This window comes from Actinocorallia libanotica, from assembly GCF_039525175.1.
GTDB classification, from domain to species: domain Bacteria; phylum Actinomycetota; class Actinomycetes; order Streptosporangiales; family Streptosporangiaceae; genus Actinocorallia; species Actinocorallia libanotica.
In genome coordinates, this window is the sequence record NZ_BAAAHH010000014.1 from 109,840 (window position 1) to 166,380 (window position 56,541).

Annotated in this window: 57 protein-coding genes and 1 riboswitch (2 of these 58 cut by a window edge); of the genes, 47 read left to right on the forward strand and 10 right to left on the reverse strand. The window is 73.6% G+C overall.

Features of this window, described 5'->3' with window-relative positions; translation table 11 throughout:
• The 27 genes from pyrR to ABD140_RS18695 all read left to right on the forward strand — a co-directional run.
• Positions 1-87 carry the final stretch of a bifunctional pyr operon transcriptional regulator/uracil phosphoribosyltransferase PyrR gene (gene pyrR, locus ABD140_RS18565; RefSeq protein ID WP_344242120.1) on the forward strand. Its footprint begins 501 nt before the window's first position, so the window shows 87 of its 588 coding nt (coding positions 502-588); its start codon lies beyond the left edge, outside the window; it ends in the stop codon at positions 85-87.
• Positions 84-1,019 (forward strand): aspartate carbamoyltransferase catalytic subunit, encoded by a 936-nt coding sequence (locus tag ABD140_RS18570; protein ID WP_344242121.1) that lies wholly within the window; start codon positions 84-86, stop codon positions 1,017-1,019. The genes pyrR and ABD140_RS18570 overlap by 4 nt, the downstream gene beginning before the upstream one ends.
• Before the next feature lie 20 nt (positions 1,020-1,039).
• Positions 1,040-2,344: a dihydroorotase gene (locus tag ABD140_RS18575; RefSeq protein ID WP_344242122.1), complete on the forward strand. Its 1,305-nt coding sequence runs from the start codon at positions 1,040-1,042 to the stop codon at positions 2,342-2,344.
• Positions 2,341-3,471 (forward strand): glutamine-hydrolyzing carbamoyl-phosphate synthase small subunit, encoded by a 1,131-nt coding sequence (gene carA, locus ABD140_RS18580; RefSeq protein ID WP_344242123.1) that lies wholly within the window; start codon positions 2,341-2,343, stop codon positions 3,469-3,471. The genes ABD140_RS18575 and carA overlap by 4 nt, the downstream gene beginning before the upstream one ends.
• Positions 3,471-6,782, forward strand: coding sequence for a carbamoyl-phosphate synthase large subunit (carB, locus tag ABD140_RS18585; protein ID WP_344242124.1), 3,312 nt, complete (start codon positions 3,471-3,473; stop codon positions 6,780-6,782). Before carA ends, carB begins: the two co-directional genes overlap by 1 nt.
• A 26-nt stretch (positions 6,783-6,808) precedes the next feature.
• The gene (locus ABD140_RS18590; protein ID WP_344242186.1) at positions 6,809-7,699 is read left to right on the forward strand and encodes an iron-sulfur cluster-binding protein; all 891 of its coding nucleotides are present in this window, start codon (positions 6,809-6,811) and stop codon (positions 7,697-7,699) included.
• Between the two features lie 82 nt (positions 7,700-7,781).
• On the forward strand, positions 7,782-8,777 hold the full coding sequence (locus ABD140_RS18595; protein WP_344242187.1) for a dihydroorotate dehydrogenase: 996 nt from the start codon (positions 7,782-7,784) through the stop codon (positions 8,775-8,777).
• Positions 8,774-9,466 carry an orotidine-5'-phosphate decarboxylase gene (gene pyrF, locus ABD140_RS18600; RefSeq protein WP_344242125.1) on the forward strand — a complete coding sequence of 231 codons (693 nt, stop codon included), beginning with the start codon at positions 8,774-8,776 and terminating at the stop codon, positions 9,464-9,466. Before ABD140_RS18595 ends, pyrF begins: the two co-directional genes overlap by 4 nt.
• 185 nt (positions 9,467-9,651) lie before the next feature.
• A complete protein-coding gene (gene mihF / locus ABD140_RS18605) occupies positions 9,652-9,972 on the forward strand; it encodes an integration host factor, actinobacterial type (protein ID WP_344242126.1) in 321 nt (106 codons plus the stop codon).
• A gap of 83 nt (positions 9,973-10,055) precedes the next feature.
• Positions 10,056-10,661 (forward strand): guanylate kinase, encoded by a 606-nt coding sequence (gmk, locus tag ABD140_RS18610; RefSeq protein WP_344242127.1) that lies wholly within the window; start codon positions 10,056-10,058, stop codon positions 10,659-10,661.
• 29 nt (positions 10,662-10,690) lie between these two features.
• On the forward strand, positions 10,691-10,945 hold the full coding sequence (gene rpoZ, locus ABD140_RS18615; RefSeq protein WP_344242128.1) for a DNA-directed RNA polymerase subunit omega: 255 nt from the start codon (positions 10,691-10,693) through the stop codon (positions 10,943-10,945).
• An 11-nt stretch (positions 10,946-10,956) separates the two neighbouring features.
• Entirely contained in the window at positions 10,957-12,159 is a 1,203-nt protein-coding gene (coaBC, locus tag ABD140_RS18620; protein WP_344242129.1) for a bifunctional phosphopantothenoylcysteine decarboxylase/phosphopantothenate--cysteine ligase CoaBC, read from the forward strand.
• A gap of 300 nt (positions 12,160-12,459) precedes the next feature.
• The gene (metK, locus tag ABD140_RS18625; RefSeq protein ID WP_344242130.1) at positions 12,460-13,653 is read left to right on the forward strand and encodes a methionine adenosyltransferase; all 1,194 of its coding nucleotides are present in this window, start codon (positions 12,460-12,462) and stop codon (positions 13,651-13,653) included.
• A gap of 313 nt (positions 13,654-13,966) precedes the next feature.
• Positions 13,967-16,372: a primosomal protein N' gene (locus ABD140_RS18630; RefSeq protein ID WP_344242131.1), complete on the forward strand. Its 2,406-nt coding sequence runs from the start codon at positions 13,967-13,969 to the stop codon at positions 16,370-16,372.
• Between the two features lie 141 nt (positions 16,373-16,513).
• Positions 16,514-18,250, forward strand: a complete 1,737-nt coding sequence (locus ABD140_RS18635) for a hypothetical protein (RefSeq protein WP_344242132.1) — start codon at positions 16,514-16,516, stop codon at positions 18,248-18,250.
• A gap of 127 nt (positions 18,251-18,377) precedes the next feature.
• Complete coding sequence (gene def, locus ABD140_RS18640) at positions 18,378-18,923, forward strand: peptide deformylase (RefSeq protein WP_344242133.1); 546 nt, start codon at positions 18,378-18,380, stop codon at positions 18,921-18,923.
• A 2-nt stretch (positions 18,924-18,925) separates the two neighbouring features.
• The gene (gene fmt, locus ABD140_RS18645; protein ID WP_344242134.1) at positions 18,926-19,852 is read left to right on the forward strand and encodes a methionyl-tRNA formyltransferase; all 927 of its coding nucleotides are present in this window, start codon (positions 18,926-18,928) and stop codon (positions 19,850-19,852) included.
• Positions 19,853-20,008: 156 nt separating this feature from the next.
• Complete coding sequence (locus ABD140_RS18650) at positions 20,009-21,427, forward strand: RsmB/NOP family class I SAM-dependent RNA methyltransferase (protein WP_344242135.1); 1,419 nt, start codon at positions 20,009-20,011, stop codon at positions 21,425-21,427.
• A gap of 47 nt (positions 21,428-21,474) precedes the next feature.
• Complete coding sequence (locus tag ABD140_RS18655; RefSeq protein WP_344242136.1) at positions 21,475-22,431, forward strand: phosphatase PAP2 family protein; 957 nt, start codon at positions 21,475-21,477, stop codon at positions 22,429-22,431.
• A gap of 12 nt (positions 22,432-22,443) precedes the next feature.
• Positions 22,444-23,139, forward strand: a complete 696-nt coding sequence (gene rpe / locus ABD140_RS18660; RefSeq protein ID WP_344242137.1) for a ribulose-phosphate 3-epimerase — start codon at positions 22,444-22,446, stop codon at positions 23,137-23,139.
• Between the two features lie 117 nt (positions 23,140-23,256).
• A riboswitch (FMN riboswitch) is annotated at positions 23,257-23,387 on the forward strand.
• A gap of 78 nt (positions 23,388-23,465) precedes the next feature.
• Positions 23,466-24,056, forward strand: coding sequence for a riboflavin synthase (locus ABD140_RS18665; RefSeq protein ID WP_344242138.1), 591 nt, complete (start codon positions 23,466-23,468; stop codon positions 24,054-24,056).
• Entirely contained in the window at positions 24,056-25,264 is a 1,209-nt protein-coding gene (locus ABD140_RS18670) for a bifunctional 3,4-dihydroxy-2-butanone-4-phosphate synthase/GTP cyclohydrolase II (protein ID WP_344242139.1), read from the forward strand. Before ABD140_RS18665 ends, ABD140_RS18670 begins: the two co-directional genes overlap by 1 nt.
• A complete protein-coding gene (ribH, locus tag ABD140_RS18675) occupies positions 25,264-25,743 on the forward strand; it encodes a 6,7-dimethyl-8-ribityllumazine synthase (RefSeq protein WP_344242140.1) in 480 nt (159 codons plus the stop codon). Before ABD140_RS18670 ends, ribH begins: the two co-directional genes overlap by 1 nt.
• A gap of 225 nt (positions 25,744-25,968) precedes the next feature.
• Positions 25,969-26,844 carry an ATP phosphoribosyltransferase gene (hisG, locus tag ABD140_RS18680; RefSeq protein ID WP_344242141.1) on the forward strand — a complete coding sequence of 292 codons (876 nt, stop codon included), beginning with the start codon at positions 25,969-25,971 and terminating at the stop codon, positions 26,842-26,844.
• A gap of 14 nt (positions 26,845-26,858) precedes the next feature.
• Positions 26,859-27,305 (forward strand): PH domain-containing protein, encoded by a 447-nt coding sequence (locus ABD140_RS18685; protein ID WP_344242142.1) that lies wholly within the window; start codon positions 26,859-26,861, stop codon positions 27,303-27,305.
• Between the two features lie 45 nt (positions 27,306-27,350).
• Positions 27,351-29,027 carry a sodium:solute symporter family protein gene (locus tag ABD140_RS18690; protein ID WP_344242143.1) on the forward strand — a complete coding sequence of 559 codons (1,677 nt, stop codon included), beginning with the start codon at positions 27,351-27,353 and terminating at the stop codon, positions 29,025-29,027.
• A 9-nt stretch (positions 29,028-29,036) separates the two neighbouring features.
• Positions 29,037-29,312 (forward strand): hypothetical protein, encoded by a 276-nt coding sequence (locus ABD140_RS18695; RefSeq protein ID WP_344242144.1) that lies wholly within the window; start codon positions 29,037-29,039, stop codon positions 29,310-29,312.
• 20 nt (positions 29,313-29,332) lie between these two features.
• Here the strand turns inward: ABD140_RS18695 and ABD140_RS18700 are convergent, their stop codons facing one another.
• From ABD140_RS18700 to ABD140_RS18710, 3 genes are all read right to left on the reverse strand, one after another.
• Positions 29,333-29,902 (reverse strand): TetR/AcrR family transcriptional regulator, encoded by a 570-nt coding sequence (locus tag ABD140_RS18700; protein ID WP_344242145.1) that lies wholly within the window; start codon positions 29,900-29,902, stop codon positions 29,333-29,335.
• Between the two features lie 5 nt (positions 29,903-29,907).
• Positions 29,908-31,461 (reverse strand): MFS transporter, encoded by a 1,554-nt coding sequence (locus ABD140_RS18705; RefSeq protein ID WP_344242146.1) that lies wholly within the window; start codon positions 31,459-31,461, stop codon positions 29,908-29,910.
• Between the two features lie 204 nt (positions 31,462-31,665).
• Positions 31,666-32,757: a sulfite oxidase gene (locus ABD140_RS18710; protein WP_344242147.1), complete on the reverse strand. Its 1,092-nt coding sequence runs from the start codon at positions 32,755-32,757 to the stop codon at positions 31,666-31,668.
• A gap of 152 nt (positions 32,758-32,909) precedes the next feature.
• Between ABD140_RS18710 and ABD140_RS18715 the strand changes: the two genes are divergently transcribed.
• On the forward strand, positions 32,910-33,743 hold the full coding sequence (locus ABD140_RS18715; protein ID WP_344242148.1) for a polysaccharide deacetylase family protein: 834 nt from the start codon (positions 32,910-32,912) through the stop codon (positions 33,741-33,743).
• 1 nt (position 33,744) lies between these two features.
• Here ABD140_RS18715 and ABD140_RS18720 read toward each other — a convergent pair whose 3' ends face one another.
• Complete coding sequence (locus tag ABD140_RS18720) at positions 33,745-35,406, reverse strand: PucR family transcriptional regulator (RefSeq protein WP_344242149.1); 1,662 nt, start codon at positions 35,404-35,406, stop codon at positions 33,745-33,747.
• Between the two features lie 121 nt (positions 35,407-35,527).
• On the opposite strand from ABD140_RS18720, the gene ABD140_RS18725 reads away from it, so the two are divergent.
• The 4 genes from ABD140_RS18725 (at position 35,528) to ABD140_RS18740 (ending at position 39,138) form a co-directional block, all read left to right on the forward strand.
• The gene (locus ABD140_RS18725; RefSeq protein ID WP_344242150.1) at positions 35,528-36,466 is read left to right on the forward strand and encodes an oxamate carbamoyltransferase subunit AllH family protein; all 939 of its coding nucleotides are present in this window, start codon (positions 35,528-35,530) and stop codon (positions 36,464-36,466) included.
• Entirely contained in the window at positions 36,463-36,990 is a 528-nt protein-coding gene (locus tag ABD140_RS18730; RefSeq protein ID WP_344242151.1) for an AllF/FdrA family protein, read from the forward strand. The genes ABD140_RS18725 and ABD140_RS18730 overlap by 4 nt, the downstream gene beginning before the upstream one ends.
• A gap of 79 nt (positions 36,991-37,069) precedes the next feature.
• Positions 37,070-37,972 carry an aldose 1-epimerase family protein gene (locus ABD140_RS18735; RefSeq protein ID WP_344242152.1) on the forward strand — a complete coding sequence of 301 codons (903 nt, stop codon included), beginning with the start codon at positions 37,070-37,072 and terminating at the stop codon, positions 37,970-37,972.
• Complete coding sequence (locus ABD140_RS18740; RefSeq protein ID WP_344242153.1) at positions 37,969-39,138, forward strand: DUF6986 family protein; 1,170 nt, start codon at positions 37,969-37,971, stop codon at positions 39,136-39,138. The genes ABD140_RS18735 and ABD140_RS18740 overlap by 4 nt, the downstream gene beginning before the upstream one ends.
• Before the next feature lie 63 nt (positions 39,139-39,201).
• Here the strand turns inward: ABD140_RS18740 and ABD140_RS18745 are convergent, their stop codons facing one another.
• The 3 genes from ABD140_RS18745 to ABD140_RS18755 are packed head-to-tail and all read right to left on the reverse strand — an operon-like array spanning position 39,202 to position 41,361.
• Positions 39,202-39,573: an FKBP-type peptidyl-prolyl cis-trans isomerase gene (locus ABD140_RS18745; RefSeq protein ID WP_344242154.1), complete on the reverse strand. Its 372-nt coding sequence runs from the start codon at positions 39,571-39,573 to the stop codon at positions 39,202-39,204.
• A gap of 43 nt (positions 39,574-39,616) precedes the next feature.
• Positions 39,617-40,441: an ABC transporter permease gene (locus ABD140_RS18750; protein WP_344242155.1), complete on the reverse strand. Its 825-nt coding sequence runs from the start codon at positions 40,439-40,441 to the stop codon at positions 39,617-39,619.
• Positions 40,441-41,361, reverse strand: a complete 921-nt coding sequence (locus tag ABD140_RS18755) for an ABC transporter ATP-binding protein (protein ID WP_344242156.1) — start codon at positions 41,359-41,361, stop codon at positions 40,441-40,443. Before ABD140_RS18755 ends, ABD140_RS18750 begins: the two co-directional genes overlap by 1 nt.
• 93 nt (positions 41,362-41,454) lie before the next feature.
• Here ABD140_RS18755 and ABD140_RS18760 point away from each other — a divergent pair, with 93 nt between their 5' ends.
• Positions 41,455-42,093: a DsbA family oxidoreductase gene (locus tag ABD140_RS18760; protein ID WP_344242157.1), complete on the forward strand. Its 639-nt coding sequence runs from the start codon at positions 41,455-41,457 to the stop codon at positions 42,091-42,093.
• On the opposite strand, the gene ABD140_RS18765 is transcribed toward ABD140_RS18760, so the two are convergent.
• Positions 42,028-42,564: a uridine kinase family protein gene (locus ABD140_RS18765; protein ID WP_344242158.1), complete on the reverse strand. Its 537-nt coding sequence runs from the start codon at positions 42,562-42,564 to the stop codon at positions 42,028-42,030. The two genes, ABD140_RS18760 and ABD140_RS18765, sit on opposite strands and share 66 nt — an antisense overlap.
• A gap of 73 nt (positions 42,565-42,637) precedes the next feature.
• Between ABD140_RS18765 and ABD140_RS18770 the strand changes: the two genes are divergently transcribed.
• From ABD140_RS18770 to ABD140_RS18780, 3 genes are read left to right on the forward strand one after another with little or no spacing between them, the layout of a single operon-like run.
• Complete coding sequence (locus ABD140_RS18770; RefSeq protein ID WP_344242159.1) at positions 42,638-43,813, forward strand: CaiB/BaiF CoA transferase family protein; 1,176 nt, start codon at positions 42,638-42,640, stop codon at positions 43,811-43,813.
• A 2-nt stretch (positions 43,814-43,815) separates the two neighbouring features.
• Positions 43,816-45,186 carry an acyl-CoA synthetase gene (locus tag ABD140_RS18775; RefSeq protein WP_344242160.1) on the forward strand — a complete coding sequence of 457 codons (1,371 nt, stop codon included), beginning with the start codon at positions 43,816-43,818 and terminating at the stop codon, positions 45,184-45,186.
• A gap of 38 nt (positions 45,187-45,224) precedes the next feature.
• Entirely contained in the window at positions 45,225-46,670 is a 1,446-nt protein-coding gene (locus ABD140_RS18780) for a carboxyl transferase domain-containing protein (RefSeq protein WP_344242161.1), read from the forward strand.
• A gap of 10 nt (positions 46,671-46,680) precedes the next feature.
• On the opposite strand, the gene ABD140_RS18785 is transcribed toward ABD140_RS18780, so the two are convergent.
• A complete protein-coding gene (locus tag ABD140_RS18785) occupies positions 46,681-47,460 on the reverse strand; it encodes a carbon-nitrogen hydrolase family protein (protein ID WP_344242162.1) in 780 nt (259 codons plus the stop codon).
• 60 nt (positions 47,461-47,520) lie between these two features.
• Here ABD140_RS18785 and ABD140_RS18790 point away from each other — a divergent pair, with 60 nt between their 5' ends.
• The 7 genes from ABD140_RS18790 to aroQ all read left to right on the forward strand — a co-directional run bounded on the left by ABD140_RS18790 (position 47,521) and on the right by aroQ (position 53,282).
• Complete coding sequence (locus tag ABD140_RS18790; protein ID WP_344242163.1) at positions 47,521-48,684, forward strand: pyridoxal phosphate-dependent aminotransferase; 1,164 nt, start codon at positions 47,521-47,523, stop codon at positions 48,682-48,684.
• A 53-nt stretch (positions 48,685-48,737) separates the two neighbouring features.
• Positions 48,738-49,427: an SseB family protein gene (locus ABD140_RS18795; protein WP_344242164.1), complete on the forward strand. Its 690-nt coding sequence runs from the start codon at positions 48,738-48,740 to the stop codon at positions 49,425-49,427.
• 10 nt (positions 49,428-49,437) lie between these two features.
• Entirely contained in the window at positions 49,438-50,007 is a 570-nt protein-coding gene (locus tag ABD140_RS18800; RefSeq protein WP_344242165.1) for a prepilin peptidase, read from the forward strand.
• A 72-nt stretch (positions 50,008-50,079) separates the two neighbouring features.
• Positions 50,080-51,261, forward strand: coding sequence for a chorismate synthase (gene aroC / locus ABD140_RS18805; RefSeq protein WP_344242166.1), 1,182 nt, complete (start codon positions 50,080-50,082; stop codon positions 51,259-51,261).
• The gene (locus ABD140_RS18810; RefSeq protein ID WP_344242167.1) at positions 51,258-51,764 is read left to right on the forward strand and encodes a shikimate kinase; all 507 of its coding nucleotides are present in this window, start codon (positions 51,258-51,260) and stop codon (positions 51,762-51,764) included. The genes aroC and ABD140_RS18810 overlap by 4 nt, the downstream gene beginning before the upstream one ends.
• Before the next feature lies 1 nt (position 51,765).
• Complete coding sequence (gene aroB, locus ABD140_RS18815; protein WP_344242168.1) at positions 51,766-52,845, forward strand: 3-dehydroquinate synthase; 1,080 nt, start codon at positions 51,766-51,768, stop codon at positions 52,843-52,845.
• Between the two features lie 5 nt (positions 52,846-52,850).
• Positions 52,851-53,282 (forward strand): type II 3-dehydroquinate dehydratase, encoded by a 432-nt coding sequence (gene aroQ / locus ABD140_RS18820; protein WP_344242188.1) that lies wholly within the window; start codon positions 52,851-52,853, stop codon positions 53,280-53,282.
• Here the strand turns inward: aroQ and ABD140_RS18825 are convergent.
• The gene (locus ABD140_RS18825) at positions 53,279-53,860 is read right to left on the reverse strand and encodes a TetR/AcrR family transcriptional regulator (protein ID WP_344242169.1); all 582 of its coding nucleotides are present in this window, start codon (positions 53,858-53,860) and stop codon (positions 53,279-53,281) included. The genes aroQ and ABD140_RS18825 overlap by 4 nt on opposite strands.
• A 130-nt stretch (positions 53,861-53,990) precedes the next feature.
• Here ABD140_RS18825 and ABD140_RS18830 point away from each other — a divergent pair, with 130 nt between their 5' ends.
• From ABD140_RS18830 to nusB, 4 genes are all read left to right on the forward strand, one after another.
• Complete coding sequence (locus ABD140_RS18830) at positions 53,991-54,665, forward strand: enoyl-CoA hydratase-related protein (RefSeq protein WP_344242170.1); 675 nt, start codon at positions 53,991-53,993, stop codon at positions 54,663-54,665.
• Positions 54,666-54,732: 67 nt separating this feature from the next.
• Entirely contained in the window at positions 54,733-55,782 is a 1,050-nt protein-coding gene (locus ABD140_RS18835; protein WP_344242171.1) for an LLM class F420-dependent oxidoreductase, read from the forward strand.
• 165 nt (positions 55,783-55,947) lie between these two features.
• Positions 55,948-56,508, forward strand: a complete 561-nt coding sequence (gene efp / locus ABD140_RS18840) for an elongation factor P (RefSeq protein WP_344242172.1) — start codon at positions 55,948-55,950, stop codon at positions 56,506-56,508.
• Positions 56,508-56,541, forward strand: the 5' portion of a protein-coding gene (gene nusB, locus ABD140_RS18845; protein WP_344242173.1) for a transcription antitermination factor NusB. 383 nt of this gene lie beyond the right edge of the window; only the first 34 of its 417 coding nucleotides appear in the window; it begins with the start codon at positions 56,508-56,510; its stop codon lies beyond the right edge, outside the window. Before efp ends, nusB begins: the two co-directional genes overlap by 1 nt.

The following is a 56,541-nucleotide window of genomic DNA, read 5'->3' on the forward strand; positions in this document are numbered from 1 at the left end:
GTCAAGGTCCTGCTCGGCGACGTGGACGGACGCGACGCGGTCCTGCTGGGCCCCAGGCAGGACCCCAAGGGGGACGACACCAAGTGAAGCGCCACCTGATCTCCGCGGCGGACCTCTCCCTGGACGACGCGCTGCTGGTCCTGGACACCGCCGAGGAACTCGCGCGCGTCTCCAGCCGCTCGGTCAAGAAGCTGCCGACGCTGCGCGGCCGCACGGTGGTCAACCTCTTCTTCGAGGACTCCACCCGCACCCGCATCTCCTTCGAGGCCGCGGCCAAGCGCCTGTCCGCGGACGTGATCAACTTCTCCGCCAAGGGCTCCAGCGTCTCCAAGGGCGAGTCCCTCAAGGACACCGCCCTGACCCTGGAGGCGATGGGCGCCGACGGCGTCGTCATCCGCCACGGCGCCTCGGGCGCCCCCTACCGGCTGGCCGACTGGGTCAACGGCAACGTGGTCAACGCCGGCGACGGCACCCACGAGCACCCCACCCAGGCCCTCCTGGACGCCTTCACCATGCGCCGCCACCTGGGCGACCTGGCCGGACGCCGGATCACCATCGTGGGCGACGTGGTGCACAGCCGGGTGGCGCGCTCCAACGTGCTGCTGCTGTCCACGCTGGGCGCCGAGGTCACCCTGGTCGCCCCGCCGACGCTGCTGCCGGTCTCGGTGGACTCCTGGCCCTGCCACGTCTCCTACGACCTGGACGCCGCGCTGCCCAAGAGCGACGCGGTCATGATGCTGCGCGTCCAGCGCGAGCGCATGAACGCCGCCTACTTCCCCACGGTCCGCGAGTACAGCCGCCGCTACGGCCTGTCGGCCGACCGGTACGCGCACCTCCCCGAACACGCCATCGTCATGCACCCCGGCCCGATGAACCGGGGTGTGGAGATCGCCGCCGAGGTGGCCGACTCCACCCGGTCCACCATCGTCGAGCAGGTCGGCAACGGCGTCAGCGTGCGCATGGCCGTCCTGTACCTGCTGCTGGGCGGATCAGAGCCCGCGATCGGGGCCGGCGAGTGAGCACAGAACCAGAGGACGCAGTGAGCACCTTTCTCATCCAGAACGCCCGGATCCTGGGCGGCGAGCCCCGCGACATCCTGGTGCGCGACGGCCGCATCGCCGAGGTCGGCACCGGCCTGGCGGCCGAGGGCGCCCAGGTCGTGGACGCCGCCGGGCTGATCGCCCTGCCCGGCCTGGTCGACCTGCACACCCACCTGCGCGAGCCGGGCCGCGAGGACAACGAGACCGTCCTCACCGGCACCCGGGCCGCCGCCAAGGGCGGGTTCACCGCGGTCCACGCCATGGCCAACACCACGCCCGTCGCCGACACCGCGGGCGTCGTGGAGCAGGTGTGGCGGCTGGGCCGCGAGCACGGCTACTGCGACGTCCACCCGGTCGGCGCGGTCACCGAGGGCATCGCGGGCAAGAAGCTCGCCGAGCTCGGCGCGATGGCCGACTCCGCGGCGAACGTGCGGGTCTTCTCCGACGACGGCCACTGCGTCGACGACGCGGTGATCATGCGCCGGGCCCTGGAGTACGTCAAGGCGTTCGACGGCGTCGTCGCCCAGCACGCCCAGGAGCCCCGCCTCACCGAGGGCGCCCAGATGAACGAGGGCGAGGTCTCCGACCGGCTCGGCCTGCGCGGCTGGCCCGCCGTCGCCGAGGAGGCGATCATCGCCCGCGACTGCCTGCTCGCCGGGCACGTGGGCTCGCGCCTGCACATCTGCCACGTCTCGACCGCCGGGTCGGTCGAGCTGATCCGCTGGGCCAAGGGCAAGGGCTGGAACGTCACCGCCGAGGTGACCCCGCACCACCTCTTCCTCACCGACGCCTGCTGCGAGCGCTCCCCGGCCGGGCGCTCCTACGACCCCCTCTACAAGGTCAACCCGCCGCTGCGCACCCAGGCCGACGTGGACGCCGTCCGCGCGGGGCTGGCCGACGGCACCATCGACTGCGTCGCCACCGACCACGCCCCCCACGCCGTGGAGGACAAGGAGACCGAGTGGGCCGACGCCGCGATGGGCATGATCGGCCTGGAGACGGCGCTGCCGGTCGTGCAGGCCGCCATGGTCGACACCGGCCTGCTGGACTGGGCCCAGGTCGCCGACCGCATGTCGGTGAGACCCGCGGGGATCGGGCGTCTGGAGGGGCAGGGCCGCCCGCTGGAGCCGGGCTCCCCGGCCAACATCACCCTCTACGACCCCGAGTACCGGGCGCAGGTCGACGCGTCGTCCTTCGCCTCCAAGAGCCGGAACACCCCTTACACCGGCCTCGAACTGCCCGGACGGGTGGTCGCCACGTTCCTGCGGGGCCGCCCCACCGTGCTGGAAGGAAAGCTCGTATGACCCAGGCCATACTCGTCCTGGAGGACGGCCGCGTGTTCCGCGGCGAGTCGTTCGGCGCGGAAGGCGAGACCTTCGGTGAGGTGGTCTTCAACACCGGCATGACCGGCTACCAGGAGACGCTCACCGACCCGTCCTACCACCGCCAGATCGTCGCGATGACCGCGCCGCACATCGGCAACACCGGCGTCAACGACCTCGACCCCGAGTCCGGGCGCGTCCAGGTCGCCGGCTACGTGGTGCGCCAGCCCGCCCGGGTGGCCTCCAACTGGCGCGCGCAGCGCTCCCTGGACCAGGAGCTGAAGGACCACGGCGTGGTCGGCATCGCGATGCCCGGCACCCGCGCGCTCACCCGCCACCTGCGCGACCGCGGCGCGATGCGCGCCGGCATCTCCTCGGTGGAGACCGATCCGCGCGCCCTGCTGTCGCGGGTGCTGGTCAGCCCCGGCATGGCCGGCTCGGACCTCGCCGCCGAGGTGGCGACCAAGGAGCCCTACACCGTCCCGGCCCGCGGCGAGACCCGCTTCCGGGTCGCCGCCGTCGACCTCGGCATCAAGGCGATGACGCCCTACCGGATGGCCGAGCGCGGCTGCGAGGTGACGGTCCTGCCCGCCACCGCGACCGCCGAGCAGATCCTGGCCCTGAACCCCGACGGGGTGTTCTTCTCCAACGGCCCCGGCGACCCCGCCACCGCCGACGGCCCCGTCGCCGCGATGCGCGGCGTCCTGGCGTCGGGCAGGCCGACCTTCGGCATCTGCTTCGGCAACCAGATCTTCGGCCGGGCCCTGGGCCTGGGCACCTACAAGCTGCGGTTCGGCCACCGCGGCGTGAACCAGCCGGTGCAGGACCGCCGCACCGGCCGCGTCGAGATCTCCGCGCACAACCACGGGTTCGCCGTGGACGCGCCCCTGGACGGCCCGTTCGAGACGCCGTTCGGCCGCGCCGAGGTCTCGCACGTCAACCTCAACGACGGCTGCGTCGAGGGCCTGCGGCTGCTGGACCGCCCCGCCTTCTCCGTCCAGTACCACCCCGAGGCCGCGGCCGGACCGCATGACTCCACCATGCTGTTCGACCAGTTCTGCGCCCTCATGCAGCACCACCGTTCGACCGACACCGGGGAAGGTGCCTGATGCCCAGGCGCGAGGATCTGAAGTCCGTGCTCATCATCGGCTCCGGGCCGATCGTCATCGGACAGGCCTGCGAGTTCGACTACTCCGGCACCCAGGCGTGCCGGGTGCTCAAGGCCGAGGGCCTGCGGGTCGTGCTGGTCAACAGCAACCCGGCCACCATCATGACCGACCCGGAGTTCGCCGACGCCACCTACGTCGAGCCGATCACCCCCGAGGTCGTCGAGAAGATCATCGCCAAGGAGCGCCCCGACGCGCTCCTGCCCACCCTGGGCGGGCAGACCGCGCTCAACTGCGCCGTCGCCCTGCACGAGGCGGGCGTGCTGGAGCGCTACGACGTCGAGCTGATCGGCGCGAACTTCGACGCCATCCAGCGCGGCGAGAACCGCGAGATCTTCAAGGGGATCGTCGAGGAGATCGGCGCGGAGGTCGCGCGCAGCGTCATCTGCCACACCATGGACGAGGTGCTGGCCGCCACCGAGCAGCTCGGCTACCCGGTCGTGGTCCGGCCGTCCTTCACCATGGGCGGCCTCGGCTCGGGCTTCGCCCACGACGAGGCCGAGCTGCGCCAGATCGCCGGCGCCGGCCTGGCCGCGTCCCCGACCAGCGAGGTGCTCCTGGAGGAGTCCATCCTCGGCTGGAAGGAGTACGAGCTGGAGCTGATGCGCGACAAGAACGACAACGTCGTGGTCATCTGCTCCATCGAGAACCTCGACCCGATGGGCGTGCACACCGGCGACTCCATCACCGTCGCCCCGGCGCTCACCCTCACCGACCGCGAGTACCAGCACATGCGGGACGTGGCGATCGCCGTCATCCGCAAGGTCGGCGTGGACACCGGCGGCTGCAACATCCAGTTCGCGGTGCACCCCTCCACCGGGCGCATGATCGTCATCGAGATGAACCCGCGGGTCTCGCGGTCCTCGGCGCTGGCCTCCAAGGCCACCGGCTTCCCGATCGCCAAGATCGCGGCCAAGCTGGCGGTCGGCTACACCCTGGACGAGATCCCCAACGACATCACCAAGGTCACCCCGGCCTCGTTCGAGCCGACCCTCGACTACATCGTGGTCAAGGTCCCGCGGTTCGCGTTCGAGAAGTTCCCCGGCGCCGACCCCCGCCTGACCACCCACATGAAGTCCGTGGGCGAGGCCATGGCCATCGGCCGCTCCTTCCCCGAGGCGCTGCAGAAGGCGCTGCGCTCCCTGGAGCAGAAGGGCACCTCCTTCTCCTGGGACACCGCCCCGCCGCCGCTGGAGGAGCTGCTCGAGCGCATCCGCGTCCCGCACGACGGGCGGCTGCACGAGGTCCAGCAGGCACTGCTGGCCGGCGCGACCATCGAGCAGGTCTACTCGATCACCGGCATCGACCCGTGGTTCCTCGACCAGATCGTGGCCATCAACGAGGTCGCCGCCGACATCCGCCTCTCCGACGACGCGCTGACCGCCGAGAAGCTGCTGACCGCCAAGCGGCACGGGTTCTCCGACGCCCAGATCGGGCAGCTGCGCTCGCTGTCGGAGGAGGTCGTCCGCGAGGTGCGCCACGCCCTGGGCGTGCGGCCGGTCTACCTGACCGTGGACACCTGCGCCGCGGAGTTCGCCGCCCAGACCCCGTACCTGTACTCCTCCTACGACGAGGAGACCGAGGTCCCGATCGGCGCCAAGCCCAAGGTCCTCATCCTGGGCTCGGGCCCCAACCGGATCGGCCAGGGCGTGGAGTTCGACTACTCCTGCGTCCACGCCTCCTTCACGCTGGCCGAGGCCGGCTACGAGACCGTCATGGTCAACTGCAACCCCGAGACGGTCTCCACCGACTACGACACCTCCGACCGGCTGTACTTCGAGCCGCTCACCCTGGAGGACGTGCTGGAGGTCGTGTACGCCGAGCAGCGCACCGGCGTCGTCGCGGGCGTGATCGTCCAGCTCGGCGGGCAGACCCCGCTGGGCCTGGCGCAGCGGCTCAAGGACGCGGGCGTGCCGATCGTGGGTACCAGCCCCGAGAGCATCCACCTGGCCGAGGACCGCGGCGCGTTCGGCCACGTGCTGGCCCGCGCGGAGCTGCCCGCGCCCAAGCACGGCACCGCCACCTCCGCCGAGGAGGCCGTGAAGATCGCCAACGAGATCGGCTACCCGGTCCTGGTCCGCCCCTCCTACGTGCTGGGCGGGCGCGGCATGGAGATCGTCTACGACGACGGCGGCCTGGTCGCCTACATGTCCACCGCCACCGAGGTCGGCCACGACCGGCCGGTGCTGGTCGACCGCTTCCTCGACGAGGCGATCGAGATCGACGTGGACGCCCTCTTCGACGGCACCGAGCTCTACCTCGGCGGCGTCATGGAGCACATCGAGGAGGCCGGCATCCACTCCGGCGACTCGGCGTGCGCGCTGCCGCCGATCACGCTGGGCCGCGAGGACATCAAGCGCATCCGCGAGTCGACGCTGCGCCTGGCGCGCGGCATCGGCGTGCGGGGCCTGATGAACGTGCAGTACGCGCTGTCCGCGGGCGTCCTGTACGTGCTGGAGGCCAACCCGCGCGCCTCGCGCACCGTCCCGTTCGTGTCCAAGGCCACGGCGGTGCCGCTGGCCAAGGCCGCCGCGCGGGTCATGATGGGCGCCACGATCGCGCAGCTGCGCGCCGAGGGCCTGCTCCCGGCCACCGGCGACGGCGGGACGCTCCCGCTGGACGCGCCGATCGCGGTCAAGGAGGCGGTGCTGCCCTTCAACCGCTTCCGCAACGCCCAGGGCCAGGGCGTCGACACCGTCCTGGGCCCGGAGATGCGCTCGACCGGCGAGGTCATGGGCATCGACGAGGTCTTCGGCACCGCCTACGCCAAGTCGCAGGCCGCGGCCTACGGCTCGCTGCCGACCAAGGGCAGGATCTTCGTCTCGGTGGCCAACCGCGACAAGCGCCACATGATCTTCCCGGTGAAGCGGCTGGCCGACCTGGGCTTCGAGATCCTGGCCACCTCGGGCACCGCCGAGGTGCTGCGCCGCAACGGCGTTCATGCCAAGGTGGTGCGCAAGCACAGCGACGGCCCCGGTCCCGACGGCGAACCGACCATCGTGCGGCGCGTCCTCGACGGTGAAGTGGACCTCATCGTCAATACTCCGTTCGGTGGCCCCGGACAGCCCGGGCCCCGGCTGGACGGCTACGAGATCCGCACCGCGGCGGTGGTGCGCGGCGTTCCCTGCGTCACCACGGTGCAGGGGCTCGCGGCGGCCGTCCAGGGGATCGAGGCCGTGACCCGGGGCGACATCGGGGTGCGCTCGCTCCAGGAGCACGCCCGGCGCCTGCGCGGCGACCGGGACGCCCGGTAGGCACAACGACAGAGAGGTAGGCCGCCATCTCCGCCGAGGGACCAGTCCAGTCACCCGGCACCGTGCTCACGGTCCGGCAGGTGGCGGCCTATCACGCGATGACCCTGGTGGCCCCCGCGGTCGCCGAGCGGTTCCGCCCCGGCCAGTTCCTGGCCGTCGCGGTGGGCGGGGAGCACACCTCGCTCCTGGCCCGCCGCTGCTTCCCCGTCTACGAGGTCAAGTCCGACTACGGCGGCACGGTGGAGTTCGTCTTCGAAGCGGGCGACCCCGGCGCCGAGTGGCTGGCCTCGCGGCGCTCCCGGGACTCCCTGGACGTCCTCGGGCCGCTGGGACGGCCGTTCCCGCTGCCCCGCGACCCGGCGTCCTGCCTGCTGGTGGGCGGCGCGCACGGCTCGTCGGGATTGTTCTCCCTGGCCGACGCGCTGCGCAGGCGCGACTGCCAGGTGCACTTCGTGCTCGGCGCGCCGCGCGCCCACGAGGTCTTCGGCGCCCGCAGCGCCCAGCGCATCGGCGAGAGCGCCACCGTGGTGACCCGCGACGGCTCGCTGGGCGTGACGGGGACCATCCCGGACGTGCTGCCGCGCGTCATCGAGGAGACGTCCGCCGACGTGGTCTACGCCGCCGGGCCCACCGCGCTGCTGGGCTCGGTCGCCTCGGTCTCCGCGGCCCTGGGCATCCCCTGCCAGGTGAGCGTGGGGGAGTGGCTGGCCGACACCGCGGCCTGCGGGATCGGCACCTGCCTGTCGTGCGTGCTGCCGCTGATCGGCGACGACGGGCACACCCGCATGGTGCGCGCGTGCACCGAGGGGCCTGTGCTGCGCGGAGAGCGCGTGCGGTGGTCCGACCTCGGGACCATCCCGCTGGACGCCCTCGGCGGCCCCCGGGCCCCGCAGGCGCCCCTGGAGGCGGCCCCGTGACCCGCCGTGCCGAGTCCCTTCCCCCGGCGGCGCGGCCACGGGGCGGAGCCATCAGCGGGGCCACCCGCGCACGTGACGGAGGATCTCCTTGGACCTGAGCACGCGGATCGGCGCCGTCACCCTGGCCAACCCGGTGCTGACCGCCTCCGGATGCGGGGGCACCGGCCGGGAGCTGGCGCAGTTCACCGATCTGGCGCGGCTCGGCGCCTTCATCACCTGCTCGGTGATGCTGCAGCCGCGGGCGGGCCGGCCCACCCCGCGCCTGGCCGAGACGCCCAGCGGGGTGCTGAACGCCATGGGCCTGCCCGGACCGGGCGTCGACGCCTTCCTCGCCCGCGACCTGCCGTGGCTCGCCGAGCAGGACGCCCGGGTGGTCGTCTCGGTCGGCGGCAACACCCTGGGGGAGTTCTGGGAGGTGGCGCGGCGGCTGGCGGAGTCCCCGCAGGCGTCGGCCATCGCCGCGGTCGAGGTGAACGTGGCGTGCCCCAACGCCGAGGACCGGGGACGCATGTTCGCGGCCTCTCCTTCCGCCGCGGCGGAGGTGGTCCGCGTGGTGCGCGGTGCAATTCATCGGGATACACCGGTATTGACGAAGCTTTCGCCAGATGTAACCGATATCGCCACAATTGCCCTGGCATGTGCGGATGCGGGCACGACCGGCCTCTCCCTCATCAACACGATGTCCGGCCTGGCCATTGACCAGAACACATTGCGCCCCGCCCTCACCGGCGTCTCGGGCGGCCTTTCCGGACCCGCCCTGCGGCCCGTCGCGCTGCGCTGCGTCTACCAGGTGCACGCCGCGCTGCCGGAAATGCCGATCGTCGGCGGCGGAGGCGTGGCCACCGGGCGCGACGCCCTGGAATTCGTCGTGGCGGGCGCCTGCGCCGTCTCGGTGGGCACCACCCTCCTGCACGACCCCACGGCCCCCCAGCGGATCACGAGGGAGCTGGAGGAGGCACTGGCCGCCCACGGCATCACCCGCCTGGCCGACGCCGTCGGACTGGCCCACCGCGCCACCGCCGCGCTGCCCCCGCAGATCGTGCTCGGGCCGCAGGAACCGATCAAGGAGCTGAGATGACCCCCGCGCCCGTCGCGATCGCGCTGGACACCGACGACCTGGCCGTCGCCGCCCGCTGGACCGGGCAGGTGGGCCCGCACGTCAGCACCCTCAAGGTGGGCCTGGGGCTGTACCTGCGGTACGGGCCCGAGGCCGTGGCGCGGGTGCGCGCCGCGGGCGCCGAGCGGGTCTTCCTCGACCTGAAGCTGCACGACATCCCGGCCACCGTCGGCGCCGCCGCCGCGGCCGTGGCCGGGCTCGCCCCGCACTACCTGACGGTGCACGCCTCCGGCGGCACCGACATGATCAAGGCGGCCGTGGCCGCCGCGCCCGAGACGAAGATCACAGCGGTCACCGTGCTCACCTCGCTGGGCGAGGGCGACCTGGCGGACATCGGCCTGGCCGGGCCCGCCCTGGACGCCGCGCGCAGGCTCGCCGCGCTGGCCGTGGGCGCCGGCGCGCGCGCCCTGGTCTGCTCGCCCCGGGAGGTCGCCGCGATCCGCGCCGAGGTCGGCCCCGGCGTCGAGCTCATCACCCCCGGGGTGCGCCCGCCCGGCGCCGCCGGAGACGACCAGACGCGCGTCGCCTCCCCCCGCGAGGCGCTCGCCGCGGGCGCCGATCTGCTCGTGGTCGGCCGCCCCGTGACCCGCGCGGCGGACCCCGCCGCGGCCGCCGCGGAGCTCGCCGCGAGCCTGCGCGGGACGGGCTGAAGAAAGACCAGGCAGCCGCGCCGGAGAGCCTCCGTGCTCGACGGAGCGTGGCCACTTGATTACGGATAGAGAATTTCGTGAATTTCTGGCGGGATAAACTGCCGATCACGTTGCTTTATCGGGGGGTAAGTCGCTAGTTTCCGGGGCGTCCGACTCCGTCGAGTGGAAAACGCGAGGTGACCGGCGTGGCTCTTCCGCCCCTTACCCCCGAACAGCGTGCCGCGGCCCTGGAAAAGGCCGCACTGGCCCGCCGTGAGCGCGCTGAGGTCAAGAACAAGCTCAAGCACGGGGGAATCTCCCTCTCCGAGGTCCTCAAAGCGGGACAGGCCGATGACATCGTCGGAAAGATGAAGGTCTCGGCTCTGCTGGAATCGCTTCCCGGCGTGGGCAAGGTCCGTGCCAAGCAGATCATGGAGCGTCTGGGCATCGCCGAGTCCCGCCGGGTGCGGGGCCTGGGCGCCAACCAGCGCGCCTCCTTGGAGCGCGAGTTCGGCGGCGCCCGCTAGACCAGCGGGCTCCGTCCTCCCGCCGGGTCGGGCACGAGGTCCTGACCCGGCAGGGTGCTCCACCGTGATAGACCTGAACCGCGATGGACACCACTGAATCCGCGGCCTCCTCCGCGGCCCCCGCGACCCCGCCGGGCCAGGCCCGCCGGCTGACGGTCCTCTCCGGGCCCTCCGGCGTCGGCAAGAGCACCGTCGTCGCCCGGCTCCGCGAGAGCCACCCCCAGGTATGGCTCTCGGTCTCGGTGACCACCCGCAGGCCCAGGCCGGGGGAGAGGGACGGGGTGCAGTACCACTTCACCGACGACGCGGGCTTCGACCGCCTCGTGGCCTCCGGCGAGCTGCTGGAGTGGGCCGAGTTCGCGGGCAACCGCTACGGCACCCCGCGCCGCCCCGTCGAGGAGCGGCTGGCCGCCGGCGTGCCCACCCTGCTGGAGATCGACCTCCAGGGCGCCCGCCAGGTGCGCGAGACGATGCCCGAGTCGCTGCTGGTCTTCCTCGCCCCGCCCAGCTGGGACGAGCTGGTGCGCCGCCTCACCGGCCGCGGCACCGAGCCGCCGGACGTGATCGAGCGCCGGCTGGAGGCGGCCCGCGTCGAGCTCGCCGCCGAGAAGGAATTCGACCTCACTCTGGTCAACCACTCCGTCCAGGGCGTCTGCGACGAGCTGCTAGCCTTGATGGCTGACCATTGAGCACTTCCGGGAACACGAAAGGCGTCAGAGTGGCAGCCAACAGCGAAGGCATCACCAACCCGTCGATCGACGAGCTCCTGGAGGTCGTCGACACCAAGTACGGCCTGGTGAGCATCGCGGCCAAGCGGGCCCGGCAGATCAACGCCTACTACGCCCAGCTCGGCGAGGGCCTGCTGGAGTACGTCGGGCCGCTGGTGGAGACCCAGGTCCAGGAGAAGCCCCTGTCCATCGCGCTGCGCGAGGTGCGCGAGGGGCTCCTGCACACCGAACCCGTCGAAGCCTGAGCCAGCCCGCCGTGGCCGAGCAGGGCAAGCCCCGGGTCGTCCTGGGCGTCGGCGCCGGGATCGCCTCCTACAAGGTGTGCGAGCTGCTGCGGCGCCTCACCGAGTCCGGGCACTCCGTCAGGGTCGTGCCCACCGCGGACGCGCTGCGCTTCGTCGGCGAGCCGACGTGGGCGGCGCTGTCCGGGCAGCCCGTGGCCACCTCCGTCTGGGAGGGCGTCGCGGACGTGCCGCACGTGCGCATCGGCCAGCAGGCCGACCTCGTGTTCGTCGCGCCCGCCACCGCCGACCTCCTGGCGCGGGCCGCGCACGGCCTGGCCGACGACCTGCTGACCAACACCCTGCTCACCGCGCGATGTCCGGTGGTGTTCGCGCCCGCCATGCACACCGAGATGTGGGAGCACCCCGCCACCCGCGCCAACGTGGCGACGCTGCGCGAACGCGGGAACATCGTCGTCGAGCCCGCCTCCGGGCGGCTGACCGGCAAGGACACCGGGCCCGGGCGGCTGCCGGACGCGGCCGAGCTGTTCGAGGTGGCGCTGCGCGCGCTGGCCGGCGCGCCGCGGGACCTCGCCGGACGGCGCGTCGTCGTCTCGGCCGGCGGCACCCGCGAGCCCATCGACCCGGTGCGCTTCATCGGCAACCGCTCGTCCGGGATCCAGGGGTACGCCCTGGCCAAGGTCGCCGCGGCCCGCGGCGCCGAGGTCGTGCTCGTGGCGGCCAACACCGCCCTGCCCGACCCGGCCGGCGTGCGCGTCGAGCGCGTCGGCTCGGCGCTGGAGATGCGTGAGGCCGTCCTGAAGGCCGCGGCGTCGGCCGACGCGGTCGTGATGGCGGCGGCCGTCGCCGACTTCCGCCCCGTGACGTCCGCCACGTCGAAGATCAAGAAGAAGGACGCCGACGACGTCCCGCGGATCGAGCTGGTGCAGAACCCCGACATCCTCGCCGAGCTCGTCGGCAGGCGCGCGCCGGGACAGGTCATCGCGGGCTTCGCCGCCGAGACCGACGACGTCCTGGCGCACGGCCGCGCCAAGCTGGCGCGCAAGGGCTGCGACCTGCTCGTGGTCAACCAGGTGGGCGAGGACCTCACCTTCGGCGCGCCCGACAACGCCGGCGTGGTCCTGTCCGCCTCCGGCCGCGAACGCGAGATCCCCCGCGGCACCAAGGAGGCACTCGCCTCCGTCGTCTGGGACGAGATCACCTCCCTCCTCACCTGAGCCCCCCAGGGGGGCCTGTTTTTCCGGGGGGCGACCCCCAGCCCCCGAGGGGGGAACAGCCGATCCTCGCTTCGCTGCAGTCGGCCTGTTTTTCCGGGGGGCGACCCCCAGACCCCCGAGGAGGGAACAGCCCATCCTCGCTTCGCTGCGGTCGGCTGTTCCCCGGCCTGCACCATGCCGATCACGCGGCATGTGACTAGACTGCCCTTCGGTCCGGGCGACCTTCCGTGACGGTCCGCCCGGAGCACCGCCAACCAACTGCTACTGGTGAGTCAGCAGCCGCTGCAAGGAGTTCACGTAGTGTCCCGTCGCCTCTTCACCTCTGAGTCGGTCACCGAGGGCCACCCGGACAAGATCGCTGACCAGATCAGTGACGCGATCCTCGATTCCATGCTCAAGGACGACCCGAAGAGCCGGGTCGCCGTCGAGACCATGATCACCACCGGCCAGGTGCACGTGGCCGGCGAGGTCACCACCGAGACCTACGTGGACATCCCCGGCGTGATCCGCGAGAAGATCCTCGAGATCGGCTACGACTCGTCGGCCAAGGGCTTCGACGGGCACTCCTGCGGCGTGTCGGTCTCCATCGGCGCCCAGTCGCCCGACATCGCCCAGGGCGTCGACGACGCCTACGAGTCGCGCGAGGAGCAGGCCGGCGACGACCTCGACCGCCAGGGCGCCGGCGACCAGGGCCTGATGTTCGGCTACGCCACCAACGAGACCGCGCAGCTCATGCCGCTGCCGATCACCATCGCGCACCGCCTCGCCCAGCGCCTGTCCCAGGTCCGCAAGGAGGGCCAGGTCGCCTACCTGCGCCCCGACGGCAAGACCCAGGTCACCATCGAGTACGACGGCGCCAAGGCCGTGCGCCTGGACACCGTCGTGGTCTCCTCCCAGCACGCTCCCGACATCTCCCTCAAGGAGCTGCTGACCCCCGACATCAAGGAGCTCGTCGTCGACCCGGTGCTCGCCGAGTTCGACCTCGACACCGACGGCTACCGGCTGCTGGTCAACCCCACCGGCCGCTTCGAGATCGGCGGCCCGATGGGCGACGCCGGCCTGACCGGCCGCAAGATCATCGTCGACACCTACGGCGGCTACGCCCGCCACGGCGGCGGCGCCTTCTCCGGCAAGGACCCGTCCAAGGTCGACCGCTCCGCCGCCTACGCCATGCGCTGGGTCGCCAAGAACATCGTCGCCGCCGGCCTCGCCGACCGCGCCGAGGTCCAGGTCGCCTACGCCATCGGCAAGGCCCAGCCCGTCGGCGTCTTCGTCGAGGGCTTCGGCACCGAGAAGGTCGCCATCGAGAAGCTCCAGCAGGCGGTCCTGGAGGTCTTCGACCTCCGCCCCGCCGCGATCGTCCGCGACCTCGACCTCCTGCGCCCCATCTACTCCCAGACCGCCGCCTACGGCCACTTCGGCCGCGAACTCCCCGACTTCTCCTGGGAGCGCACCGACCGCGCCGACGCCCTCCGCGCCGCCGCCGGCCTGTAACCGCCCCGCACTCCACGACGGCCCGCCCCTCCGGGAGCGGGCCGTCGCCCATGTCGGGGAACCGGACACGACCGCCCGCGGACACGACGCCCTCTGACGTCACGCCGCCCGCGACCGGCGCGCACCGGTGCTCCCCGGGGGCGACGCCCGCTCGGCGGCGTGCCTCCTGCGGCCGGTCCGCGCATGCGCGTGCGGTGGTCCGCGGGGTGGTGCCGGTCCGGTGGCGCGTCGCCGGCATGCTTGCGGGGGTCGGTGATCCACAGGTTGGTCGTGGTGGGCTCGGGGGGTGGCCGACGGGTGATAGGTGTGTGGGGTGAGTGAGGGGGAGGGCCTGATCCCGGGGCTGGAGGACGTTCCGGGTAGGGCGGAGAAGACGCGGGAGAGCGGGGCGAAGCGGCCCGCGGTGCGGCGCAAGGGGGCGCCGGAGGCGGCGGCGGAGCTGCCCGTGGCCCGGGTGGCCGTCGATGTGCCGCTGGCGCATCTGGATCGGCCGTTCGACTACCTGGTGCCCGCCAAGCTCGACGCGGAGGCCGTGCCGGGTTGCCGGGTGCGGGTGCGGTTCGCGGGGCAGCTCGTGGACGGCTACCTGCTGGAGCGGGTCGCCGGGAGCGAGCACGGGGGGCGGCTGCTGTTCCTGGAGCGGGTGACGTCCGCCGAGGCCGTGCTGACCCCGGAGATCGGCGCGCTCGCCCGCGAGCTGGCCGACCGGCACGCCGGCACGCTCTCCGACGTGCTGCGCCTGGCGGTCCCGCCCCGCCACGCCCGCGCGGAGAAGCGGCGGTCCGTCCCGGGTCCGTCCCGCGTGCCCGCCCCGGCCGACCCGGGACCCTGGGCCGACTACCCCGCAGGCCCGTCCTTCCTGGCGGCCCTCGCCGAAGGACGCTCCCCCCGCGCCGTCTGGACGGCCCTCCCCGGCCCGGACTGGCCCGCCGCCATCGCCCGCGCCGCCCGCGCCGCCCTCGCCTCCGGCCGCGGCACCCTCATCGTCGTCGCCGACGGCCGCGAAGCCGCCCGCGTCGAAACCGCCCTCGCCCACGAGTTCGCCCTCCCCGCCGGAACACCGGCCACGGACGACGCCCTCGACGTCCCGGACCACGCCCCGACGAAGCAGCCCCCCGCTCCGGCAGAGACGACGACGCCGCCGGACTCCGACGCGACGGAGCCGACCTCAGCTCTGGGAGAGGCGGCGATGACGCCGGATTCCGGCACGGCGGAGCCGACTTCTGCTTCGGCAGAGGCGGCGATGACGCCGGACTCCGGTGCGATGGAGCCGACTTCTGCGCCGGGAGAGGCGGCTGCGTCGAGTTCCGGGGCAGAGGAGACGGCGACCGCGCAGGGTTCCGGCACGGGGGAGACGGTTGCCGTGTCGGGAGAGGCGGGGGCGTCGGGTTCTGAAGCGGGGGAGGCGGGGCCTGCCTGGGCGGTGTTGACGGCGGAGGCGGGGCCGGAGAAGCGGTACCGGGAGTGGTTGCGGGTGCTGCGGGGGGCGGCCCGGGTCGTGGTGGGGACGCGGGCGGCGGTGTTCGCGCCGGTGCGGGAGCTCGGGCTCGTGGTGCTGTGGGATGACGGGGACGACGTGCACGCGGAGCCGCATGCGCCTTATGCGCACGCGCGGGAGGTGCTGGCGTTGCGGGCGCACCGGGCGGGGGCGGCGGTGCTGTTCGGGGGGATCAGCCGGACGGCGGACACGACGCGGCTCGTGGCCGAGGGGTGGGCGCACGGGCTGGTGGCGGCACGGGAGACGGTGCGCAGCCGGATGCCGCGCATCCGGCCCGCCGGGGACGACGCGGAACTGGCGCGGGACGAGGCGGCGCGGACGGCGCGGCTGCCCGCGCTGGCGTTCCGCACCGCGCGGGAGGCGCTCGCCGACGGGCCCGTGCTGGTGCAGGTGCCCCGGCGCGGCTACCTGCCCGCGCTGGCGTGCCGCCGGTGCCGGGAGCCCGCCCGGTGCACGGCCTGCGCGGGGCCGCTGGCGCTGGCGTCGTCGCACTCCGTCCCGAACTGCCTGTGGTGCGGCAGGCTCGCGGGCGACTGGAGGTGCGGGAACTGCGGCGACGTCCAGGTCCGCGCGATCGTCGTCGGCGCCGGACGGACGGCCGAGGAGCTGGGCCGCGCCTTCCCCGGCGTGAGCGTGCGCACCTCGGGACGGGACGGGGTCCTGGCGTCCGTTGGGAGCCGGCCGGAGCTCGTCGTCTCCACGCCGGGCGCCGAGCCGGTCGCCGAGGAGGGCTACGCCGCCGCCCTCCTGCTCGACGGCTGGGCGCTGCTGGGCCGGGCCGACCTGCGCGCCAACGAGGAGGCGCTGCGCCGCTGGCTGAACGCCGCCGCCCTCGTCCGCCCGCAGGGACGCGTCGTCCTCGTCGCCGACTCCGCCCTCCCCGTCGTGCAGGCCGCCGTCCGCTGGGACCCCGTCACCTTCGCCGAACGCGAGCTCGCCGAGCGCGCCGAGCTGCGCTTCCCCCCGGCCGCCCGCATGGCCTCCCTCACCGGCACCCCCGAGGCGCTCCGCGACTTCCTCGCCGCCACCGACCTCCCCCCGGACGCCGAGGTCCTCGGCCCCGTCCTCCTCCCCGACGGCCGCGAACGCGCGCTCCTGCGCGTCCCCTTCCCCGCGGCCCCCGCCCTCTCCCGCGCCCTGAAGGCCACCCAGGGCGTCCGCAGCGCCCGCAAGGCCACCGACCCCGTCCGCGTCGAGGTCGACCCCCTCCAGCTCCTGTGACCGCCCCCGGCGGAGCCCGCCGGGAGAGTTCCGGGCGGCCTCCGGCGCCCGTCCCGGAGACGGGGCGCCGGCGGAAGTTCCGAGAGAACGGTCACCGCGTTCTGGCACGACGGACGGCGGGGAGGGGCATAGGGTACGACGGTGGCTGAGAAGTGGGTGAAGACGACGGTCGAGGGGTTCGAGGCGTGGGCCGCCGAGAAGGAGGGCGCCGACCTGCACGGGGCGCGGATCCTGGTGGAGCTGGCCGACCTGAACCGGACCGCTGAGCTGGACGGGGAACTGCTGCGGGAGATCCTGCTGGAGGACTTCCCCGAGAACGTGGTCGCCGGGCCCGACGACGGGCCCGCCGTGCTGGGCGCGGCGCGCGACCTGGTGGCCTACCTCGCCGAGGGCGGCGAGCTGGACGAGGCGCGGGTGCGCGAGCTGCAGGGAGTGATCGACACCGTCGGACCCGAGTTCGCCGAGGCGCTGGAGACCTCGGCCGAGAACGACGGGAACGCCGCCGAGCTGTTCCTGCGGATGATGTCCGCCGACGGCGTCGACCTCGACGACGAGGCGGCGGTCGAGGCCTGGGTGCACGAGTTCGAGGCGCTCTCCGACGAGGAGAAGCTCGAGCGCACCATGCAGCAGTTCGCCGCCGACAACGTGGTGCCGCCCGTCCGGCTGGCGCCGCGCGCCGAGCTGGCCGCCGCCGCCCGCGCGTCGGCGCTGCTGACCGGCGCGCTGGAGCTGGCGGCCTGGGCGGACGGGCGCGCCCTGGAGGAGGAGCGCCTGGCCGAGGGCGACGTGCGGGCCGCGGCCGAGGCCCTCGGCCTGCCGGCCGCCGAGGACGGCGAGGACCTGCGGCTGGAGCGCCTGTGGGACGCCGCGCGCCACGCCGACCTCATCGAGGTCGACGGCGGCCGCGCCCGCCGCGCGCAGGCGCCGGACACCGCCGACGACGACGCGGCGCTGGCCCTGTGGGTCGCGCTGTTCGACGGCGTCGTCACCCGCGAGTTCCCCGAGGACAGCGCGCTCAGCCCGCTGGAGGTGTGCCAGGGCGAGCTGCCGAGCGTGCTGCTGCACCTGTACGAGCACGGCTCGGCCGTGCCGTTCGGCGAGCTGGTCGGCGGCCTGGTCGAGCACGTGCAGGAGGGCTACGAGATCGCCGACGCCCAGACCCTGGCCCAGGGCCTGCCGCAGGCGCTGCGCCTGGAGGCGGACGGCCTCCTCGCCTGGGGCGCGCTGGCCGAGGACGACGACGCCCAGACGTCCCTGACCCCGCTGGGCGTCTACGCCGTGCGGGAGCTGCTGCTGGCCGACGGCTACACCGCGCCGCTCATCGGCGACCTCGCCGAGGGTTCGGCGGCGGAGCTGGTGGAGGGCCTGGCGCACCACCGCGAGGACACCGCCGAGCAGGAGATCGGCCTGTGGCTGGCGGCGCGCTCGGCCGCCGAGGCCGCCGACGGCCTGCTGGAGGTGATGCGCGAGGGCCACCCGTCCCAGCGCAACATCGCCGCCGTCGTGCTGCAGCAGGTCGGCCAGGACGCCGAGCCGCTGGTCCGCGCCGCCCTGGGGGTCCGCGAGACCCGCCCGTACGCGGCGATCTGGCTGAACACCCACGGCGACGAGAAGACCACCCCGTCCGAGGACGACCTCCAGTGGATGTTCGTCGACACCCTCGCCGGGATGATCGAGGCGGTCGGCGCGCACGACGCCGTCCAGGTGGCGCTGGCCGAGAGCGAGCCCGACACCGAGCTCACCGAGCTGGTCGAGGCCGTCTGGCGGCTGGACCACCCGCACGTCGAGGAGGTCCTGGAGGCCATCGGCGACCACCACCACGACAAGGAGCTGGCCAAGATCGCCCGCAAGGCGGCCTTCAAGGCGCGCTCCAAGTAACCGCTCCCCCCGCGCCGCCCGTCCCCCGAGGGGGCGGGCGGCCGCGTTTCCCCACCGGTCCGCGGCGCCCCGGCGGCGCTCGTAGACTGGATCCGATCCGGAGAACCTTCTGCCTGAGGAGATGGCTGTGGCGGTCAAGCCGATACGCCTGTTCGGTGACCCCGTGCTGCGGACGCCGGCGGAGCCCGTCAAGGACTTCGACAAGGAGCTGCGGCAGCTGGTCAAGGACCTCACCGACACCATGGTCGACGCTCCGGGCGCGGGGCTGGCCGCGCCGCAGCTGGGCGTGGGGCTGCGGGTGTTCACCTACTACGTGGACGACCGGCTCGGGCATCTGGTGAACCCGACCCTGGAGCTGGGCGAGGAGCAGCAGGACGGCGATGAGGGCTGCCTGTCCCTGCCGGGCCTGGCGTTCCCGACGCCGCGCGCCTGGCGGGCGGTGGCCAGGGGCTTCAACATGCACGGCGAGCCGATCACGGTGGAGGGCACCGAGCTGCTGGCGCGCTGCGTCCAGCACGAGACCGACCACCTGGACGGCATCTTGTTCATCGACCGGATGGACCCCGAGCAGCGCAAGCTCGCGATGCGGGCGATCCGGGAGGCCGAGTGGTTCGGCGAGCCCGCGCCGGTGGTCAGGGACTCGCCGCACCGCACGTTCGGGCGGGCGATCTGAAGATGAGACTGGTCTTCGCCGGAACGCCCGAGACGGCGGTGCCGTCGCTGCAGGCGCTGCTGGACTCCCACCACGAGGTCGCCGCGGTCCTCACCCGTCCGGACGCCCCCGCGGGCCGCGGCAGGAAGCTGGTGGCCAGCCCGGTCGCCGAGCTCGCCGCCGCCCACGGCATCGAGGTCCTCAAGCCCGCCAAGGCCGACGATCCGGCCTTCCTGGAGCGGCTGGCGGAGCTGGCCCCGGACTGCTGCCCGGTCGTCGCCTACGGCGCGATCCTGCGCAAGGCGGCCCTGGACGTCCCGCGCCTGGGCTGGGTCAACCTGCACTTCTCGCTGCTGCCGGCCTGGCGCGGCGCCGCGCCCGTCCAGCGCGCCGTGCTCGCCGGCGACGAGATCACCGGCGCGATGACCTTCCTCATCGAGGAGGGCCTGGACACCGGCCCGGTCTTCGGCCACCTCACCGAGCCGATCCGGCACGACGACACCAGCGGCGCGCTGCTGGAACGCCTGGCCCACGCGGGCGCCCGGCTGCTGCGCGACACCATGGACGGCCTGGAGGCCGGCGCGCTGAGCCCCGTCCCCCAGCCGGAGGAGGGTGTCTCCCACGCCGCCAAGCTCACCGCCGAGGACGCCCGCGTCGACTGGACGGCGCCCGCCATGCGGGTCGACCGCCTCTGCCGCGCCTGCACCCCGGCCCCCGGCCCGTGGACGACGTTCCGCGGCGAGCGCCTCAAGCTCGGCCCGGTCCGTCCGGCCGCGGGCGCGGGCCCGCTGGCGCCCGGCGAGCTGAAGATCACCAAGTCCGAGGTCCTCGCCGGCACCGCCACCCACCCGGTGGCCCTGGGCGAGGTCCAGCCCCCCGGCAAGAAGCGCATGCGCGCCGCCGACTGGGCGCGCGGCCTCCGCCTCACCCCGGAGGACCGCCTCCAGTGATCTCCCCGCCCGCCGAGCGGAGGGGGAGGCGCCGTCCGGCGGGGAGGCCCGCGGCGGCGCGGGCGGCGGAGAAGAGAAAGCGATGCTTGAGCGGTGGGGCGGCCGGGTGCCGTCCGGCGCGGGTTCAGGCGGTCTTGTACGGAAGAGGGAGAGAACATGCCTGAGCAGCGGCGGCGGAGCGCGCATCGCAACCGGGGCCACGACAACCGGAGGCCGGCGCCGAAGGCGCAGCGCAGGACGCCCGGCGACGCGGTGCGCAGGGCCGCCTACGACGTGCTGCACGCGGTGGAGACGCGGGACGCCTACGCCAACCTCCTGCTGCCGCGGGTGCTGCGGGAGCGCGGGCTGTCCGGGCGTGACGCGGCGCTGGCGACGGAGCTGACGTACGGGACGCTGCGGGGGAGGGGAACGTACGACGCGATCCTCGACCTGTGCAGCGACCGCCCGGTGGCGCAGATCGACGCGCCGCTGCGTGACCTGCTCCGGCTGGGCGTGCACCAGCTGATGCGGACGCGGATCCCGGCGCACGCGGCGGTCTCCACCACGGTCGACCTCGTGCGGTCGGTGGCGGGTCCGGGCCAGGCGAAGTTCGCCAACGCGGTGCTGCGGCGGGTGACGGGCCGCGACCTGCCGGGCTGGCTGGTGATCATCGCGCCGGAGGACGAACTGGGCCGCCTGTCGGTCACCTACAGCCACCCCCGGTGGGTGGTCTCCGCGCTGCGCGACGCCGTCGGCGGCGAGGAGATCGAGGACCTGCTGGCCGCCGACAACGAGCGCCCCGGCGTCACCCTGGTGGCGCGTCCGGGCCGCGCCTCGGTCGAGGAGCTCTACGACCTGGGCGCGGGCCCCGCCGCCTACTCTCCCTACGCCGCCTACCTGCCCGAGGGCGACCCCGGCGAGCTCGCCGCCGTCCGCGAGGGCAGGGCCGGGGTGCAGGACGAGGGCAGCCAGCTGGTGGCGCTGGCGCTGGCCGCGGTCCCCGTCGAGGGCTCCGACTCCGTCTGGCTGGACCTGTGCGCGGGCCCCGGCGGCAAGGCGGCCCTGCTGTCGGGCCTGGCCGGCGGGCGCGACGCCCGCCTGGTGGCCTGCGACGTGCAGCCGCACCGCGCCGAACTGGTGCGCAAGGTGGTCACGGACGACACGGCGGTGCTCGTCGCCGACGGGACGCGTCCCGCCTGGGAGCCCGGGAGCTTCGACCGCGTGCTGGTGGACGTCCCCTGCACCGGCCTGGGCGCGCTGCGGCGCCGCCCGGAGGCCCGCTGGCGGCGCACTCCGCAGAGCGTCGCGGAGCTGGGTCCCATCCAGCGGGACCTGCTGCGCACCGCCCTGGACTCCGTCCGTCCCGGCGGAGTTGTGGCGTATGTCACCTGCTCCCCGCATCTGGCGGAGACGCGGGTGGTCGTCGACGACGTGCTGCGCTCCCGCGAGGACGTCCGGCGGCTGGACTCCGTGGACGTCCTGACGCAGGTTGCGCCGCGGCTGTCCGGTCTGGGAGCGGGCCCGTACGCCCAGTTCTGGCCGCACCGCCACGGCACCGACGCGATGTTCCTGGCCCTGCTGCGCCGCACCTCCTGAAGCCGCGGGGCGGTCCGAGCACCGCCGCACCGGTGCGATCATGAGTGATGGGACAGATACTCTCGGCGATCGGAAGCACGGCGTTCTACGTCCCGTTCCTGCTCGTCCTCGCCTGGTGCGTCCATCCCCTCATGGGCGTGCGGGGCCTGGTGATGCTCATGCTCAGCGGGACGGTGAACGAGCTGGTCAAGCTGTGGACGGCCGAGCCCCGGCCGTACTGGACCGATCCTTCCATCGACCCGGGCGCCTCCGTCTCCTCGTTCGGCATGCCCTCGGGCCACGCGCAGAACGCCGTCGTGGTGTGGGGGATCCTCGCCTGGACGCTGGGCCGCCGCGCCGCCTGGGCCGGGGCCGCGGCGCTGGCGCTGGGCATCGGCTGGTCGCGGTACGCCCTGGGCGTGCACTCGCCCGGCCAGATCCTGGTCGGCTGGGCGATCGGCCTGGCGCTGCTGGCCGGGGCGGTGGCCTGGGAGCGGCGGCTGGGCCGCTGGTGGCGGGCGCAGTCCCCGGCCGTGCGGCTGACCACCGCGGTCGCGCCGCCGCTGATGCTGCTGGCGGCGGCGTTCCTGGCGGCCCGCGGCCTGTCCGACGGGGCCTTCCCCCGGACCTGGACCGAGGCCGTCCTGCGCGAGGGCGGGGACGAGCTGCGGATCTCCTCCGACAACGCCGCCCTGGGCGCCGGTTTCCTCGCGGGCTGCCTGGCGGGCCTGGTCCCGCGGGCGGGCGTGCCGCCCCTGGCCCCCGCCGCCGGTCCGGGCCGTGCGGTCCTGCGCCTCCTGATCGGGGCGGTGCCGCTCGCCTTGCTCGCCGCCGTCTACCTGGCCCTGGTGGGCCTCGACACGCTCTACGCCCCCGTGCTGTTCGTCCTGGCCGCCGCCGCGGGCCTGTGGACGGTCCTGGGCGCCCCCGCCGCCTTCGACCGGCTGGAAGGGCGGGCGGGGGAGGGGGCGCCTCCCCCGCGGCTCCCCCGTCCGGGTGAGCACTCCGATCTGCGCGAACCCTAGACTCGGTGCATCATGGGAACACAGATCTCTCCGAGCATCCTCTCCGCCGACTTCGCCCACCTGGCGCGTGACATCGAGGCCGTCTCCGATGCCGCCGACTGGGTGCACGTCGACGTGATGGACAACCACTTCGTCCCCAACCTCACCCTGGGGCTGCCGATCGTCGAGTCGATCCTCAGGCACAGCCGCATCCCGGTCGACTGCCACCTCATGATCGCCGACCCCGACCGCTGGGCGCCGGCCTACGCCGAGGCGGGCGCGGGCAGCGTCACCATCCACGCCGAGGCCGCCAAGGCCCCGGTGCGCACGCTGCGGATGATCCGCGCGGCGGGCGCCCGCGCCTCGCTGGCGCTGAACCCGGCGACCCCGGTCGAGTCCTACGAGGACATCCTCGGCGAGCTCGACATGCTGCTGCTGATGACGGTCGAGCCCGGCTTCGGCGGCCAGAAGTTCCTGGACGTGGTGCTGCCCAAGATCCGCCGCGCCCGCGAGATGATCAAGGGCCGCGACCTCGACCTGTGGCTGCAGGTCGACGGCGGCGTCTCCGCCGAGACGATCGAGCGCGCCGCCGAGGCCGGCGCCGACGTCTTCGTGGCCGGCAGCGCCGTCTACGGCGCCGACGACCCCGACAAGGCGGTGCGCGAGCTGCGCGCCCTGGCCGACAAGACCGTCCGCCCCGAGCGCCCGATCGGTTTCGGCCGGGCCTAGTGGGTGAGACCCCGGCTGTTCAGCGGAACAGTCGACATGGCAAACTTGTTGCAGAGTCATGAGACTCGCAACGTGAAGTAGGGTCATCGCCAACTGGGCGGTGGCCCAGCAGCGATACAGCGTGCTCCGGGGTCGGTGAAATTCCGAGCCGGCGGTGAAAGTCCGCGACCCGGCCGAAGCCATCGGCCGGTTGAGCCGGTGAAATTCCGGTACCGACGGTGACAGTCCGGATGGGAGGCAGCGCGCGAGCCCCACCCTGCCCGCATGGGCGGAGTGTGGCTTTCCTCACCCCCGGAGCTCCCCGCCAGAACAGGGAGGACAGGGGAGTGTTCACCGGAATCGTCGAAGAACTCGGCGAGATCATCGAAAAATCGGACGGACCGGAGTCGGCCGTCCTGCGGATCAGAGGCCCCCTGGTGGTCTCGGACGCCGCGCACGGCTCGTCCATCGCGGTCAACGGCGTCTGCCTGACCGTCGTGGACCTCAAGGACGACACGTTCACCGCGGACGTGATGCGCGAGACGCTGGAGCGCAGCTCGCTCGGCGCCCTGGAGCCCGGTTCCCGGGTCAACCTGGAGCGGCCGGTGCGCCTGCAGGACCGGCTCGGCGGCCACCTCGTCCAGGGCCACGTGGACGGCGTCGGCGTCATCGTCGAGCGCGTCCCCTCGGAGAAGTGGGAGATCGTGCGGATCTCCCTGCCCGAGGCCCTGGCCCGCTACGTGGTGGAGAAGGGCTCGATCACGGTCGACGGCGTCAGCCTCACCGTGGTGGAGGCCGCGGCGGACTCCTTCACCATCAGCCTCATCCCCACCACCCTCGAGCTGACCACGCTGGGCCGCAAGGGCCCGGGAGAGCCGGTCAACCTCGAGGTGGACGTCGTCGCCAAGTACGTCGAGCGCATGATCGGAGCGCGGTAGTGAGCGTTTTCAGCACCATCGAAGAGGCGATCGCCGACATCGCCGCGGGCCGCCCCGTCGTCGTGGTCGACGACGAGAACCGCGAGAACGAGGGCGACCTCGTCTTCGCGGCCGAGCACGCCACCCCCGAGCTGATGGCCTTCACCGTCCGCTACACCTCCGGCTACATCTGCGCGCCGCTCACCGAGTCCGACTGCCTCCGGCTCGAACTGCCGCCCATGCACCACACCAACCAGGACGTGCGCGGCACCGCCTACACCGTCAGCGTGGACGCCTCCGAGGGCGTGAGCACCGGCATCTCGGCCGCCGACCGCGCCCACACCATCCGCCTGCTGGCCGACCCGGCCACCGTCCCCTCGGACCTGCGCCGCCCCGGCCACGTGGTGCCGCTGCGCGCCCGCGAGGGCGGCGTGCTGGTGCGGCGCGGCCACACCGAGGCCACCATCGACCTGGCGCGGCTGGCCGGCTGCCGCCCCGCCGGGGTGCTGTGCGAGATCGTCAACGACGACGGCACCATGGCGCGGCTGCCCCAGCTGGAGGTCTTCGCCAAGGAGCACGACCTCAAGCTGATCTCCATCGAGCAGCTGGTCGCCTACCGCAAGCGCACCGAGCGCCTGGTCTCCCGCGACGCCGAGACCGTCATCCCCAACCGCTTCGGCCAGTGGCGCGCGTTCGGCTACACCAGCTCCATCGACGGCGGCGAGCACATCGCCCTGGTCCACGGCGACCTCGGCGACGGCCGCGACGTGCTGGTGCGGGTGCACTCCGAGTGCCTCACCGGCGACGTGCTGCACTCCGACCGCTGCGACTGCGGCGCCCAGCTCGATGCGGCCATGGCCGAGATCGTGCTGGCGGGCCGGGGCGTGGTGGTCTACCTGCGCGGCCAGGAGGGGCGCGGCATCGGCCTGATCGCCAAGCTCCAGGCCTACGCGCTGCAGGACGGCGGCGCCGACACCGTGGACGCCAACGTCGAGCTCGGCCACCCGGTGGACGCCCGCGACTACACCAACGCCGCCCACATCCTGGCCGACCTGGGCGTGGAGTCGGTGCGGCTGCTGACCAACAACCCGGCCAAGGTCGAGGCGCTGACCGGCTTCGGCGTCGAGCTGACCGGCCGGGCCGCGATGCCGGTCCACGTCACCGAGCACAACCGCCGGTACCTGACGGTCAAGCGCGACCGGCTCGGACACCAGATCGAGGGATTGTGATGAGCGGAGAAGGACGTCCCCAGGACGGCACCGTCGAGGCCCGCGACCTGACCATCGGGATCGTCGCGGCCCGCTGGCACGGGCCGATCACCGACCAGCTGCTGGCCCGCGCGGTCGAGGCGGCCAAGGCGTGCGGCGCGGTGCCGACCGCGGTGCGGGTGGCCGGCGCGCTGGAGCTGCCGGTCGTGGCCCAGCAGCTGGCCCGCACCCACGACGCGGTGGTGGCGCTGGGCTGCGTGGTCAGGGGTGAGACCGCTCACTTCGACTACGTCTGCGACTCGGTGACCGACGGCCTGACCAGGATCGCCCTGGACGAGGCGACGCCCGTCGGCAACGGGGTGCTGACCTGCGAGAACCTGGCGCAGGCCGAGGCGCGGTCGGGACTGCCCGGCAGCACCGAGGACAAGGGCTGGGAATCGGCCGTGGCGGCCCTGGACGCCGCTTTGACCCTTCGTGAACTGCGGCGGAGCCAGGGCTGACCACCGGCCGCGGTAGAGTGGCGTGCCCGCAACCAGGCGGGCACGTCACACGCGTTCAGCGAGGCAGGGAGGCGAGGGTGACCGCGCTCGGCACGGTAATCGGCCTGCGAGGGCAGCGTCACGGGGGTCACGCCGGGCATGGCATGGAGCATCGAAGCTCCTGACCGCTCCCGGAGAAGAAGTCCCCGACCCCGCCGCAACCGGCAGTCACCGAAAGGCATCACCGTGCTCTCCCTCGTGCTTCCCAAGGGTTCCCTGGAAAAGGCGACCTTCGAGCTGTTCAACGCCGCCGACCTGACGATCCGGCGCGCCAGCGACCGCGACTACCGCGCGTCCATCGACGACCCGCGCATCGACAAGGTCCGCGTGCTGCGCCCGCAGGAGATCCCCACCTACCTCGAGCAGGGCCTGTTCGACCTGGGCGTCACCGGCCGCGACTGGATCAGCGAGACCGACTCCGACGTGGTCTCCCTGGGCGAGCTGAAGTACTCCAAGGCCACCTCCAACCCGGTGCGCGTCATCATGGCGGTGCCCCAGGATGCCCCCTGGCAGAAGGTCTCCGACCTGCCGGACGGCGTGCGCATCTCCACCGAGTTCCCCGCGCTGACCGACCGCTTCCTGGCGCAGCACGGCGTCAAGGCCAAGGTCGTGCCCTCCTACGGCGCCACCGAGGCCAAGGTCCCCGACATCGTGGACGCGATCGTCGACCTGACCGAGACGGGCTCGTCGCTGCGCAAGAACGGCCTGCGCATCCTGGACACCCTGCTGGTCAGCTACACCGAGCTGGTGGCCAACCGCGAGGCGTACGAGGACCCGGCCAAGCGCGCCGCGATGGAGGACATCGCGCTGCTGCTGCAGGGCGTCATCCGCGCCCGCGGCAACGTGCTGATCAAGCTGAACGTGCCGCAGGCCCAGCTGCAGGACGTGCTGAACGTGGTGCCCTCGATGGCCTCCCCGACGGTGACCCCGCTGGCCGGCGGCGAGATGTTCGCGATCGAGAGCGTCGTGGCCAAGTCCGGCATCAACGAGCTCATCCCCAACGTCAAGGCCGCCGGCGGCCGCGACATCCTCGAGATCCCGATCTCGAAGATCATCGACTAGCGGGACGAACGACGATGACCGGCAGGACCTGGCGGCCCCGGCGCACCCGGGCGATGGCCTTCGCGATGGCGGCCGCCATCATGGCGCTCGTGATCTGGCTCGCCCTCATGATCGCCGACACCTTCAAGCTCGTCGACCGGATCGGCATCGTCGTCTTCGGCGTGTTCGTGGCGGCCGTCCTCGCGACGGTCGCCAGGGCCCGCGTCACCGCCGACGACCGCGGCCTGACCGTGGTCAACCCGCTGCGCACCCACCGCTACGCCTGGGCCGAGGTGGTGGGCCTGTCGTATGAGCCGGGCGCGCCCTGGCCCTACCTGGACCTGGCCGACGGCACCTCCAAGGGCGTCGTGGGCATCCAGGGCTCGGAGAAGCAGGCGGCCTGGACGGCCATCGCCGAGATCCGGGAGCTGATCGCCGCGCACGGCGAGGCCCAAGAACCCCACCGGCCGGAGCAAAGTTAGCGCCGCGGCCCGCTGAGGAGGCGGCACGGCGGGAATGCCAGGCGGGTGATCCTTCCCGCCGCCCCGGGTGACGACCTCAGGCTCGACGTCACCGCCCTGGACTACCTGATCCTCGCGATCTACTTCGCGACCGTGCTCGGGATCGGCTTCGCCGCGCGGCTGACGATCCGCTCCAGCGTCGACTTCTTCCTGTCCGGGCGGTCGCTGCCGGCCTGGATCACCGGCCTCGCGTTCCTGTCCGCCAACCTGGGCGCCACCGAGATCCTCGGCATGGCCGCCAACGGCGCCCAGTACGGGCTGATGACCACGCACTACTACTGGATCGGCGCGGTCCCGGCGATGGTCTTCCTCGGCATCGTGATGATGCCGTTCTACTACCGCTCGGGCGTGCACAGCGTGCCGGAGTTCCTGCGCCGCCGGTTCAACTCCGAGACCCAGCTGCTCAACGCGATCACCTTCGCGATCGCGCAGATCCTCATCGCCGGCATCAACCTGTACGCGCTGGCGCTGGTGATGCGGGCGCTGGTCGGCTGGCCGCTGCCGGTCTCGGTGGTGGTCGCCGCGGTGTTCGTGCTGGCCTACATCACGCTGGGCGGCCTGTCCTCGGCGATCTACAACGAGGTGCTGCAGTTCTTCGTGATCGTCGCGGGGCTGGTGCCGCTGGTGGTGCTGGCGCTGATCAAGGTCGGCGGCCCCGGCGGGCTGGCCGAGCGGATCAAGGCCTCGCCGCTGGGCGACCCGGGCCTGCACACCTGGGCCGACACCGCCGGGGAGGCCAACCCGATGCAGGCCAACTGGCTGGGCATCGTGCTGGGCCTGGGCTTCGTGCTGTCGTTCGGCTACTGGACCACCAACTTCGCCGAGGTCCAGCGCGGCCTGTCGGCCAAGAACACCACCGCGGCACGGCTCACCCCCATCGTCGCGGCCTACCCGAAGATCGTCATCCCGGTGCTCACGGTCGTGCCCGGCATGGTGGCGCTGACGGTGTTCCCGGCGCTGCGCGAGCCCGGCGCCGACTACAACAACGCCATCCCGATGCTCATGGGCGACCTCCTGCCGACCGGGGTGCTGGGCGTGGCGCTCACCGGCCTGCTCGCCTCGTTCATGGCCGGCATGGCGGCGAACGTCTCGGGCTTCAACACGGTCTTCACGTACGACATCTGGCGGGGGCACCTGCGCAAGGGCCGCCCCGACGACTACTACGTCAGGACCGGGCGCTGGATGACGGTCGTGGCCGTGGTCGGCGGCATCCTGACGGCGTTCATCGCCGCCCAGTACGGGAACATCATGGCCTACATGCAGCAGCTGTTCTCGTTCTTCAACGCGCCGCTGTTCGCCACCTTCATCGTCGGCCTCGTGTGGCGGAGGATGACGCCCTGGGCGGGCTTCTGGGGGCTGCTGCTGGGCACTCTGGCCGGCGTCACGTCCTACCTGCTGTACCTGCTGGGCCCGCTGGAGGACTTCTACGGCACCGAGCTCAACGCCAGCTTCTGGGGCGCGGGCATCGCGTTCACCGTGGACGTGGTGGTCTCCATCGCGGTCACCCTGGCCACGCGGGGCACCGCCAAGTCCGACGAGGAGCTGAAGGGCCTGGTGCGGGGCCTGCCCAGCGACCGCCCCGACGACTTCCAGACAGGCGACGACAAGTGGTACCGCTCACCCGTCAAGCTGGGCCTGGGCGCGCTGGCCCTGTCCCTGGCCTGCTACATCCCGTTCTGGTAGGAGCCCGCGATGCGCCGCCTGTTCACCGATCTGCTGGCCAACCTGCTCGACATCCGCGTCGTCATCGGCGGCCTCTTCACGATCTACGGGGTGATCCTGACGATCACGGGGATCATCGACAGCCCCGCCGCGCGCGCCAAGGCCGAGGGCGTGGACATCAACCTGTGGGTGGGCCTGGCCATGCTCGTCTTCGGCCTGTGCTTCCTCTTCTGGAGCATGCGCAACCCCCGGCACCAGGTCCACGAGGGCCATGACCCCGACGAGGACCGGCCTTCGCAGGGCTGAACGCCGGCGGCTCGCACGGGCTACCGGCCGGTTCCCGGCAGCGCCTTGCCGAGGACCGCCCGGATGTGCTCCGGGTCGGCCTCGCGGTCGTCGAGGAGGATCGAGGTGCACAGCCCGTCGCAGAGTGCGATGAAGGCCTCGACGGCGTCGGGGTCGTCCGTCTGCGCCCTGGCGAGCTCGGCGACGTTGTCGCGCCAGCCCTGCGCCGCGGGGCGCAGGGCCGGTCGGCGGGCCGCCAGGGTCGACAACTCGCGTTCGGCGAGCGCGCGCTCACGGCCCGGCCCCCCGGACTCGGCGATGAGCCGGGCGAGCCCGCCGAGAGGGTCGTCCGAGGTGTCGATGAGCCGGCGGATACGGCGGGTGTAGGTGTCGGTGATGCTGGTCAGGGCGGCGACCAGCAGGTCGTCGAGCGTGGCGAAGTAGTAGAGGGTCAGGCTGGTGGTGATCCCCGCCTCCTTGGCGACGGTCCGGTGGGTCACCCCGGCGGCGCCGTCGCGGCGGACGATCGTGAGCGTGGCCTCGATGATCTGGGCGCGGCGGCGTTGACCGCGCAGCCTGCGGCCGTCGGCCGTGCCCTGCTCATCCGCCATCGTCCTCACCGATCATCGACGCTCCCGCAGGTCGAGGCTACCGGCTCCGCCCCGGGGGCGGCGTCACCGATCGGGCGGATGCGGCGCAGCATCCTGAAGCAGGCGACCGACGCTCCGGCGATCGCGATGCCCGCGGCGATCGCGGCGGTGTTGAGCCCGCCGGTGAACGCGTCCTGCGCCTGCCGGAGAGCCCCGTCCGGCAGCCGGTCCGCCACGGACGCCGCCCCGGAGAGGCTGTCGCCGTAGGGCTCGGCCACGGACCGGGGCAGGCCGGGCGGGGCCTGGACCGCCTCGCGGTAGATCGCCGTGGTGAGGCTTCCCAGGAGCACGATCCCGACCGCGACCCCGAGCTCCTGCACGGTCTCCGAGAGCGCGGCGGCCGACCCGGACCTCTCCGGCGGCGCCGCGCCCACGACGAGGTCGGTTCCCAGCGCGGCGATGACACCGAGGCCGAGATAGAGGAACGCGAACCCGGTGACCACGCTCAGCCTGCCGCCGGTCCCGGCCAGGGCGAGGAAGGCGTATCCGACGAGGGACAGCGCGAGGGCGGAGGCCATGACGGTCCCCGGCGGGACGCGCGAGGCGATCAGGGGGGCGCCGACGCCCCCGATCAGCATGGCCAGTGCCGGCGGCCCCATCCACAGGCCGGCCGCGACGGGCGAGAGGCCCGCGACGAGCTGCAGGTGCTGGGTGACCAGGAACATCATCCCGCCGAAACCGACCAGGCCGATCAGCAGGACCCCCAGCGCGGCGGAGAAGGCCCGGTCGGCGAAGAGCCTGATGTCCAGCAGCGGCTCCTCCAGGCGCAGCTGGCGGCGGACGAACGCGACGGCCGAGCCGCCGCCGAGCAGGACGGCGGCCGATGCCGGGGCGTCGACGCCGTGCGCGGCGACATGCTTGACCGCATAGATGATCGGAAGCATCGCCGTCAGGGACAGGCCGACGCTCCACAGGTCGAGCCGGCCGGCGCCGGTGCGGAACTCCGGCAGCAGCACCGGCGCGGCGGCCAGCACGAGCACGCTGACGGGCACCGCGATCAGAAAGGCCGCGCCCCACCAGAAGCCGGCGACCAGGGCCCCGCCCACGACCGGTCCGGCCGCCATCCCGAGCGCGAACATCGTGGCCCACGCACCGATCGCCGACGCCCGCTGCCGGGCGTCGGTGAACATGATGCTGATCAGGGACAGCGTGGACGGCATCAGCGTCGCTCCGGCCACGCCCAGCAGCGCCCGCGCCATGATCAGCCACAGGGCGCCGGAGGCGAACGCCGCGAGGGCCGAGGCGGCGCCGAACGCGGCCATGCCGATCATCAGCAGGCGCCGGCGCCCGATCCGGTCGCCCAGCGTTCCCATGGCGATCAGCAGCCCCGCGATGAGGAATCCGTAGACGTCCATGATCCACAACGTCTCCGTCGCGGTCGGGCGCAGGTCCGCGGCCAGGCTCGGAACGACGAGGTACAGCACCGTCACATCGAGTCCCAGGAGCATGGTCGGCAGTGCCAGCACCGCGAAGCCCGCCCACTCCCGCATCCCGGCACGTGACGACGGTCGCGCTTCCATCCTGCTCCTCCATTTAGTTGAACGAACGTACTAGTTGTACCATCGTTCAACTAGACGGGTGAAGGGGTGGGGAGCCGCGGCTCACGGGAGCACGCCTTCCGGCGCGGTGATGATGGGGCGAGGGGACGGCGAAGGGGCCGCGCGGCGGATCACCGGCGGCGGCGGCCGAACGGCCGCGATCGCGTTACGGGGCGCCGGCTGCGGCTAGACGACCTTCACCGGGTGGCGGACGACGGCGCCGAAGAGGTAGCCCTTGGTGTTGTAGGGGGCGCCGAGGGACTGGGTGACGCCCGTCTCGTCGGTGGCGCGGGCCATGAGCTCGGCGGGGCCGCGCCGCTCGGGGCGCCAGGGGAGCTCCCACTGGGCCCAGGTGTGGGGGAGGCGGGGGCCGACCATGCGGGCGGGGAGCCAGTGGCCGCCGCCGTCGGTGCTCACCTCGACCGAGCGGATCGCGCCGCTGCCCGACCAGGAGCGGCCCGTCAGGAGGTACTCGCAACCCAGGGGGATCTGGGCTCCGGCGGAGAGCTCGAAGGCGCTCTGGACCGGCACGGTGGTCAGCGGGGCGCTGCCCTCGGCCGGGTGCCCGAGCCCGAACAGCCGGTAGAAGTCGGTGCTCCAGGGGGAGTGCAGCGGCTCGGTGGAGACCTCGATGTCGCCGATCCACTTGGTCGAGGCGACGCCCACCCAGTCGGGCACGACCAGGCGCGCGGGGAAGCCGTGCTCGGGGCGCAGCGGGTGGCCGTTCATCTCGTAGGCGACCAGGACGTCCTTCATCGCCTTGGTGACCGGCAGCGGCCTGCGGACCGAACCGTGGTCGACGCCGTCGCGGACGTAGGGGCGGTCCAGGCCGCGGGGCAGCAGGTCGACGGCGTCCGGGCGGATCCCGGCCCGCTCCAGCACCACCGCCAGCGGGACGCCCGTCCAGTGGGCGACGCCGATCGCGCCCAGGCCCCAGGGGGTGCCCTCCACGCGCTGGTTCTGCTGGATGGTGTAGAGGCTGCGGCCGTTGCCGGCGCACTCGATGAACGCGGTCATCGAGTGGGCGGGCAGCCCGCGCAGGTCCTCGAGGCCGAACTCCACGGGGCCGGCGCGCAGGCCGTCGCCGTGCAGCCGCAGCGACCAGGTGCGCGGGTCGATCCGCGGCACCCCGCTGTGGCTGCGGACGAAGAAGCGCTCGGCAGGGGTGTGGTGGCCGGTGCCCCGCAGGGACTCCCAGCGCATCTCGACCTGGCCGTCCGGGCTCCGCCGGACGGTGTCGCGGGTCTGCTGTTCGCGGAAAGAGTCTTCACGCAGCACCCTCCCAGGATGCCCTATTAATTCCTACCAAGTCAATCGGTAATTGGGCTATATGCCCCGGACGCCCGTCATGCCGGGACGGTGGGATTCCCTGCTTCCCGGCGGCGCGCCGGATTCGCCAGCGATCACCAGGGTGTGCGAGATTGTTCGCCATGCGCGGTGGTTTCCCCCTCCTCTCCAGTGCGGTGGCGGCGGTCCTCGCCGTGGCCGCCGGGATCTGGCCTTCGGTGCGGGTCCAAGCGGTCAGCGGTCCGGACGCCGAGGAGATGCGGGCGCAGACCCGCACCGCCTTCGCCGACCAGGCGTGGCCCAAGCCCGCGGCGGGCTCCTGGACGCCGCCGCAGCCGTCCGCGGACGGCCTGCCTCCGGTCATCAGCCGGGTCGAGACCCAGGAGAAGGTCGTCTTCCTGACGATCGACGACGGCTACGAGTACGACGCGGAGTTCGTCGAGATCGTGCGCAGGGAGAAGGTCCCCATCATGACCTTCCTGACCACGGTCTACGTCCCGCAGCACGGGCCGTACTTCTGGGCGCTGAAGAACGCCGGCTCGCGCATGGAGAACCACAGCGTCAACCACAAGAACCTCGCGCTGCTGGGCCCCGAGGGCCAGCGCCAGGAGATCTGCCCCGCCTCGGACGCGATCGAGGGGCAGTACGGCCGCCGCCCGACGGTCTTCCGCCCGCCGTTCGGCAGCTACAACCAGACGACGCTGCAGGTGGTCAAGGACTGCGGCATGAAGTCGGTGCTGCTGTGGTCGGCGGAGTTCTACAACGGCACGACCTCGCCCCAGGGCGTGCGCGACGCGTTCGTGCGCGGCGACGGCGGCCAGGGCTTCAAGCCCGGCGACATCGTCCTCATGCACTACCGCAAGGGGCTCGCCGGGCAGATGAACACGATCCTCGGCTGGATCCGCGAGCAGGGCTTCAAGCCCGCGGCGATCGAGAACTACCTGCCGGCGTCCCTGGGCGGCGACGCGCCGGGCTGAGTCAGATCCCGCGCATGCGCAGCACCCGCAGGGCGAGGTTGAGGTTCAGCCGCAGGTGCGGGTCCTCGGTGAAGGGCCCCACCAGCCGCTCCAGCTTGCCGATGCGGTAGCGCAGCGTGTTGTAGTGGAAGTGCAGCCTGCGCGCGGTCTCGGCGACGTTCAGGTTGGTGTCCAGCAGCATCTGCAGCGTGCGGCGCAGGTCGGCGGCCTCGGGGTCGGCGTCGTCGGCGAGCCCGCCCAGCGCCTCGCGGACGAAGGCGTGCAGCTCGGCGGTGTCCTCCACCAGGCTGAGCAGCCGGTAGACGCCGAGCGCGTCGAAGTGCGCGGTCTCGCCGGGGCCGTGCATCTGCCGGCCGACCCGCACCGCCTTGACCGCCTGGTCGTAGGCGCCGGGCAGCGCCTCGGGCGTGGCGGCGGTCCTGCTGACGCCGGTGGAGAACACCAGCGAGTCGGCGGCGGACACCTCGCGGACCAGCCCGCCGACCAGGTCCGTCAGCGCCTCCCCGGCGGGCGCGCCGATGACCGCGACGACCTCGTGGGCGAAGGCGGCGACCGCGGCGGAGCGGTCCCTGCGCCGCACCGCGGCCTCCCAGGCGGCGGCGAGCCGCTCCTGCGCCTGCTTGGCCGTGCCGTCGTCGGTGCTCCCGGCGTCCAGGTCCAGCGCGGCGACGACCACCGCCACCGGCCGGTCGAGGTCCCAGCCGAAACCCGCGCAGTGCGCCACGACCCGGGCGCCGTCCCCGGCCCGCCCGGCGAGCACGTCGCGCAGGAAGTCGGCGCGGTACTTGCTCTCCACCGCCGCGACGGCCTGCTGCTTGGTGATGACCAGCGCCGCGACCGTGGCGGCGCGCTCCAGGATGCCGACCTCGGTGTCGCTGAGGTCGCCGCCGGGGAAGTGCGCGGCGATGAGCCCGTGGCCGAGGCCGCCCGCGGCGACCGGCACCACCACCCGGTCGCCGTGCAGGCCCGGTCCGGGCCGCCCGTCCAGCCAGCCCTCCAGCGCGCGCAGCACCCCCGGGTCGCCCGCGCGGGCCAGGACGCGCTGGTCGCCGTCGAGGGTGAGGACCGCGCAGCCCAGCAGCACCGCCAGCTCCTCGGTCACCTCGCACAGCCCGCCGCCGCACAGGACGATCTGGACCAGCGCCCGGTGCACCTCCTCGGTGCGGGCCAGGATCGCGGCCTGCCGGTTGAGGATGTCGGTGAGCACCTGGTTGAGGATGTCGTCGAAGCCGACGTGCTCGGGCAGCTGGATGAGCGGGAAGCCCAGGCGGTCGGCGCGCGCGAGCATCTCGGCGGGCAGCTCGTCGAGGTAGGCGCCGGGCTTGACGGCCAGCGCCGCGACGCCGCGCTCGTTCAGGCCCGTCACCAGGTGGCCCAGGGCGGCGGGGCGGTTGCGCAGCGGGTAGCCGGTGGTCAGCAGCAGCTCGTTGGGCTTGACCCAGGCCAGGACGTCGGGCACCTCCATCACGTTGAGGCGCTGCACCACCCGGTCGAGCCCGGAGGCGCCGGCGACGAGCTCGGCGTCGGCGAGGGTGGAGACGCCCAGGACCTCGCCCACGGGCAGTCCGTAGGTGAGGGTGCCGGTGCTGGCCAGGCGGAGCCGGGGCGGGAGGGTGTGGTTCTCGCCGGTCCGCCGGGTCCAGAGGTCGGTTCGGTTGTCCATCTCGCCATAACCCTCACAAGAAAGACGAACAGCGGCAAGTATCCTTGGCAACTTTCTCTATACGGCGATCTTGGTCATACGGTTAACGTCCCAGCAAATCCGAAAAAACGGAGGGGACCCGGTGATCGAACGGAGCGAGAACGCTCTCAGGGGCCCCCAGCCGGCCGCGTCGGAGCACGGGCACGAGCCGGTGCGCTCCCCGGTGCCGGGGGCGGCCGGGCTGGCGGTGCGGGAGGCGCTGGAACGCCCGCGCCGCCCGGCCAGGGTGATCGCGGTCTTCCCCACGGCCGCCTACCTGCGGCTCAACGGAGGCGCCGAGCCCCGCGTCGTCGCGCTCGTGGGTCCCGACGGGGTGCGTCCCGCCAACTCCATCGTGGTGCCCGGAACCGGGAGGCAGCCCTTCCACGGGGTGCGCGAGGGCGACAGCGGCTGGGTCGGCGACGGACACGCCGAGGCGGGCGGCCTGCGCGTGCGCGTACGGCGCTGGTGGGACCCGCGGCCGGCGCTCGGCCCGCTGCCCGAGGCGCGGCTGCGGCACGCGGCGATGCTGCTGGAGGCCGCGCCGGACCCGCGCGCCTGCGGGCTGGCCGGACACCCCGGACCCGCCGCGCTGGCCGGCGCCTGCGCCGCGGGCGACCTGGCCCAGGCGGTGCTGGCCGCCGAGCGCATCGTCGGGCTCGGACCCGGCCTCACCCCCAGCGGCGACGACGTGATCTCCGGGCTGCTGCTGTCGCTGCGGCTGCTGGGCGAGGTGACGGCCGGCGGCTCGCGCGCGGTGTGGCTGGCCGACTGGCTCGGCGCCGCGGTCACCACCGACGCCGAGACCCGCACCACCTCGCTGTCGGCGTCGCTGCTGCACTGCGCGGCGGCCGGCCAGCCCAGCGTCGAGGCCGCGGCGGTGCTGCGCGGCCTGGCCGGGCGCGCGGCGCTCGCGCCCGCCGCGCGCCGCCTGGTGTCCTCCAGCCGCTACAGCGGAGCCGATCTCGCCTGGGGCCTGCTCGCGGGCTGCCGGGCGGTGCTGGCGCTCGGCCGCACTTCCTCCCGGCTGGCCTCTGCGTGAGGGAGCCGGTCCCCGTCGCCGGGCCGCACGCCTTCCGCGAGGCGCTCGCGGCGCTGCGGCGGGGCCGCGACGTGCTGCTGCCCGGCGAGGAGCTGACCCTCGACGAGGAGATCGCGCTGAAGGACGAGGCGGCCGGCCGCGGGCGGCTGGTGCTGGGCCCGTGCGCCGCGCCGGGCGGCCTGCCCCCCGGCCGGTTCGGCGTGGTGGCGGCCGGCGCGGCGGCGACCGGGCGGGTGCTTCGTCTGCTGGCCCGCGCCGGCGAGGGCGGCCGTGTGCTGCCGGTGGGCGCCCGCGACCTGTCGGCCGCGGTGTGCGGGCGCGCCACCCTCCAGGCCCTGGTCGCGCTGGACGCCGACCCGCGCGTGCGGACCGTGGTGATCGCCGCCGAGCCGCCGCCGCCGGAGGTCTCCGCGCTGCTGCGGGAGGCGGCGCGCCGCCTGGCGACCCCGGTGGTCTCCGCGGCGCCCGGCGAGGCGCGGGCGGTGCTGGCCAGGCTGGGCCTGACCCTGGCGGGGGAGGGATAGGAGACCCTCCACGGGCGGGCAGGGAACTGTGTCAGCCCTCGGGGATCTTGGCCGCGGGGCGGTCCGCGACAATGGCGGCATGACGCTCACCGGCACCCAGCACACCATCACCGACGGGCCTTACCAGGCGGTCGTCACCGAGCAGGGCGCGACGCTGCGCTCCCTCACCCTCGACGGGCGTCCCCTCATCCTGGGGCACGACCCCGACGAGGTGGTCCCCGCGGCCCTGGGCCAGATCCTGGCGCCCTGGCCCAACCGGATCGACCGCGGCGTCTACGTCTTCGAGGGCGTCGAGCAGCGCACCCCCGTCACCGAGCCCGAACGCGACTGCGCGATCCACGGGCTGGTGCGCTGGGAGTCCTGGCGCCCGGCCGAGCAGGGGCGCTCGAGCGTGACCCTGCGCCACCGGCTGCTCGGCCGCCCCGGCTACCCCTACCTGCTCGACCTGAGCGTCACCTACGCCGTGCACGCCGAGGGAGGGCTGACGGCCACGCTCTCGGCGACCAACTCCGGCACCCGCAACGCCCCCTACGGCCAGAGCGCCCACCCCTATCTCACCGTGGGGCTGCCGCTGGACGAGTGCACCGTCACGTTCGGCGCCACCCACTACCAGCCCGTCAACGACCGGCTCATCCCCTCCGGCGCGCCCGTCCCCGTCGCGGGCACCCGCTACGACCTGACCGCCGGGGGGCGCTTCGGCGACCGCCGCATCGACACCGCCTACACCGGCCTGCCGCACGCCGACGGACGGGTGTGGGTGGGGCTCAGCGGCGGCGGGCGCACCGTCGGGTTGTGGGCCGATGAGAACCATCCCTGGCTCCAGCTCTACACCGCGGACGACCTTCCCGACGAAAGCGTACGGAGCGGACTGGCCGTCGAACCGATGTCCTGCCCGCCCAACGCATTCAACACCGGTGTCGACCTCATCACCCTCAAACCGGGGGACACATTCTCCGGATCTTGGGGGATCATTTCCCTGTGAACCTCAGCCTGTCGAAGACCGACGACCTGGCCGAGCGGGCGAACGCCCTGGCCGCCGACCTCGCCAGCCAGTTCCCCGGCCCCAGCGGGGGCCGCCAACCCGTGCACACCGTGTTCGTCCCGGCCGACCGGTTCTCCCAGAGCACCGCGGCGGACTGGGGGGAGCGGGCACTGCGGCTGCTCAACAAGCACACGCCGGGGGACGGCTCCTTCGGCACCACCTTCGACCTCGACCCGGCGCTGGCCGGGACGATCCGCTCGCGGGTCGCCGCCAAGCTCGCCCGCGAGCCGATCGAGGACCTGCGCATCGACTTCGCCGGCGGGTACGCCGCGCGCGACGACGCGGAGGAGGACGACCACGTCGCCCAGGCCGTGGAGGCCGTCGCCGCCTCCTACGGGGCCCAGCAGCTCCCGCACTTCTGGGGCGTGCGCGTCAGGTCGTTCTCCGGCGGCGGGCACGAGCGGGCGATGCGCACCCTCGACGGCTTCCTCACCTCGCTGCGCGACCGGCTCGGCCGGCTGCCCGGCGGCTTCACCATCACCCTGCCCGACGTGATGGCCGCCGAGCAGGTCGCGGTGTTCACCGAGTACCTCGACCGGCTCGAGGCCGCGCTCGGGCTGCCCGGCGGGGTGCTGCACTTCGAGATCCAGGTCGACCTGCCCGAGGCGCTGGCCGACCACCGCGGCGGCCTGGGCGTGCGGCGCATGCTCACCGCGGGCCAGGGCAGGATCGGCACCGTGCACTTCGGCGCCGCCTCCTACACCGCGGCGCTGGGGCTGCCGCACGAGCAGCAGCGCCTGGACCACCCAGTCTGCGACTTCGCCCGGCACATCCTGCAGACCTCGGTCTCCGGCCGCGGCATCCGCCTGGCGGACGGCCCGTCGCACCTGGTGCCCCGCGACGAGGGCAGCGACGAGATCGCCGCCTGCTGGCAGGCGCACGCCGCGGGCGTCCGGCACTCCCTGGCCCACGGCTTCTACCAGAGCTGGGACCTGCACCCCGCCCACCTCACGGCCCGCTACGCCGCCCTGTTCGACTTCCACCTCACCGGGGTGGAGGCCACCGTCGGCAAGGTCAAGGCCGCGCCCACCGCCCCGCCCCACCTGCTGGAGCGCCTGCGCCGCGGCGTGGCCTGCGGCGCGCTGGACGAGTCGGTGCTGGGCTGAGCCCGGGAACGGCGGAAGGGGGGCCCGCCGTCCGGCGGACCCCCCTTCGCCGTGGCCGCGCCGCTAGACGGCGAGCAGGTCCACGACGAAGATCAGGGTCTCGCCCGGCTTGATCGAGGGACCCGCGCCGCGCTGCCCGTAGCCCAGGTGCGGCGGGATGACGAGCTTGCGCCGACCGCCGACCTTCATGCCGGCGACGCCCATGTCCCAGCCCTTGATGACCCGGCCGCCGCCGAGCGGGAAGGAGAACGGCTCCTTCCGGTTCCACGAGGAGTCGAACTCATCACCGGTGGAGTAGGCGACCCCCACGTAGTGCACCGTCACCTGCTGCCCGCGCACGGCCTCCTCGCCGTCCCCGACCACCAGGTCGGTGATCTCGAGGTTCGCGGGCGGCGGCCCCTCCGGAAAGTCGATCTCAGGGCGTTCAAGCGCCATGTCTTCAGGCTCCTTAGAAATCATGTGGACCCGCCCGAGGTTACTAGGCGTCGTGCCTGAGGAAGCGCAGATGGGCGGGGACGAGGACGGCGGCGAGGTAGCAGCAGAAGACGAGGAGGCCGGCCGGGGGGGAGAGGTAGGTGTCGTTGGGCGCGACGACGGTGACGGCGGATCCGGCCTGGGAGGGGATGAGGCGGCGGACCGCCAGGCCCCACTCGCCGGGCAGGAAGGCGGCGATGAGGGGGACGACGAACATGACGCCGACGATGAGGGTGAGGGCGGCGGCGGTGTGGCGGAGCAGGATGCCGACGCCGAAGGCCAGGAGGGTGACCAGGGTGAGGTAGAGGCCGCAGCCGGCGACGGCGCGCAGGACGCCCTCCTCGCCCAGGGAGACGTCCAGGTCGCGGGCGGCGAAGAAGACCTGGCCGAGCAGGAAGCTGGCGAACGCCGAGACCTGGCCCGCGGTGAAGGCGACCGCGCACAGGACGAGGGCCTTGGCGGCCAGGAAGCGGGAGCGGTCGGGCACGGCGGTGAGCGAGGCGCGGATCGTGCCGGTGGCGTACTCGGAGGTCATCGTCAGCACCCCCAGCGCCGCCAGGACGAGCAGGCCGATGTTGGTGCCCGCCATCGCGTAGGAGGTGGGGTCGAACAGCGCCCTGTCGCGTTCGGGCAGCTCGTCCCAGCTCGTGGCCACCGCCAGGGACAGCAGGCCGCTGAGGCCGACGGAGACGGCGATGCAGGCCAGGACCGTCCAGTAGGTGGAGCGGACCGAGCGCAGTTTCACCCACTCGGAGGCGACCATGTGGCGGAAGGCGGGGCGGCGCCGGGGAAGGGTCTTGGCGGGCGCGGTCACCAGGGGCGTCCTCATCACGCCGCCTCCAGCGGGACGTCGGCCTGGTACTCCACGCTCTGGCCGGTCAGCCGCAGGAACGCCTCCTCCAGGGAGGCGCGGACGGGGCTCAGCTCGTGCAGCGCCACCCCGGCCCGCGCGGCCAGCTCGCCCACCGCGGCGGCCGACGCGCCGTGCACCCGGAAGGCGCCGTCGCCTTCGGGCTCCACGCGCAGGCCGCGCCGGGCCAGCAGCGGGCACAGCACGTCCGGGCGGGGCGTGCGCACCCGCAGGCCGAGCTCGGAGTGCGTCTCGATGAACTCCCGCATCCCGGTGTCGGCCAGGATGCGCCCGCGGCCGATGACCAGGAGGTGCTCGGCGGTCAGCGCCATCTCGGACATGAGGTGGCTGGAGACGAAGACCGTCCTGCCCTCGGCGGCCAGGGAGCGCATGAGGGTGCGGATCCACCGCACGCCCTCGGGGTCGAGGCCGTTGACCGGCTCGTCGAAGACGAGCACGGCGGGGTCGCCCAGCAGCGCCGCGGCGATGCCGAGCCGCTGGCCCATGCCCAGGGAGAAGCCGCGGCACGGGCGGTCGGCGACGGCGGCGAGGCCGACGAGCTCCAGCACCTCGCCGACCCGGCAGCGGGGGATGGCGTTGGCCTCGGCCAGGCAGCGCAGGTGGTCGCGGGCGCTGCGCCCGCCGTGCACGGCCTTGGCGTCCAGCAGCGCCCCGACCTGGCGCAGGGGCGCGTGCAGGTCGCGGTAGCGGCGGCCGCCGATCAGCGCGGTGCCCCCGGTGGGCCGGTCCAGGCCGAGGATCAGCCGCATGGTGGTGCTCTTCCCCGCGCCGTTGGGGCCGAGGAAGCCGGTGACGGCGCCCGGCCGCACCGTGAAGTCCAGCCCGTCGACGGCCGTCCGGTCGCCGTACCGCTTGCTCAGTCCCCGCGCTTCGATCACGTCATCGGGTCTACCAGCGGCCGCGGACGGGCCGCCGGGGGAGCCGGGAAAGCGGACCGGGAATTTACCCGGCTCTCCGGAGGTTCTTCCTCCGTGAAGATCGACATCTACTCCGACATCGTCTGCCCCTGGTGCTACCTCGGCCAGGCCCGGATGCGGACCGCGCTGGCCGGCTTCGACGGCGCCGTGGAGGCGGCCTGGCGCCCCTTCCAGCTCGACCCGTCGGCCCCGGTGCGCGACGGCGGCCTGGCCGACGAGTGGCTGCGGGAGAAGTTCGGCGGCGCGGACAAGGTCGCCTCGGCCCACGCGCAGATGCGCGCGCTGGCCGCGGCCGAGGGCCTGCCGTACGAGCCGGGTCGTACGCGGCGCGTCAACAGCATCCCCGCGCACCGCGTGGTGTGGCTGGCGGGCGGGACCGGCGAGCCGGGCCTGCAGGACGCGGTCGTCTCCCGGCTCTTCCGCGCCCACCATGCCGAGGGCCTGGACGTGTCGGAGGAGGAGACCCTCGCCGCGCTGGCCGCCGAGGCGGGGCTGCCCGGCGAGCGGGTGCGCGAGATGTTCGCCTCCAACGAGGGCATGCCCGAGATCGGCGCCTCGCTGGAGGAGGCCAGGGTGCTGGGGATCAGCGGCGTGCCGTTCTTCCTCTTCGAGGGCCAGTGGGCGGTCTCAGGCGCCCAGTCCGCCGAGGTCCTGTCCGCCGCGCTGGAGGAGGTCGCGGGCAAGCTCGGCTGAGGCCCCGGGCGGGTCGCCGGAGTCCACGACGAGGTCGGCGCGCTCCCGGGTGCGGTCCCGGGCGAAGTGCGCGGCCTCCCGGCGCCCCCACTCCTCCCAGGCGGCCAGCCCTTCCGCGCCGTCCCGCAGGACCGCGCGGCGGCGGCGCACCCCGTAGGGGGCGTCCACCCAGATCCGCAGGTCGGCGGGGCCGCCCCGCCAGGCCGTGCCGACCCCTTCGAGGACCAGCAGGGGCGCCGGGCGCAGGACGCGCGGCGGCCCGTACGCCCGCGTGCGCCAGTCGTACGGCCGGTAGACGGCGGTTCCGCCCCGGCGCAGGGTCTCCAGCAGCGGCCTGACGTGCGGCCACCACGCCAGGACGGGCCCGTCCCAGGGCACCGGGAACTCGTCGGTGCCCAGCAGTGGCGCGTCCAGGGCGGCCGCGAGCCGCGCGGCGTACGTCGACTTGCCCGCCGCGCTGGGTCCGTCCACCGCCATCACCTGCACCCCTCGATTCTCCCCTGTGCCCGGAACAGGCGATACTTCTGGTTCGGAGGTGTGCATCGTGTCCGGACCGCTCGACGGCGTGCTCGTCGTGGACCTCAGCCGGGTGGTGGCGGGGCCGCACGCCACCCAGACGCTCGGCGACCTCGGCGCCCGCGTGATCAAGGTGGAGCAGCCCGGCGGCGACGACACCCGCGGCTGGGGGCCGCCCTTCGCCGGCGGCGTGAGCACGTACTACCTGTCGGCCAACCGCAACAAGGAGTCGGTCGTCCTCGACCTGAAGGACCCCGCCGGCCTGGCGGCGCTGCTGCGCCTGGTGCGCCGCGCCGACGTCCTGGTGGAGAACTTCCGCACCGGGGTGATGGACCGGCTCGGCCTGGGCTTCGAACGGCTGCTGGAGCTCAACCCGCGGCTCGTCGTCATGTCGGTGACGGGCTTCGGACACGACGGCCCCGAGGGCGGCCGCCCCGGCTACGACGCGATCGTGCAGGGCGAGGCGGGGCTGATGAGCGTGACGGGTCCGCCCGGCGTCCCCAGCAAGGCCGGGATGACGGTCGCCGACATGCTGGCCGCCCAGAACGTCGTGGCCGGTGTGCTCGCCGCCCTGTACGAGCGCGAGAGGTCGGGTCGCGGCCAGGTCGTCCGCACCTCCCTGCTGGCCTCGGTGGTGGGGGCGCACGGCTTCCAGGGCACCCGCTGGACGGTGGCCCGCGAGGTGCCCGAGTCGCTCGGCAACGACCACCCCTCCCTCGCCCCGTACGGCACGTTCCGCTGCGCGGACGGGTCGCTGCAGCTGGGCGTGGCCAACCAGGCGATCTGGCGGCGGTTCGCGCCCGTGGTGGGCCTGGACCCCGGCGACCCCCGCTACGCCGAGGTGCCCGACCGCGCCCGGCGCCGCGCCGAGCTGGCCGGGGAGATCGAGAAGGCGCTGGCGGGGGAGACCCGCGCGGTATGGCTGGCCCGCTTCGCCGAGGCGGGCGTCCCGGCCGGGGCCGTCCGCTCGCTGGACGAGGTCTACGACTGGGAGCAGACCCGCTCCCAGGGCCTGGTCGTCACCGTCGACCACCCGGAGCTGGGCGAGATCGAGCTCCCCGGCCCGGCGCTGCGCTTCGACGGCCACCGGGCGGAGCACCGGCCGCCGCCCCTGCTGGGCGAGCACACCGGGTCCGTGCTCGCCTGGCTCGATGAACTCGATGAACTCGATGAACTCGATGAGCGGGAGGGCGCGGAAGAGTGAGCATGACACTGCTGGGCGGGCCGGAGGGACGGCCGCTGCGCGTGGCGGGCGAGGAGATCTCCCGGTCGGAGCTGGTCTCCCGGGCCGCCTTCGTCGCCGCGCGCATCCACGGGGCCCGCGCCGCGGCCGTGAACGCCACCGCCACCCTCGACACCGTGATCGCGGTGGTCGGCGGGCTGATGTGCGGGGTGCCGGTGGTCCCGGTGCCGCCGGACTCGGGCCCGGCCGAACGCGACCACATCCTCGGGGACTCCGGCGCGGAGCTGGTCGTCGGCGAAGGCGGGTTCGGCCTCCCCGCGGTCCCGGTCGGCGGGGGCGCCTCGACGGGTTCCCCGGAGTTCCCCGAGCCCCCCGGCGACGCGACGGCCCTGATCCTCTACACCAGCGGCACGACCGGCGCCCCCAAGGGCGTGATGATCTCCCGCGATGCGATCGCCGCCGACCTGGACGCGCTCGCCGAGGCCTGGGGCTGGACCGCCGAGGACACCCTCGTGCACGGCCTGCCGCTCTTCCACGTCCACGGGCTCGTCCTGGGCGTGCTCGGCGCGCTGCGCACCGGCTCGGCCCTCGTGCACACCGGACGCCCCACGCCCGAGGCGTACGCGGCGGCCGGAGGCACCCTGTACTTCGGCGTCCCCACCGTGTGGTCGCGCATGGTGGAGTCCGGCGCGGCGCGGGAGCTGCGCGGCGCGCGCCTGCTCGTCTCGGGCAGCGCGGGCCTGCCCGCCCCCGTCTTCGAGGCGCTGGAGGCGATGTCGGGGCACCGTGCCGTCGAGCGGTACGGCATGACCGAGACGCTCATCACCGTCAGCGCCCGCCACGACGGGGAGCGCCGCCCCGGCCAGGTCGGCCTTCCGCTGCGCGGCGTGGAGACACGGCTCGTCGCCGAGGACGGAAGCCCCGTCCCGCACGACGGCGAGAGCCCCGGCGAGCTGCTCGTGCGCACCCCGACGGTCTTCAACGGCTACCTGAACCGGCCCGAGGCCACCGCGGAGGCGCTGCGCGACGGCTGGTTCCACACCGGGGACATCGCGACGATCGCCCCCGACGGCTGGCACCGGATCGTCGGCCGCGCCTCCACCGACCTCATCAAGAGCGGCGGCTACCGCATCGGCGCGGGCGAGATCGAGGCGGCGCTGCTGTCCCACCCCGCCGTCCGGGAGACCGCCGTCATCGGCACCCCGCACCCGGACCTCGGCGAGCAGGTGACGGCGTTCGTCGTGGCGGCCGGGGCGGTCACCGAACGGGAGCTGATCGACTTCGTGGCGGGCGGCCTGTCGGCCCACAAGAGGCCCCGCGCCGTGCGCTTCGTCGACGCGCTGCCGCGCAACGCGCTCGGCAAGGTGCAGAAGAAGCTCCTCCCGCAGACCTGAGGGACCCGCTGAACGGACAGGATGGTTGAATCGGGCGTGTGGAAGATCGCGGAACCGCGCGGCGGCTCATCGACCTGACGCTCGACCCGGGCAGCTGGCGCTCCTGGGACACCCCGCCCCGGCAGCCGCCCGGCTACGAGGGGGAGCTGGCCGCGGCCCGCGAGCGCTCGGGCGTCGACGAGGCGGTCCTCACCGGCGAGGGACTGCTGGAGGGGCGGCGCGTCGCGCTGGTCGTCAGCGAGTTCGGCTTCCTGGCCGGGTCGATCGGCGCCGCCACCGCCGACCGGATCGTCGCCGCCGTGGAGCGCGCCACCCGCGAGGGGCTGCCGCTGCTGGCCGCGCCCTCCTCCGGCGGCACCCGCATGCAGGAGGGGACCTTCGCGTTCGTGCAGATGGCGCGGATCACCGCCGCCGTCATGGCGCACCGCAAGGCGCGGCTGCCCTACCTGGTCTACCTGCGCCACCCCACCACCGGCGGCGTCCTGGCCTCCTGGGGCTCGCTGGGGCACGTGACGGCCGCCGAGCCCGGCGCGCTCATCGGCTTCCTGGGCCCCCGCGTCTACGAGGGGCTGTACGGCGAGAAGTTCCCCGCGGGCGTGCAGCGGGCCGAGAACCTCGCCGCGCGCGGCCTGGTCGACGCCGTCGTCGCGCCCGGCGACCTGCGCCCGATCGCCGTGCGCGTGCTGAACGTCCTGATGCCGCCCCGCACCCCGTTCTCGCCGCTGTACCGCTACGCCCGCCCCATGGGGGAGCCGCCCGGCGCGTGGGAGTCGGTCCTGCACACCCGCGAGGGCGACCGCACGGGAGTGCGCGACCTGCTGGCCGAGGCCGCCGACGTCAGCCTCCTGTCGGGCACCGGCGAGGGCGAGAACGACCCCGGCCTGCTGCTGGCCCTGGCCCGCTTCGGCGCCGCCCGCTGCGTCGTCGTGGCCCAGGACCGGCACAGCCAGCGCACCGGCCACCCCATCGGCCCCGCCGGGCTGCGCGTGGCGCGGCGCGGCATGCGGCTCGCCGCCGAGCTGGGGCTGCCGCTGGTCACCGTGGTCGACACCCCCGGCGCAGTACTGTCGGCCGACGCCGAGAACCGCGGCCTGGCCGGGGAGATCGCCCGCTGCCTGGCCGACCTCATCACCCTGGACACCGCGACCGTCTGCCTGCTGCTGGGCGAGGGCGCGGGCGGCGCCGCGCTGGCCCTGCTGCCCGCCGACAGGGTGCTGGCCGCCGAGCACGCCTGGCTGTCGCCGCTGCCGCCCGAGGGCGCGTCCGTCATCGTGCACCGCACGCCGGACCGCGCCGCCGAGCTCGCCGAGGCCCAGGGCGTGCGCGCCGCCGACCTGCTGGAGCGCGGCGTCGTCGACTGGATCGTCTCCGAGCAGCCCTTCGCCCTCGCCGGCGAGCTGGAGACGGCGGTGCTGGCCGCCTGCGCCCTGCCCGAAGGCGACCGCGCGGCCGCCCGCGCCGCCCGCTTCGCCCGTCCCGCCTGAGCCCGCCCGCTCAGAGGCGGCGGTGCTCCAGGGACGGCAGCGCGCGGCGCACCTCGTCGGTCAGCGCCAGGTCCACCGGCAGGACGCGGACGGCGGGGAAGGGCCCCAGATCGGCGACCACGCCCATCGGGTCGACCAGCATGCTGCGGCCCACCCCCATCCGGGCGCCGTGCGGCGGGTCGTCGCGGTCGGGCGCCTTGTCCACGGCGGCGGTCCAGATCGTGTTCTCGATCGCGCGGGCGCGGACCAGGGTCGTCCAGTGCTCCTCCTTGAACACCCCCTGCGCCCAGGACGCGGTCACCACCAGCAGCTGCGCGCCGCGGTCGACCAGGGCGCGGGCCAGCTCGGGGAAGCGGACGTCGTAACAGGTGATCAGCCCGATCCGCACGCCGGCGAGCTCCACGACCACCGGCTCGTCGCCCGGCGCGATGGCGCGCGACTCGGCGAACGCGAACGCGTCGAACAGGTGGATCTTGCGGTAGGCGCCGGCGAGCGCGCCGGAGGCGTCGACGGCCACGGCGGTGTTGAAGGCGCGCCCGTCGGGGGCGGTCTCGAAGACGCCCGCCACCAGCGCGGTGCCGTGCTCGCGCGCCGCCTCGCGCAGCCCGGTGGTGAACGGGCCGTCCAGCGGCTCGGCGGCGGCCCGCAGGTCGTTGCCGAACCGGATCATGGTGGCCTCGGGGAAGACGGCGAGGTCGGCGCCCTCGGCCCGCGCCAGGGCACGGCGCACCTCGGCCAGGTTGGCCTCCGGGTCGTCGCCGACCTCGATCTGACACAACGCGATCCGCATGGGACCAGTCTGCCCTCCCGCCGCCGCGCCGGGAAAGGGGACGCCGATTAGGGTGGTCCCGTGCGTGATCCACTGGTGGAGCGGATGCGGGGCTTCGGGACGACGATCTTCGCGGAGATGTCCGCGCTGGCCGTCGCGACCGGCGCGATCAACCTGGGGCAGGGCTTCCCCGACGAGGACGGGCCCGCGGGCGTGCTGGAGCGCGCGGTCGAGGCGGTCCGCGGCGGCGGCAACCAGTACCCGCCGGGCATCGGCGTCCCCGAGCTGCGGCAGGCCGTCGCCGAGCAGCGCCTGGCCCGCTACGGCCAGGCCTACGACCCCGACACCGAGGTCCTGGTCACGGTCGGCGCCACCGAGGCGATCGCCTCCGCCGTCCTGGCGCTCACCGAGCCCGGCGACGAGGTGATCGCCTTCGAGCCGTTCTACGACTCCTACGCCGCGACGGTCGCCCTGGCCGGGGCGCGGATCGTCCCCGTCACCCTGCGGCCGGAGGCGGGCCGCTTCACCTTCGACCCCGCCGAGCTGCGCGCGGCCGTGACGCCCCGGACGAGGATCGTCCTGGTCAACTCCCCGCACAACCCGTGCGGGACGGTCTTCACCGGGGAGGAGCTGCGCGCCGTCGCGGAGGTCTGCGTCGAGCACGGCCTCACCGCGGTCACCGACGAGGTGTACGAGTACCTGACCTTCGACGACGCCGTCCACCTGCCGCTGGCGGCCTTCCCCGGCATGCGGGAGCGCACCGTGGCGATCTCCTCGGCGGGCAAGACGTTCTCGGTCACCGGCTGGAAGACCGGCTGGATCTGCGCGCCCGAGCCGTACATCCGGGCCGTCAGGACGGTCAAGCAGTTCCTCACCTACGTCGGCGCCGCGCCCTGGCAGCTCGCCGCCGCCCACGGCCTGCGGCACGAGCTCGCCTGGGTCGAGGGGCTGCGCGGGGCGCTCCAGGCCAAGCGCGACCGGCTCTCCGCCGGCCTGGAGTCCGCGGGCTTCACCGTCCACCGCCCCCAGGGCACCTACTTCGTCCAGGCCGACGTGAGCCCGCTGGGCCACCGCGACGGCGCGGAGCTCGCGCGCGCCCTGCCCGCCCTGGCCGGGGTCGTCTGCATCCCCACCCAGGTCTTCTACGCCGATCCCGCACGCGGCAGGCGCTATGTCCGTTTCGCCTTCTGCAAGCGGGACGAGGTCATCGACGAGGCGGTGGAGCGCCTGCGCGGCGGCCTGTGACGCGGAGGGGAACCGGCCGCGGCCCGCCGGAGGATGGCTATACCCTTCGATACGTGGCTGGACCGTCTCTCATCAAACCCCAGTTCCCCGACGACGACGGGAGCGCCGACCCGGGCCTGGTCGCGGCGCTCACCGCCTACGCCGCCGGGCAGGGGGGCGAGCACGCCGTGCTCGACGCGCTGTCGCACAGCCGGATCCTGGTGCCCATCGTCGCCGTCCTGACCACCGAGGAGACCGTCGACGGGCTGCGCCGGGAGAAGGAGAGCGAGATGGCGCTGCCGACCATCACCGGCGCGGACGGACGGCGCGGGGTGCTCGGCTTCACCTCTCTGAAGACCCTCCAGCTGTGGCGCGCCGACGCCCGTCCGGTGCCGGTCCGCGCCGTGGACGCCTGCCGCACCGCTCTGGACGAGGGCGCCGAGGCGCTGGTCCTGGACGTGGCCGGCCCCGTCCCGTTCGCGGTCGACGGGGTGCGCCTGCACCTGATGGCCGAGGGCCGCCCGGTGCCGCCGCCCCACCAGGACCCCGAGGTGCTCGCCGCGATCAAGGCGGCGTTCGGCGGCGAGGACGGGATCACCGAGGTCAGGGTCGGCCCCGGCGGGGGCGCGGAGCTGTCGGTGCGCTTCAGCGTCGCGGACGGCATGGACGAGCAGGCGGCCGTCCGGCGGATCGGCGACCGGCTCGCCGACGTGCTGCGCGGCAGGATCGTCGGCGGCGTGGAGCTGGCGGTCGCCCGCCGGTAGTGTCACCGGGGTGACCCCGACCACCCCCCGGGACCCCTGGTTCGACCCCGTCCTGCGGCGGCCCGCCGCGGTCTCCCTGGTCGCGCTCGCCGTCCTGGCCGCGCTGGCCTGGCGGCTGGGAGCGCGCCCCGACCTGGCGGCGTTCGCCGTGCTGGGCCTGGTCGGCACCTGCCTCGCCTTCATCGACGCCGCGCTGCTGCGCCTGCCCGACCCGCTGACCCTCCCGCTGCTCCCGGCCCTGCTCGTCCTGCTGGGCGCGGCCGCCGCGGCGGGGGCGGACGGCTCCCTCACCGGGGCGCTGGCCGGGATGGCGGGGCTGTCGGCGGTCTACGGGCTGCTGTGGCTGATCGCCCCGTCGCAGATCGGCCTGGGCGATGTGAAGCTGGCGCCCTCGCTCGGCCTGGCGCTGGGCTGGCTGGGGGCCGAGGCCCTGGTCGCCGGGGTCGTGGCGATCCACGTCCTGGGCGGGCTGTGGGGCGCGGCGCTGCTGGCCACCCGGCGGGCCGGGCGCGGCTCGTCCTTCCCGTTCGGGCCCTTCATGCTCGCCGGGACGCTCGCCGCGGTGCTGCTGCACGGCTGAGCGCGACGCGCCGCGTCTCACCTTTCGGACGCGCGGTCCGTCCGGTGGCGGCGAGGTGAAAGAATTGCGGGCATGTTGCGCTGGTTGACCGCGGGTGAGTCGCACGGCCCCGCCCTTGTCGCGATCGTGGAGGGCCTGCCCGCCGGAGTCCGGGTGACCTCCGCCGACATCGCCGAGGGGCTGCGCCGCCGCCGGCTGGGCCACGGACGCGGGGCCCGGATGAAGTTCGAGCAGGACAAGGTCACGATCACCGGGGGGATCCGGCACGGGTCGACGCTCGGCGGCCCGGTCGCGATCGAGGTCGGCAACTCCGAGTGGCCCAAGTGGGAGACGGTCATGTCGGCCGACCCGGTGGACCCGGAGGTGCTGGCGGCCCAGGCGCGCAACGCCCCGCTGTCGCGGCCCCGGCCCGGCCACGCCGACCTCGCGGGCATCCAGAAGTACGGCTTCGACGACGCACGGCCGGTGCTGGAGCGCGCCAGCGCCCGCGAGACCGCCGCCCGGGTGGCGCTCGGCGAGGTCGCCAGGGCGTTCCTGCGCCAGGCGCTGGGCGTCGAGGTGCTCAGCCACGTGGTGGAGCTCGGCGAGGTCGCCGTCCCCGAGGACGCGCCGCTGCCCGGCCCCGAGGACCTCGCGGCGATCGACGCCACCCCGGCCCGCTGCTTCCACGCCGCCACCGACGCGGCGATGGTCGCGCACGTCGACGAGCTGAAGAAGGCCGGCGACACCATCGGCGGCGTGGTCGAGGTGCTCGCCTACGGCCTGCCGCCCGGCCTGGGCAGCTACGTGCACTGGGACCGGCGGCTGGACGCCCGGCTCGCCGGGATCCTCATGGGCATCCAGGCGATCAAGGGCGTGGCGGTCGGCGACGGGTTCGAGACCGCGCGCCGCCCCGGCACCCGCGCCCACGACGAGATCGAGAACACCCCCGAGGGCGTGCGGCGGCGCACCAACCGCGCCGGCGGCATCGAGGGCGGCATGACCAACGGCGAGGTCCTGCGGGTGCGCGCGGCGATGAAGCCGATCTCCACGGTGCCGCGCCAGCTCGACACCGTCGACGTGCTCACCGGCGAGCCCGCCAAGGCGATCAACCAGCGCAGCGACGTCACCGCGGTGCCCGCCGCGGGCGTGGTCGCCGAGGCGATGGTCGCGCTGGTGCTGGCCGACGCCGTGCTGGAGAAGTTCGGCGGCGACAGCGTCGAGGAGACCGCCCGCAACGCCCGCGCCTACCTGCAGTCCCTGGTGGTCAAGTGAGGCCCCGCGCGGTGCTCGTCGGCCCGCCCGGCAGCGGCAAGTCCACCATCGGCACGGCCCTGGCCGAGGCGCTCGGCGTGGCTTTCCGCGACACCGACGCCGACGTCGAGGCCAAGGCGGGCAAGCCGATCAGCGAGATCTTCATCGACGACGGCGAGCAGAGCTTCCGCGCCCTGGAGCGCGAGGCGGTGCGCGAGGCGCTGGCCGGGCACGAGGGCGTCCTGGCGCTGGGCGGCGGGGCGGTCCTGGCCGCCGAGACGCAGGAGCTGCTGGCCGGGCACACCGTCGTCTACCTGGAGGTGTCGCTGGCCGAGGCCGTCAAGCGCGTCGGGCTGAACTCCGCCCGCCCGCTGCTGGTGCTCAACCCGCGCTCCCAGCTGCGCAAACTGCTGGACGAGCGGCTGCCGATCTACGAGCGGCTCGCCGTGATCACCGCGAACACCACCGAGCGTTCCGAGGAGGAGGTCGTCGCCGAGCTGGCGGCGGCCCTGAAGGAGTCCTGAGATGAGCGAGGCCACCCGGATCACCGTCCACGGCGACGAGCCCTACGACGTGGTGATCGGCACCGGGATCCTCGGCGAGCTGCCCGCGCTGGTGGGCGGGCGCGCCCGCACCGTCGCGGTGGTCTACTCCGAGAACCTGCCGGAGATCGCCAGGCCCGTCGCCGGAGCGCTGGAGCAGGCCGGGTACCTGACGCACCTGGTGCCGGTGCCCGACGGCGAGGCGGCCAAGGACGTCACGACGCTGGCCGGGCTGTGGTCGAGGTTCGCCGAGCTGGGCGTCACCCGCTCGGACGCCGTCGTGGGCGTCGGCGGCGGGGCGACCACCGACCTCGCCGGGTTCGCCGCGGCCTCCTGGCTGCGCGGTGTGCGCTGCGTGCTGGTGCCGACCACGCTGCTGGCGATGGTCGACGCCGCGGTCGGCGGCAAGACCGGCATCAACATCGCCGAGGGCAAGAACCTCGTCGGCGCCTTCGCCCCGCCCGCCGGGGTGCTGTGCGACCTGGCGACGCTGATGACGGTCCCGCACGAGGACTACATCTCCGGCCTCGCCGAGACGATCAAGGCGGGGTTCATCCGGGACCCGCGGATCCTGGAGCTCGTCGAGGCCGACCCGGCGGGCGCCGCGCGCCCCGACGGGCCGCACACCCGCGAGCTGGTCGAGCGCGCGATCCAGGTCAAGGCCGACGTCGTCGGCGCCGACCTGAAGGAGTCGGGCCTGCGCGAGATCCTCAACTACGGCCACACCCTGGCCCACGCCATCGAGAAGAGCGAGGACTACCGCTTCCGGCACGGCCACGCCGTCGCCATCGGCTGCGTCTACGCCGCCGAGCTCGCCCGCCTGGACGGCCGCATCGACGACAAGCTCGTGGAGCGCCACCACGAGGTCTTCTCCTCGGTCGGCCTGCCGACGTCCTACCGCTCGGAGTCCTGGGACGAGCTCCGCGCCGCCATGAACGTCGACAAGAAGACCCGCGGCGCCACCCTGCGCTTCGTGGTCCTGGACGAGCTGGCCTCCTGCGGCCGCCTCGCCGGGCCCTCGGAGGAGCTGCTGCGCGACGCCTACGCCAGGGTCGCGAGGTGAGCGCGGTGCACAGGGTCCTGGTCCTCAACGGCCCCAACCTGCGCCGCCTGGGCACCCGGGAGCCGGAGATCTACGGCGCCGACACCTTCGACGACCTGGTGGAGCTCTGCCGGAGGACGGGCCGGGAGCTGGGCCTGGACGTGGAGGTGCGCCAGACCAACGACGAGGCCGAGCTGGTGGGCTGGGTGCACACCGCCGCCGACGAGCGCACGCCGATCGTGCTGAACCCGGCGGCCTTCACCCACTACTCCTACGCCCTGCACGACGCCCTCGCCCAGCGCACGGCGCCCCTCATCGAGGTGCACATCTCCAACCCGGCCGCCCGCGAGGAGTTCCGCCACACCTCGGTCGTGGCCTCCGTGGCCACCGGCACCATCGCCGGCTTCGGCCTCCGCTCCTACGTCCTGGCCCTGCACGCCCTGGCGGAGCTGCTCTAACGCCGCCGCACCTCGGCCTTCAGGGCGTTCTCCACCACGCCTTCGAGCTCGACGGCGACCCGGTCGAGGGCGGAGGCGTCCCGTGCCGCGCGGCACAGGATGGTGGCGCCCTCGACGGAGGAGACGATGAGCGTGGCCAGGCTCTCGGCGCGCTCGGCCGAGCAGCCGCCCGCCACCAGGCCCGCGGCCAGCGCGTCCTGCCAGCGCCGGAAGGCGTGGGCGGCGGCCTGGGCCAGCTGCGGCGCCTCCTCGTGGGACTCGACGGTGACCGCCGCGATGGGGCAGCCCGCCTGGAAGTCGCTCTTGACCAGGACCCGGCGCCACCAGCCGATGAAGGCGTGCACCGCGGCGACGGGGTCGCCCTCCTTGATGGCCGACTCGGTGCCGGCCGCCACGAAGTCGCCCGCGTAGCGCATGGCCTCCACGGCGAGCTGCACCTTGCCGCCGGGGAAATGGTGGTAGATCGAGCCGCGCGGGGCGCCGCTGTGGGCGATCACGTCCCGGAAGCCCGTACCGCTGTAGCCGCGCTCCCGGAAGAGGTACGCCGCGCTGCGCACCATGCGCTCTTTCGCACTCACCCGGTCATTATGACGTACATCATAAATGCCAGGGTGGGTAGGGAGAAGATCCGGTGCCGCACCGGACGCCCCCTAGCGTGGAGACGGGCGGCCGACCGCCCGCGCCACCCGCACGAGAGATCCGGAGAGAATGATGATCAAGATAGAGAACGCCGGGTCCGGTGTCTTCGTCCTGCGCTTCCAGAACGGGGAGAACCGGTTCACCCCCGAGTTCCTGGAAGGGGTGAACAAGGCGCTGGACGAGGTGGAGGGGGAGGCCAGGGCGCTGGTCACCACCGGCGAGGGCAAGTACTACTCCAACGGCCTGGACCTGGACTGGCTGGCCGCCAACGGCCAGAAGAGCAACTGGTACGTGGGGGAGATCCACGCCCTGTACGCGCGCCTCCTCAAGCAGAACCTCCCGGCCGTGGCGGCCGTCAACGGCCACGCCTTCGCGGGAGGGGGCATGCTCGCCCTCAGCCACGACTTCATCGTGATGCGCCAGGACCGCGGCTGGTTCTGCCTGCCGGAGGTCGACATCAACATCCCGTTCACCCCCGGGATGGCCGCGCTGGTGCAGGCCAAGCTCTCCACCGGCGCCGCGCACGACGCCATGCTCACCGGCCGCCGCTACACCGCGCCCGAGGCGCTGGAGGCGGGCATCGTGCACCGGACGGCGCCGGAGGAGGAGGTCGTGAAGACGGCGATCGAGCTGGCCGCGGCGCTGGGCGGCAAGGACGGCCGGACGTTCGGCGCGATCCGCCGCACGATGTACCGGCCCGCCATCCAGGTGCTCTGCGGTGAGTCGGCACTCCCCCTGTCGTAACTAATCTGACGATTGGCATACTGAGCCTGATTCGGTTCGACCGACCCACTGACATCGAGGAGCGACCATGCGGATCGGAATGCCCCTCGGCTACGCCGGCGGCTTCAAGGAGAGCGTCGCCGAGCTGGTCGAGTACGAGAAGGCCGGGCTGGACATCGTCTACGTCGCCGAGGCCTACAGCTTCGACGGCGTGAGCCAGATGGGCTACATCGCCGCCAAGACCGAGCGGGTGGAGATCGCCTCCGGCATCCTCAACATCTACTCCCGCACGCCCACCCTGATGGCGATGACCGCCGCGGGTCTGGACTACGTCTCCGACGGCCGGTTCACCCTGGGCATCGGCGCCTCAGGGCCGCAGGTGATCGAGGGCTTCCACGGCGTGCCCTACCACGCTCCGCTGGGCCGCACCCGCGAGGTCATCGAGATCTGCCGCAAGGTCTGGAAGCGCGAGGCCCCGCTGGAGCACCAGGGCAAGCACTACGAGCTGCCGCTGGACCCGGCCAAGGGCACCGGCCTGGGCAAGGCCCTGAAGATCATCAACCACCCGGTCCGCCCCGACATCCCGATCCAGGTCGCGGCGATCGGCGAGAAGAACGTGCAGCTGACCGCCGAGATCGCCAACGGCTGGCAGCCGATCTTCTTCCTGCCGGAGAAGGCGCGGGACGTGTGGGGCGACGCCCTGGCCAAGGGCGAGGCCAAGCGCGACCCGTCGCTGGGCGCCCTGGACATCGTGGCCCAGGCCCCGCTGGCCATCGGCGACGACGTCGAGGGCTACCTCGACTTCGGCCGCCCCATGGCCGCCCTGTACATCGGCGGCATGGGCGCCAAGGGCAAGAACTTCTACAACTCCCTCTGCCGCCGCTACGGCTGGGAGAAGGAGGCCGAGGAGATCCAGGACCTCTACCTGGCGGGCAAGAAGAACGAGGCGGCCGAGAAGGTCCCCGCCGAGCTGGTGCGCAACATGTCCCTCATCGGCCCCGAGTCCTGGGTCAAGGAGCGCCTGGCCGCCTTCAAGGAGGTCGGCGTCACCACCTTGAACATCACGCCGATCGCCGCGGACCACAAGTCCAAGGTCGCCCTGATCGAGCGCATCAAGACCCTGGCCGCCGACGTCTGAGCCGCCTTCGGCCCCGCCGCCGCGGTGCGGCGGGGCCGCTAAACTGGTGGATTGAGTTCCCCTCGAGCGCGGGGGTCAGGGCGGACGGCCCGGAGCTCCTTTCAGACCATCAAGCCAGGGTCCGCCCGTCCGGCGGGCGGGGACCGCGACGGAAAGACGATTCGAGTGGCGACGACGAACGACCTCAAGAACGGCATGGTACTCAAGCTCGACAACGGCGAGCTGTGGTCGGTCGTGGAGTTCCAGCACGTCAAGCCGGGCAAGGGCCCCGCCTTCGTCCGCACCAAGATCAAGCACGTCAAGTCCGGCAAGATCGTCGACAAGACCTTCAACGCGGGCACCAAGGTGGAGACCGCCACCGTCGACAAGCGCAACATGACCTTCTCCTACAAGGACGGCGAAGACTACGTCTTCATGGACGCCCAGTCCTACGAGATGCTGAACGTCTCCCCGGCGGTCCTCGGCGACGCCGCCAAGTTCCTGCTGGACAACGGCGAGGCGATGCTGGCGATGCACGGCGGCGAGGTGCTCTACGTCGAGCTCCCGGTGACCGTCGAGATCATCGTGGACCACACCGACCCGGGCCTGCAGGGCGACCGCTCCACCGGCGGCACCAAGCCCGCCACCCTGGAGACGGGCGCGGAGATCAAGGTCCCGTTGTTCATCACCTCCGGCGAGAAGATCAAGGTCGACACCCGGACCGGCGACTACCTCGGCCGCGCCTGATGGCCGCACGCACCAAGGCCCGCCGCTACGCCT

What these genes read in the sequence shown, in the direction of transcription:
- ABD140_RS18775 (WP_344242160.1), top strand. Translation starts at nt 43,816, where the DNA reads ATGACACTGCTGGGCGGGCCGGAGGGACGGCCGCTGCGCGTGGCGGGC.
- ABD140_RS18785 (WP_344242162.1), bottom strand. Translation starts at nt 47,460, where the DNA reads ATGCGGATCGCGTTGTGTCAGATCGAGGTCGGCGACGACCCGGAGGCC.
- ABD140_RS18650 (WP_344242135.1), top strand. Translation starts at nt 20,009, where the DNA reads ATGCCTGAGCAGCGGCGGCGGAGCGCGCATCGCAACCGGGGCCACGAC.
- ABD140_RS18735 (WP_344242152.1), top strand. Translation starts at nt 37,070, where the DNA reads ATGACGCTCACCGGCACCCAGCACACCATCACCGACGGGCCTTACCAG.
- ribH (WP_344242140.1), top strand. Translation starts at nt 25,264, where the DNA reads ATGAGCGGAGAAGGACGTCCCCAGGACGGCACCGTCGAGGCCCGCGAC.
- ABD140_RS18750 (WP_344242155.1), bottom strand. Translation starts at nt 40,441, where the DNA reads ATGAGGACGCCCCTGGTGACCGCGCCCGCCAAGACCCTTCCCCGGCGC.
- ABD140_RS18720 (WP_344242149.1), bottom strand. Translation starts at nt 35,406, where the DNA reads ATGGACAACCGAACCGACCTCTGGACCCGGCGGACCGGCGAGAACCAC.
- gmk (WP_344242127.1), top strand. Translation starts at nt 10,056, where the DNA reads ATGGACACCACTGAATCCGCGGCCTCCTCCGCGGCCCCCGCGACCCCG.
- ABD140_RS18835 (WP_344242171.1), top strand. Translation starts at nt 54,733, where the DNA reads ATGCGGATCGGAATGCCCCTCGGCTACGCCGGCGGCTTCAAGGAGAGC.
- carB (WP_344242124.1), top strand. Translation starts at nt 3,471, where the DNA reads ATGCCCAGGCGCGAGGATCTGAAGTCCGTGCTCATCATCGGCTCCGGG.
- carA (WP_344242123.1), top strand. Translation starts at nt 2,341, where the DNA reads ATGACCCAGGCCATACTCGTCCTGGAGGACGGCCGCGTGTTCCGCGGC.
- ABD140_RS18745 (WP_344242154.1), bottom strand. Translation starts at nt 39,573, where the DNA reads ATGGCGCTTGAACGCCCTGAGATCGACTTTCCGGAGGGGCCGCCGCCC.
- fmt (WP_344242134.1), top strand. Translation starts at nt 18,926, where the DNA reads ATGAGACTGGTCTTCGCCGGAACGCCCGAGACGGCGGTGCCGTCGCTG.
- ABD140_RS18695 (WP_344242144.1), top strand. Translation starts at nt 29,037, where the DNA reads ATGCGCCGCCTGTTCACCGATCTGCTGGCCAACCTGCTCGACATCCGC.
- aroC (WP_344242166.1), top strand. Translation starts at nt 50,080, where the DNA reads ATGTTGCGCTGGTTGACCGCGGGTGAGTCGCACGGCCCCGCCCTTGTC.
- aroB (WP_344242168.1), top strand. Translation starts at nt 51,766, where the DNA reads ATGAGCGAGGCCACCCGGATCACCGTCCACGGCGACGAGCCCTACGAC.
- ABD140_RS18830 (WP_344242170.1), top strand. Translation starts at nt 53,991, where the DNA reads ATGATGATCAAGATAGAGAACGCCGGGTCCGGTGTCTTCGTCCTGCGC.
- pyrF (WP_344242125.1), top strand. Translation starts at nt 8,774, where the DNA reads ATGACCCCCGCGCCCGTCGCGATCGCGCTGGACACCGACGACCTGGCC.
- ABD140_RS18705 (WP_344242146.1), bottom strand. Translation starts at nt 31,461, where the DNA reads ATGGAAGCGCGACCGTCGTCACGTGCCGGGATGCGGGAGTGGGCGGGC.
- ABD140_RS18700 (WP_344242145.1), bottom strand. Translation starts at nt 29,902, where the DNA reads ATGGCGGATGAGCAGGGCACGGCCGACGGCCGCAGGCTGCGCGGTCAA.
- ABD140_RS18685 (WP_344242142.1), top strand. Translation starts at nt 26,859, where the DNA reads ATGACCGGCAGGACCTGGCGGCCCCGGCGCACCCGGGCGATGGCCTTC.
- ABD140_RS18655 (WP_344242136.1), top strand. Translation starts at nt 21,475, where the DNA reads ATGGGACAGATACTCTCGGCGATCGGAAGCACGGCGTTCTACGTCCCG.
- ABD140_RS18715 (WP_344242148.1), top strand. Translation starts at nt 32,910, where the DNA reads ATGCGCGGTGGTTTCCCCCTCCTCTCCAGTGCGGTGGCGGCGGTCCTC.
- rpe (WP_344242137.1), top strand. Translation starts at nt 22,444, where the DNA reads ATGGGAACACAGATCTCTCCGAGCATCCTCTCCGCCGACTTCGCCCAC.